Origin of the sequence: Aurantimonas sp. C2-5-R2 (assembly GCF_036549495.1) — a bacterium.
Classification (GTDB): Bacteria; Pseudomonadota; Alphaproteobacteria; order Rhizobiales; family Rhizobiaceae; genus Aurantimonas; species Aurantimonas coralicida_A.
In genome coordinates this window covers 1-56,677 of sequence record NZ_JAZHLJ010000004.1, presented here as the reverse complement: position 1 = coordinate 56,677, position 56,677 = coordinate 1, and the positions used below count along the sequence as shown (strand labels likewise).

The following is a 56,677-nucleotide window of genomic DNA, read 5'->3' as shown; positions in this document are numbered from 1 at the left end:
CGTAGCAAATCAGCGGCAGGAACGAAGGAGCGCCATCGAGCGCCACCTTGGCGCGCGCGGCTCCGGCGGAGAACCCCCCCGGCATCTCGGCCAGCTGCGACAGGCCGAAGCCTTCCAGAAATTCCTGGAACGGGAGATATTCTCCGAAGGGGACGAGATGGGTCTTGTCGCGTGCCGCGACGATCTCGCCCTCGTCGTCGATGACATAGACCGAATTGTAGACCCGCGAGGTCGCAATGTCCGGGCCTTCGATGCGGGCCGCGCCGGCAATCAGCGTTTCGTTCGGTTGCAGCGTGTCGGCGATGCGGGCGATCGCATCGGGCCGCTCGGTCAAGAGAAAGGGAAACGAGGATTCCGGCCAGATGACGAGGGTCTTCGGCGGCGGCAGTGCCGCGCCGGTCGCGGGCGCCTTGGTATCGGACGATAGCGCGATGGTCGCGCCGGGGACCGTGGAGGGCTCCGCCCGCGCCTCGGTCAAGCGGATATGCCGATCGAAGATCGACTCGGCCTGGGTCGCTTCCCATTTCAGCGATTGTTCGATGTTCGGCTGAACCACCCGCAGCCGCACGTTCTCGACGAATTCGGTCGGATTCACCTGCATTCGCCAGAAGCCGAACCCCAGGTGGAAGATAAGGAGCGCGGAGGCGACCACCAGCACGGGACCGCGCCCGCGGCGGTCGATGAGAACGGCTGGGCTGGAAAACACGATGACGGCAAGCAGCGTCAGGCCGTGGACCCCGACCAGGCTCGACGTCTGCATCAGCAGCGGCACCGGTGCGGCCATCACGCCGATCTCGTTCCAGGGAAAGCCGGTGAAGAGAATGGCGCGCAGGTACTCAAACAGCGCGAAAGCGCCCGCCAACGCGAAAATGCGCAGGGCGCTGTCGCCCCAGACAAGCCGGGCGAGCACGGCCGCCAGACCATAATAGATCGCCAGGATGGCGGGCAGCCCCAGAACCGCGAGCGGGATGAAAGCGGCGAAGGCCGCCGCATCGACCAGCATGGCCGCCCCCAGCCACCACAAGCCGGCGACGAAGTATCCGAAGCCGAACAGCCATCCGGTGACAAAGGCCGGCGCCATGCGGCGGATCAGCGAGCGGCCAGGATCGACGACGACACCGTCGAGCAGCCAGACGAGCAATGGAAAGCCGACAAAGCCGACCGCAGGAAAATTGTACGGCGGCAGCGCGAATGTACACAGGGCACCGGCGGCGATGGTCAGGACGACGCGGCGCCAGCCCTCCAGCAGCAAGACCCAACCGGCCAGCCGATCCAGGAGGCCCCCCTCGCGCTGGCGTCCGTCACGTCGAGAGATGACGCTCACATTGTCCCCCAAATGCTGTCGACGAATCCTGATCGTTCCCGCCCCGAATGGACCGCTAGCGAAACGTCACCGTCGCGCCGATTTCCGTCCGGCAGACGACGAAACCATGTCCTCCTCAAGGCGCATCAGCCAGCCCTTCGACGATGCGACGGCGCTTTTCCCCCTGCTGGAAGCGGACGATCCGCACCCGACGCACGCGCCGCGGGTCGGCGTCGAGGACCTGGAATTCAAAGCCCGGGACCGCCTGGACGACTTCGCCCCTGGCCGGAATTCGCCCGAGTTCGGAGAACAGCAGACCGCCGATCGTGTCGGCTTCGTCCTCGTATTCGCTGATGTCGAAATCCTCGCCGACCAGCTTCTTGACCTCGTCGAGATCGGCCTTGGCGTCGGCATAATAGATGCCGTCGCCGCTCTCGGTGATCATCGCGGGTTCGTCGTCATGCTCGTCCTCGATATTGCCGACGACCATCTCGATGATGTCCTCCAGCGAGACCAGCCCGTCGGTGCCGCCATATTCGTCGATGACCAGCGCCATCTGCGTGCGCATCGCCTGCATCCGCGCCATCAGGTCCGAGGCGAGCATGGAGGGCGGAACGAACAGCACCGTGCGGATGATGCCGAGATCGGCGACGCGCCGGGCCAGGTTGATCTGCCGAAGATCGAGCCCCGACCGGGGTTTCTTGGCCGGCTGGCTATCGCCGCCGTTGGATTTGGCAGGACGGGCAACCCGCGTGATGTGGCCGACGACATCGCGGATGTGGATCATCCCGCGCGGATCGTCGAGGCTCTCGCCATAGACCGGCATGCGCGAGTGGCCGCTCGCCTCGAACTGCTTCATCAATTCGCCGAGCGTGGTCGTGATCTCGACCGCCTGGATGTCGGCCCGCGGAACCATGACGTCTTCGACCCGGACCTCCCGCAACCGCAGTATGTTGTTCAGCATGGCGCGTTCTTCGGGGGAGAAGGCCCCTTCGCCGTGCCCCGGCTCGAGCAGCGCCTGGGTCAGATCCTCGCGCATCAGATTGGGCATGCGCGGTCGCAGCCGGTGGACAAGACCGCCGATAAATCCCCGCTCTTTTCTGGGTTTTCCGCCGCGCCGACTTCGGTCGTCGCCAGCGCCTCGCTCGCCGCCATCCTCGGCGGCGTCTACCGCGTCGTGGTCGTTCGGACCCGTCGCGTGCGTCTGAATGTTCATCGTCTCACTCATCGTTCAGTCGGCCATCATAACCGGCTTTGGGGGATTTTCGAGGCATTCGCGATAGGGGTCCGCAATACCGAGGTCGGCGAGGATCGCGATCTCCAGCGTCTCCATGGCCTCGGCCTCCGCTTCGTCGATGTGATCGAAGCCCATGAGGTGCAGAAAGCCATGCACCAGAAGGTGGCGGAAATGGTCGGCGAGGCGCTTGCCTTCGGCGCGGGCCTCTCGCTGCACGGTCTGAAAGGCCAGCAGGAGATCGCCGCACAGCGGCCCCGGACGATCGCCGGGCGCAAGATTGGCCATCGGAAACGACAGGATGTTGGTCGGGCGATCCTTGCCGCGCCATTCGGCATTGGCGGCGCGCACGGTCTCGTCGTCGGCCAGCGTCACGGCGATCTCGCTTTGCAGATCCTCCGGCAGGCCAATCCGCCCGGCCGTCGCGGCGAAAACGCCATGCGCCATCGCCGAGACATCGCCGAGCCCCGCCGCTTCCCACTCCGTCGCCTCGATCGAAAGGGCGACCGTCAGCCCTTCATACGGAACGTATCCTGATTTTCCCGATCGCACTATCTGTCCAGCGGGCTAGCCGACGCACGATGGCGCACCGCATCCTCCTCGTAAGCCTCGACAATTGCCTGAACCAGCGGATGGCGCACCACGTCCTTCGCTTCAAAGCGAACCGTGACCGCGCTCGGCACCTTTTCCAGAATGCGGAGCGCCTCGATCAGGCCGGATTTCTGGCCAGGCGGCAAATCCACCTGGGAGGGGTCGCCCGTCACCACCATGCGGGCATTCTCGCCCAGACGAGTCAGGAACATCTTCATCTGCATCGTGGTGGTGTTCTGCGCCTCGTCGAGAATCACCGCGGCATGGGACAGCGTGCGGCCGCGCATGAAGGCGAGCGGGGCGATCTCGATCGCGCCCGCCGCCAGAGCGCGTTCCACCTTCTCGGCCGGAATCATGTCGTAAAGCGCATCGTAAAGCGGACGCAGATACGGATCGACCTTCTCCTTCATGTCGCCCGGCAGGAAGCCGAGCCGCTCACCGGCCTCGACCGCCGGCCGCGACAGGATGATCCGCTCGACCTGGCCGCGCTCCAGCAGCATCGCCGCATGAGCAACCGCGAGATAGGTCTTGCCGGTGCCGGCCGGGCCCACCCCGAAGACGAGCTCCGACCGCTCCAGAGCCCGCATATAGGCGTCCTGGGTCGGCGTCCTGGCGTGGATCGTGCGGCGGCGCGTTGAAATCTGCGCGAGCGACATGCGCCCCTTCTTTTCAAGCGTCGGCAAATAGAGCTGGTCGTCCTGGGCGATCGCCATGCGAATGGCGCCCTCGACGTCGTTCTTGCCGATCTCGTGGCCGCCCTGAAGACGCTCATAGAGATAGTCCAGCGAGCGACGGGCCTGCTCGCTGGCGACCTGATCGCCGCGAATCTCGATCTTGTTGCCACGGGCCCGCGCATCGATGCCAAGCTTTTGCTCGATCAGGGCCAGATTCTCGTCGAACTGGCCGAACAGCGAACTTGCCAATCGGTTGTCCTCGTAGGTCAACACGATATGCGCCATATCCGATGCGCCGGAGGCGGGCGCGGTTCCGCGTTCGGCCCTCACGCGACCTTCCTCGCATCGCCGGCCCGGACCGCCCCGGAGCCCTCGGCAAGCAGGGAATTCGGCAGCGTTGCTGCAATGCGCACCGTCACCAGATCGCCGACCTCGCCGACATCGGCGGCGGCGACCACCGGCTGCAGGAAGGGCGAGCGCCCGACCCGCTGATGAGCATAGCGGCCTGGCTTTTCGACCAGGATCTCGACGTCGCGGCCGACGAGGCTTTCGGCGAAGGCCATCTGCTGCTCGCGCAACAGCGCCTGCAACCGCTGCAGCCGCTCCGATTTCACCGCCTCATCGACGTGGTCGTCCATGTCGGCGCCCGGCGTGCCGGGACGCGGGGAATATTTGAACGAGAAGGCCGAGGCGTAGCCGACAGTTTCGACGAGGCGCATCGTCGCCTCGAAATCCGCGTCGCTCTCGCCGGGAAAACCGACGATGAAGTCGCCGGACAGGGCGATGTCCGGCCGGGCGGCACGAATCCGGTCGAGCAGCGTCAGGTAGTCCGCGGCCGTATGGCGGCGATTCATCGCCTTCAGGATGCGGTCCGAGCCGGACTGAACCGGCAAATGCAGATAGGGCATCAGCGTCGGCAAATCGCGATGGGCGGCGATGAGATCGTCGTCCATGTCGCGCGGATGCGACGTCGTGTAGCGAAGCCGCCCGAGCCCGGGAATCTCGGCGAGCGCGCGCAACAGGCCGCCAAGAGCAATCGGCCGGCCGGCGGTATCCTTGCCGGACCAGGCGTTGACGTTCTGGCCGAGCAGCGTCACCTCGCGCACACCGGCATCGGCCAGCCGACGCGCCTCGTCCATGATCTGGCCGAACGAGCGGGACACCTCGGCGCCGCGCGTATAGGGCACAACGCAGAAGGTGCAGAACTTGTCGCAGCCTTCCTGCACGGTCAAAAAGGCCGTCACCCCGCGGGCACGGATTTGCGGCGCCTCGGCGCGCGGCAGATGTGCGAATTTGTCCTCGACGGCGTAATCGGTGTCCACGACCTTGTCGCCCTTCGCCACGCGGGCGAGCGCCTCGGGCAGACGGTGATAGGTCTGCGGGCCGATGACCAGGTCGACGACCGGCGCCCGGTCGATGATCTCGCGGCCCTCGGCCTGGGCCACACAGCCGGTGACGCCGACGCGCAGTTCCTCGCCCCGCAAAGCCTTGTCCGCCTTCAAGAGACGAATGCGACCGAGTTCGGAATAAATCTTCTCCGCCGCCTTTTCGCGGATGTGGCAGGTGTTCAGGAGTACGAGATCGGCGTCCTCCATCGTCTCCGTCTGCCGATAGCCGTCCTTCGCCAGCGCGTCGCCCATGCGCTGGGAGTCGTAGACGTTCATCTGACAGCCATAGGTCTTGATGAAGACTTTGCGGGATTTGTCCCCGGCCGTCGCCGGCTCGCGTGCTTCGATCGTTTCAGTCATGCGCCCTTCTGGTCGGACCGAGCCTGCCAGCTTGGCGCCGACAGGGATGAATTAGACCCATATATCGACAGCATCATGACGCGGCGCAAGCGCCCGATCATTTTCGCGTAGCACGGAGGGGTCTTTTGCCTCCGTTCTGTGACCGCGAAGGCTCGCAGCGTGCATGTTTCGGACGCTGGCCTCGGCCGTGCGCGCCACCAATTTGCGATCGGACGATTCGCCGAAGGGGATCGGCGTGCCGAACGAGACCTCGACCCGGATCGCGCCCTCCTTGAGAAAGGTCAGAAGGTGCGGACCCAGCGCGACGGCGCCCGGCCAGGCGGCTAACGGCCGAAAATAGCGGCCGAGCGGCACGCCATTGGCGTGGGTATAGGCGATCGCCACCGGCTGCACGGTGACCGCATGGGCCTTGTAGGAGCGAAGTGCCGACTGGGCGGCGCCGAACAGCGCCGTCTTGAACGGCAGCACCGCGTTGCCATCCGAGGTCGTGCCCTCGGCGAACAAGACCATGACATCGCCGGCCGTCAGCCGCTCGGCGATGGCGTCGGCCTGGACCCCGGTGCGCCGGCGTGCCTCCCGCTCCACGAAGATGGTGCGCTGGAGCCGGGCGAGCAAGCCGAAGGCCGGCCAGTCCCGCACTTCCGCCTTGGCGATAAACGACAGCGGCGTGATCTTGCCGAGCACCATGATGTCGGCCCAGGACTGGTGATTGGCGACAAGCAGCAGCGGATGGGTCTGGCTCGGCTGCCCGACGATCCTGACCTCGATGCCGGCGACAGTGCAGGCGATGCGGTGCCAGGCCACGGGCAGTCGACGTGCCAAGCTCCAGCCGCGCGCAATCGCCAGGCTCTGGAGCGGCCATAACACGAGAGTGAGCGCGGTGAGGATCGCGGCCACGAAGCCGACGCGCAGCCATCCGATCATCGCTCACTCCCCGGTGGCGCGGTCATCATCCTGTACGCCATGGCGCCGCCGTCGCTATCTCAGTGTCCGCTTGAGCATCAACGCGCTGGTCGTGCGGCCGTCCGGCTGGCGGTAATAGGCCGGCCGGCGGCCAACCTCCTGGAAGCGCAACCGACGGTAGAGCTTCAATGCCGGAGCGTTCTCCTCGTCGACCTCGAGGAACAGCGACGCCGCGCCCTCTGCATAAAGCTGCTGTAGCAACTGGTCCATCAGGAGACGGCCGACGCCGTGGTTGCGCGCGCGCTTGGCGACGGCGATCGTCAGGATCTCCGCCTCACCGTCGATGTTGCGGGCGAGCACGAAGCCCAGCGGCTGCTCCGACGGATGGCCGACATGTCGCGCGACGATGCCGATACCGCCCTTCTGGCTGAGGAGAGAGGCGAGTTCATCGCCGGACCAGGGATGATCGAAGGCTTCGCTGTGGAGATCGGCCGCCGCGTCGATATCGGAATCCTCCAGCGGCGCCGCGGCGATCTCCTGACCGCTCAGCCAACTGTCCAGAAACGAGACCGTCCAGGTCCAGGGCAAAAACCAGTACATCGGCCTGTTTTCCTCTCTGCCCGCTCATTCCGCTGTGTCAGCGGCGCTATCGGCCGGATAAGGGCCGACCGCAAGCTTCACTCGACACAGAGTATCACAGCAAGAGTTGAGGAGTGCTTTCGCTTCCAAAGGCGACACCCGCCGTCGCGGAAGCGGGTTTGGCGTCGGCGCCCCGCAGATAGAGCGGACGCGGCGGCTCGCCTGACTCGCGCCCTGCCGCAAGCCGTGCCAGCACGGCAATATCGACGCGTGCCTCATCCGTCAGGACTACGTTGGCTCGCGGCTGAAGAACCGCCGCGGCGATCGCCGCGCCGGTTCCGACAAGTCCGATCGTCTGGTCTTGCGAAAGACCGGCGACGAAGGCCTGGAGCGCCTGCGGCGGCAAGGCCCGCGGAGCTTCGATCTGCATCCCGTCGGCGCTAAAGAGCGCCGCATAAACCTCGCCGCGCTTGGCGTCGAGGACGCACAGGATCGGCTTGCCGCCACCAACATGGGGCGCCGCAAGCGCTTCCAGTGTCGTCACGCCGATAGCTGGAACGCCGAGCGCCAGCGCGAGACCACGCGCCGCCGACACGCCGACCCTCAGCCCGGTGAACGAGCCGGGTCCGACCGTGACCGCGATCCTGGCAATGTCCGCATAGCTAGCCGAGGCGCTTTCCAGAACCGCGTCGACGACCCCCATCAGTCGTTCCGCGTGTCCCTTGCCGATCTCCGGTTCGGCACACCCGACGATTGCGCCGGAGCGAAGATCGAGGAGCCCCGCCGAACAGCGCTCGAACGCGGTGTCGATGGCCAACAGCAGAGAGGTCATCTGCGCGGGCGGGCGCTTTCGGCGCTGGAAAAGCGCCGGCGAAGCGGACGCGACTGTCGATCTTGCGGCATCAGGCGGCCTCGACCGCCTCCACCGCTTCGACCTCAGGCACGAAATGACGCAACAGGTTCTGGATACCGTGCTTCAGCGTCGCCGTCGAGGACGGGCAACCGGCGCAGGCGCCGCGCATGTTGAGATACACCGTGCCGTCGCGATAGCCGCGGAAAGTGATGTCGCCGCCGTCCTGGGCCACCGCCGGGCGAACGCGGGTTTCCAACAGTTCCTTGATGGTCGCGACGGTGCTCGAATCGCTTTCCTCGAAGAACTCTTCCCCGTCCGGCATCGCTTCGCCGGCGGCCATGTCCGCCATGACCGGCTCGTTCGACATGAAGTGCTCCATCAGCCCGGCGAGAATCGCCGGCTTCAGGTGCTGCCAGTCCGGCCCGTCCTTGGTGACGGTGACGAAGTCATAGCCGAAGAAGACGCTGGTCACACCGGGGATCTGCATCAATCGCGTCGCCAGCGGCGAACGCTCGGCATCTTCGTTCGAGCGGAATTCGATGGTGCCGTTCTCGACGACGACGCGGCCCGGCAGGAACTTCAGCGTCGCGGGATTCGGTGTCACTTCGGTCTGGATGAACATGTCACGCCCCTTTCGCGGCATCGACGCCGCGGCAATCTTTGGAATTGTTCTAAACTTACAGCAGCGCTGCGCTCGCTGCAACAAGACGTAAACTGAAGATAAGGTGCCAAATCGCTCCTCAACAGAGGCTGGCGATATCCTCATCGGTCAAAGTCGCCGGCACGATCGTCACCGGGATCGGGAACGCCGCGCCCTTGCCCGACACCGAAGAAACCAGCGGCCCCGGCCCCTCGGAGGCCTCGCCGGCCGCCAGGACGAGAATCGCGATCTCGCGATCGGCCTCGATCAACGCGTGGATCTCGTCGATCATCGTGCCTTCCCGCACCACGGCCTCAGGCTCGATCCCGACCTTTTCGCGCAGTTCGTCGGCGACCTTGGCAAGCCGCGTCTCGGCCTCCTCGATCGCCTCGGCACGCATGATCTTCTCGACGCCGAGCCAATGCTGGAAGTCTCCCGGCTCGATCACGTAGAGCAGCACCGCGCCGCCGCCGCTCGCCTTGGCGCGATACGCGGCATACGCCGCCGCGCGCCCGCATTCGGGGGTTTCGTCGATGATGGCGAGGAACTTGCGTTTGCCGCCGGCGTCCCGACCGATGCGTCTTGATACCATGGCGGCAAGATGGCAGCGCCGGGGCCGCACGGCAAGATGGTGGTGGTGGCCGGCGCGTTCACTCCCGACGAACGGAAAATGACAACCGGCCTGCGCCGACGAACTAGCGGATCAATCGCGCAGAAAGCCGACGATGTCCTTGACGTCCTTCATCGTCGCGTCCGCGATGGCGCCGGCGCGCTCGCCGCCATCCTTCAAGACCGCGTCGATATGCGACGGATCGGCGAGATAGCGGCGCATTTCACCGCTGATCGGCGCGAGGATGTCGACGGCCAACTCCGCCAGGGCCGGCTTGAACTCGGAAAACTGCCGGCCGCCATATTCGGCCAGCACATCGCCCTTCGACCGCTCGGCGAGCGCGGCGAAGATGCCGACCAGATTGTCGGCCTCGGGCCGCTCCTTCAGGCCGTCCACCTCGGAGGGAAGCGCGTCGGGATCGGTCTTGGCCTTGCGGATCTTCTTGGCGATGGCGTCGGCATCGTCGGTCAGATTGATCCGCGACAAATCCGACGGGTCCGACTTCGACATCTTCTTGGCCCCATCCTTGAGGCTCATGATCCGGGTCGCCGACCCTTCGATCAGCGGCTCGGTGATCGGGAAATAGCCCGCGGTGCTTTCCTCGCCTCCGGTGATCGGCACCGCGAGCCCAGTCGCTTCGATGCGCTCGGCAAAGTCGAAATTGAACTTCGCGGCGATGTCGCGGGTGAGCTCCAGATGCTGCTTCTGGTCGTCGCCGACCGGGACATGGGTCGCGCGGTACAGCAGGATGTCGGCGGCCATCAGGCTGGGATAGGCCAGCAGGCCGAGCGAGGCGTTCTCGCGGTCCTTGCCGGCCTTTTCCTTGAACTGGGTCATCCGGTTCATCCAGCCGACGCGGGCGACGCAGTTGAAGATCCAGGCGAGCTCCGCGTGGCCGGAGACCCGGCTCTGGTTGAAGACGATGTGCTTGTTCGGGTCGATGCCGGCCGCCAGGAAGGCCGCGGTGATCGAACGGATCTGTCCCGGTAAATCGTCCTGGACGAGCTGCGCGGTGATCGCGTGCAGGTCGACGACGCAATAGAGGCAGTCGTGGCTCTCCTGCAGGGCGACAAACTTTTTGATCGCACCGAGATAGTTGCCGAGATGCAGATTGCCGGTCGGCTGCACGCCGGAGAAGACGCGTGGGGTGATGTCGCTCATGGTCGGCGGCTCCAAAGGATCGCGGCGGTGTGGAAAATCGCGGGCGTTATGGCGGAGAGATCGGCCGCGATCAAGCGTGGGCCGGTTCGGGCAACGCCGTCGGCGCCGCTCAGATTTGCGGCTTCTTTCGCTTCAGCACAGCCAGAAACAGCTTGCGATCCGCCGCGCCGGTCGCCAACGCCAGCGCGAAATAGATCGCCATGGCCGAGGACACAAGGATCAGAATCGCGAGGGCCTGCGTGGTGACGGGCGATTCTGGCCGCAGCCAGTCGCCGAGTTCGACCATCTCCAGGACCAGGACAGCGCCCATCAACAGCGATGACAGAACCACCAGAGCCGAGCGCTTCACCAGTTCGCGGTCGATCTCCCATAGGCCCTTTCGATACAGCCCGGCGAAAAGCAGACCGGCATTCAGCCAGCCGGCGATGGTGGTGGCCAGAGCAATGCCGCGTTCCGCGATCAGCCAGAACAGGATGAGCGACAGGACGATGTTGGCGCCGGCCGAGATCAGCGTCGCGATCATCGGCGTCCGCGTGTCCTCGCGGGCGAAATAGCCGGGCGTGAATACCTTCGCCATGACGAAGGCCGGCAGGCCGAGGGCATAAAGCCCGAGAACCGCCGCCACGGCGGGGGTCGCGGCCGCGTCGAAGGCGCCGCGCTCGTAGAGGACGCGGATGATCGGCTCGGGGATGATGAACAGTGCGACGGCAGCCGGCAGCGTCAGGAACAGCGCGAATTCCAGGCTGCGGTTCTGGGTATGCTGGGCTTCCCGCAGCCGGCCGGCCTTGAGCGCCCGCGCCAGCTCCGGCAGGAGCACGACGCCGATCGCGATACCGACCATGCCGAGCGGCAATTGATAGGGCCGGTCGGCGTATTGCAGGGTTGAGACAGCGCCTGGCTTGAAGGAGGCGATCGCTTGGCCGACGAACAGATTGATCTGGGTGATGCCGCCGATCAGCGCGGCCGGACCGGCCAGAACCAGAAGCCGCTTCAGCCGCTTGGTCCAACGCGGCCACCGCAGCGCGACGCTGAAGCCGGCCATGCGCATGGCGACGACCACCATGGCGAGCTGCGCGAAACCGGCGATCAGGACACCCCAGCTCATCAAAAAGCCGATCGTCGCCTTGTCGGCGCCGTCCCAGAGCGCAAAGCCAAGGACGCCGATCAGGATGAAGTTCAACAGCGTCGGCGCCACCGCCGCGGCAAAGAAGCGGCGAAAGGCGTTGAGGATGCCGGACACCATCGCCATCAGCGACATGCAGGCGAGATAGGGAAACATGATGCGCGAGAAGGTCACGGTGATGTCGTAGCGCGCGGCACAGGAGATCACGTTGCCGCCGGCCGCCGGGTCGTCGATGCAGACCGCGAGACCCGGCGCGATGATCGTCTTGACCAGGAACGGCATGAAGATCATCGCCAGCACGGTCACAGCCACGAGGATCGTGAACAGCGTCGAGAACACTTCGTTGGCGAAGCCCCGGGCACCCTCCTCGCCTTCCTCCTCCAAAGACCGCGCGAACAGCGGAATGAAGGCGGCGTTGAAGGCGCCCTCGGCGAACAGCCGGCGAAACAGGTTCGGAAAGCGGAAGGCGAGGTTGAACGCATCCGCCACCGGGCCGACGCCGAGGGCGGAGGCCATCATCATCTCGCGGCCAAAGCCGAAAATGCGGGAGACGAGCGTCGCCCCGCCGACCGTTGCAAACTTGGAAAGCAGGCTCATCGATGGGGTATGCCGAAAGCGCGAGGGGATGACATGACGACGGACGAGGACACTTCGCCCTCGGAGCTTTCCAGAACGCGCGTCAGGCGCGCCTCGATGCGCTCGATCCGCGTCTCACTGGTGATCTTGGTGCCGATCAGATCGGTGACGTAGAAGACGTCGACGACCTTTTCGCCATAGGTCGAGATATGGGCCGAGCGAATGTCCAGATTGAGGTCGGAAATCGCGCCGGTGACATCCGACAGAAGGCCCGGGCGGTCCAACCCCTCGACCTCGATGACGCTGAACTGGTTCGACAAATCGTTGTCGACGCTGACCCGCGGCTTGACCGGAAACAGCGTCGTCTTGCGCAAGGGCTTGCGCTGCGCGATGAGGTTCGCCGGCATCTCGCTCCCCTGCAACAGCTTGGCGATGTTGTCGCAGATTCGCTGGGCGCGGCGGATCTCGTCATCGTCGGACACAAATTCGCGGTTGAGCACCATGACGTCCAGCGCGCGACCGTCGGACATGGTGAAGATCTGCGCGTCGGCGATGTTGGCCCCGGCCCCGGCACAGGCGCCCGCCAGCAGCGACAACAGCCGCGGATGATCCGGCGCCAGCACCATGATCTCGGTCACCTCGTGGAACTTGTCGGTCCGTACGCTGGTGGCAAGCGGCTGGTCGGCCTTGGCGGTTCGAATGAACTCGGCGTGGCGGACCTGATCCTCGAGCGGGGCGGTGAGGAAATAATTGGGATAGTGCAGATCGAGATAGACCTGTCGCTCGAGGGCGGGCCAGGCCGCCAGCCGCTCGGCCAGAATCGCGCGCGCGAGAGCGATCCGCTCGCCCCGCGACGACTGGGTGAAGCCGCCGGTCAGCGTCGGTTCGGTCTCCATGTAGAGCGTCCGCAAGAGCTGGCCCTTCCAGCCGTTCCAGACGCCGGGTCCGACAGCGCGGATGTCGCAGACCGTCAGCACCGTCAGCAGCTTCAACCGGTCGAGCGTGCGCACCCGTTCGGCGAAATCGAGGATCGTCTTGCGGTCGTTGAGATCGCGCTGCTGCGCCGTCATCGACATCACCAGATGGTCCTCTATCAGCCAGGCGACGAGATCCGTCTCGCGCTCGTCGAGGCCGAGGCGCGGGCATAATTGGCGGGCGATCCTGGCGCCGGCGACCGAGTGATCTTCCGGCCGGCCCTTGGCGACGTCGTGCAGAAGCAACGCCACGTAGAGCGCCGTGCGGTCCTTCGGCGTGCGCATGAACCCCGTGGACATCGGCACTTCGTCGGCGAGCTCCCCGCGCTCCATCCGCGACAGTGTGGCGATCGAGCGCAGCAGATGTTCGTCCACCGTGTAGTGGTGGTACATATTGAACTGCATCATCGCGACGATCTTGCCAAAATCCGGAATGAATCGTCCGAGCACGCCGGCCTCGTTCATCCGGCGCAGATGCAGTTCCGGGTCGACCGGGTCGGTAAGAACGTCGAGGAACAGGCTGTTGGCATCCCGATCCTCCCTCAGATCGGCGTTGACGAGCCGGATCGACCGGCGGATCAGCTTCAGCGCGTCCGGATGATACTCCAGCTCATGCAGCGCGGCGAGCCGGAAGATCCGGATCAGGTTCACCGGGTCGTCGCGGAAGACGTTCGGCCCGGTGACGTTGATGCGGTTGTTGTCGATATGAAAGGCGAGCGTGCCGGGGATTTTCCTGGCCCTATTGCGCAAGCTGCGCACGAAGCCTCGCAGGCCCGGGGCGGTCTTGGCGTGCTGCTCTTCCAGCGCCGCGCAGAAGATGCGCGTCAGATCGCCGACGTCCTTGGCGATCAGGAAGTAGTGCTTCATGAAGCGCTCGACATCCTTCAACCCCGGATGGGAGTTGTAGCCGAGACGCGCGGCAATCTCCGGCTGCAGGTCGAAGGAGAGCCGTTCTTCCGCCTTGCCGGCGACGAAATGCATGTGGCAGCGCACCGCCCAGAGGAAATCCTCGGCCTTATGGAACAGCCGTCCCTCCCGCCGCGAGAACACCCCGGCCTCGACGAGCGCTTCGGTGGAGTTCACCCGGTAGTGATATTTGGCGATCCAGAACAGAGTGTTGAGATCGCGCAGGCCGCCCTTGCCTTCCTTGACGTTCGGCTCGACCAGATAGCGGGTGTTGCCGGTCTTGGCGTGACGGACGGAGCGCTCACCGAGCTTGGCGGCGATGAACTCCTCGCTGGTCCCCTCGACGATTTCGGCCTCGAAGCGCTGGCCGAGTTCGATCAGCAATTCCTCGGCGCCGGCGATCAGCCAGCGTTCCAGGATCGAGGTCCGGATGGTGAAGTCGGAGCGGGCCAGCCGGATGCATTCATCGACCGTGCGGGTGGCGTGCCCGACCTTGAAGCCGAGATCCCACAGCAGATAGAGCAGATATTCGGCCACCTGCTCGCCGAGCGCGGTCTGCTTGTAGGGCAGGAGAAACAACAGATCGACGTCGGATCCGGGCGCGAGCGTGCCGCGGCCGTAACCGCCGACCGCCAAGATCGCCATACGCTCGCCGGAGGACAGATTCGCCGAGGGAAAGACGTAGCGCAGAGCGAAATCGTGGATTTCCCGGATCACCGCGTCCTGCAACGAGGCGAGCCGCTGGGCGCACAAGAGGCCGCCGCCATCTTCGAACAGCATCTCCTCGATCATCGTCCGACCGTGGCGGATGGTATCCTTGAGCAGCGCCAGAACTTCGGCCCGCGCCGCCGTCGAAGCGCCGCCGGAAGAGTCCTTTTCGGCGATCGACGCGAGCCCCGATCGCAGCATCTCGACGTCGAGGATGCCGTCGAGTTGGACCTGTTCGCCGGTCTCGACGAACGGCAGGAGGCTCGGCTGGGCGGGGCTGGCCTCGAGCATGGTCATATGCGGTCCTGCTGCTTGTTCGCTTCGCGGCGAAGGCTATAACCCATTCGCAGACCCCTTGCGAGAAAACTCACCATGGCTTCCGCGCCACCAAGGCATCGCTCCTGAACGAAAAAAGGGCCACCCGCGGAAGCGGATGACCCTTGGCCCGGACGCTGCACGCGGGTGCAGCAATCGCATTTTCCGGATTAGCGGCGAACCTGTCGGCGCTCGAACTCGTCCGCCTGACGAAGCTCGAAGTCCGAACCTGGAACGATGACCGAACGCGCGTCCACGGACGGCGCGGAACGCTCGGATACGTAGCCGAAGGCGCGCGCGTTGCCAGACGCCGACGGCGCGAGGGAGACGGAGCCGTCGACGACGGACTGGCGCTGCGCTTCCTGCTGCTGCTGGATGTAGAAGTCGGAGCCCGGCACGAGCGACTGGGCCGCGGCAGGCAGAACACCGGCAAGAGCGGCAACAGCGACGGAAATAGCGAGGATGTTCTTCATATCATAATTCCATTTATTTCGTTTTGGGGCGAGGTGGCCCGGTTGCATTGGATTGCTTGGGCCGCCGTCGCCGGTGAACACCAGCTAATGATGATCTATCGGGATGAAATACATATCTGTTGAACAGTCCGTCCGAAATTACCGTGTCAAAACGAAGTGATCGCTCCGTGAGACGTGGATTTGTGGACAATCGACATAATCCATTGCGGGGTGCAGTTTGGAATTTCTTCTCGGGGCCGCGATCGATGGCCCCGGCGGCGCCCACCCGGCCATAAAAAAAGGGCCGCCCGTCAGGACGACCCTTTCTCACATGCGCGCGTGGCCGTTTTGGGCTACGCAGCGATTCCCGGTTACTTCACGGCGTCGGTCGAAGCCTCGTCCTGCAGCACATCCTCGGTCGTGGTCACCTTGGCCTCGGCTTCCGACGTGCTCATCGTCGCGCCCGAACCCGGGACGAGGAGCGTGCCGTCGGCAGCCGTCTCCCCGGTGGTCTCGGCTTTCGTACCGGCTGCAACCGCGTCGCGCTCAGTAGCTTCGTTCAGCTGGATCTGAGCCTCGCTGCCCGGGACCAGTGTCTCGGTGGTCGCGTCCGCTTCGGCCGCACCGGTCGCCGCACCGGGGTTGTCAGCAACCGCATCGCGAGTCGCCGCCTCGTTCTCCTCGATGATGGTCTCCGACCCCGGAATTTTCGGCGCGGCGTCCTGAGCGTATGCAGAAACGGTCAAGATTGAGGCGCCGATGATAGCAGCGGAAAAAATAGATGCATTCTTCATAGTGTAAAACCTTTCATACTTGCGGCGACAGAATGCTTAGGTCTCTGCTACCGCCCGTTTAGAGATCGTTAATCTCGTCCATTGCCAAACGGTCGCCCGCCTTCCCGGTTCCGTAGTTTTTAGCCGGCTATAAATTCAACAAAATGTGATGCGAACTACTTGCCCGGTCGTTGCGCCGAGGGAACAGCGCGGATCGCATTCTGGCGGATGCGCACCGTCACCCGTCAGACGGGATCGGGCTGGCGCGTGTCAGCGTGAAGGGCGAGCGAGCGCGCTCAACCGGTAAAGCGCTTCGAGCGCATCGCGCGGCGACAGGCTGTCGGGATCAAGCGCAGCGAGCGCATCGCGAAGCGCGTGGTCTGGCTCAGGCTCGTGAGGATGGGTTTCGGCGCGCCGTGCGACCGCCGAGAATAGCGGCAGGTCGTCGACGAAGGCGGTCCGCTTCTCGCCCTGCTCGCCGCGTTCGAGTTCGGCCAGCACCTGCCGGGCGCGTTCGACCGCCTTGGGCGGAAGCCCAGCCAGCTTGGCGACCTGAATTCCATAGGACCGGTCGGCGACACCGGCCGTGACCTCATGCAGGAAGATCACCTCGCCCTCCCACTCCTTCACCCGCATGGTCGCGTTGCGCATGCGGGAAAGCCGCGCGGCCAGCGCGGTCATCTCGTGGAAATGGGTTGCGAAGAGTGCCCGGCAGCGATTGACCTCATGCAGGTGCTCGACCGCGGCAAAGGCGATCGACAACCCATCATAGGTCGCCGTGCCCCGGCCGATCTCGTCGAGGATGACCAGCGCCCGCTCGCCCGCCTGATTGAGGATCGCGGCGGTTTCGACCATCTCAACCATGAAGGTCGAGCGGCCCTCGGCGAGGTCATCCGAAGCGCCGACCCGGCTGAACAGGCGATCGACGACCCCCACATGCGCCCGCGCCGCCGGCACGTAGGAACCCATCTGTGCCAGAACAGCGATCAGGGCGTTCTGGCGCAGAAAGGTGGATTTGCCGCCCATGTTCGGGCCGGTGAGCAGCCAAATCGATCCTGCCCCCTCCTGCCCGGCCCCAGGTGGCGACAGGTCGCAGTCGTTGGAAACGAACGGCTCGCCCGACCCCGCCTTCAGCGCTGCTTCGACCACCGGGTGGCGGCCGTCCTCCACGATGAAAGCAAGGCTGTCGTCGACAAGCGGCGGCGTCCACTCCTCGGCGACGGCGAGTTCGGCCAGGGCGGTGGACACATCGAGCACCGCCAGCGCCTCGGCGCCACGCTGCAGCGCCTCCGCCGCCCCGCCGACGGCGGCGACCAGGCGCTCGAAGGCCTCGAACTCGATCTTGAGCGCTTCGGCCGCGGCGCCGGCGATCCTCGTTTCCAACTCGCCGAGTTCGGTGGTGGTGAACCGCATCGCCGACGCCATGGTCTGGCGATGGATGAAGCGCGTTTCGCCGTCCTCGCCGGCCAGCGCCTTGGCCTGCGCCTCGCCGACCTCGACGAAATAGCCGAGCACGTTGTTGTGCTTGATGCGCAGATTCCGCGCCCCGGTCTCGGCGGCGTAGCGGCCCTGCAACTCGGCGATCACACGCCGGGAATTCTCGCGTAGCGTCCGCGCCTCGTCCAGCGCCGGTATCGCGCCGTCGCGGACGAAGCCGCCGTCGCGCTTGAGGAGCGGCATCGCCTCGGCGAGCGTATCCGACAGCGCCTCATGCAAGGATTGCGGCAACGCGGCGAGCGCCGTGACCGCATGGCGCAGTTCGTCTGGCAGCTCGACATCGGCGGCAGCGGCGATGGCGAAGCTCGCCTCCAGGCCGTCGCGGATCGCCGCGAGGTCGCGCGGACCGCCACGGCCGAGCGACAACCGCGACAGCGCCCGCTCGGTGTCCGGCAGGCCGGTGAGCGCCGCGCGCAAGCGCTGGCGGTTCGGCATATCCTCGACGAAAGTGCCGACCGACGCCTGCCGAGCCCGGATCGCCGCCGGGTCGGTCAGCGGGGCGGCGAGCCGACCGGCTAAAAGCCGGGCGCCCGCACCGGTCACGGTCCGGTCGATGGTCGACAGCAGGCTGCCCTGCCGCTTGCCCGACATTGTCCGGGTCAATTCCAGCGAGGCGCGGGTCGCCGGATCGATCTGCATGAGCGAGCCGGCGACCACCCGCTCGGGCCGCTGCAGGGCGGGGCGCGCCGCCATCTGGGTCTTGCCGAGATAGGCGATCAGCGCGGCCGCGGCGGCGAGTTCGACCCGCGAGAAACCACCGAAACCGGACAGCGTCGCCACACCGTAGAAGCGGCAGACCCGCTCCTCGGCGGTCGCGCCGTCGAACAGCGCCTGCGGCTCGGGCCGCGCGGCACGGCCATACCGGCGCAACAGTGGCTGTAGCGTCTCGTCATGGAAGACCGGCTCGGCGACGACGATTTCGCTCGGCTCGATCGCGGCGATGTCGGTAGCCAAGCGCCCGATGTCGGTTTCCGCGAGGCGGAAGGTGCCGGTCGACAGATCCGTCCAGGCCAGGGCGAAGGCCGCATTTGGGCCGGAGCCTCCCAATCGCGCCAGCGCCATCAGATAATTCGGACGCCCTGGCTCGAGCAGCGCCTCCTCGGTGATCGTCCCCGGCGTCACCAGGCGAACCACGTCGCGCTTCACCACCGATTTGGCGCCACGCTTGCGCGCTTCGGCAGGGTCCTCGATCTGCTCGCAGACCGCGACCCGATGGCCGAAGGCGATCAGCTTCTGCAGATAGTCGTCGGCCGAGACCACCGGCACGCCGGCCATCGGGATGTCCTCGCCGAGATGCCTGCCCCGCTTCGTCAAGGCGATGCCAAGCGTTCGCGACGCCTCGGCCGCATCATCGAAGAACAGCTCGTAGAAATCGCCCATGCGATAGAACAGCAGGCAGTCCGGATTGGCCGCCTTGATCTCGATATATTGCGCCATCATCGGCGTCGGGGCGGCGTCCTTGTCGGCCGTCATTGCGCGGATCGGTCTCTTTCGTTCAAACTGGGGCCGCCCGGTCGTGCGGAACGCCGACGAACGCGGCCAACCATACAAGCTCCCCTCCGCTTAGCTGCGTGGCTATCGCGATGGAAGGGGAGATGAAGACAATTGCAGGGGGAAGCATGGATCAGCGCACGACAGGTCACCGCAAGCCGTCCGTCTCCGACGCCGAGGCACTGGATTTTCATTCCTCCGGGCGGCCGGGCAAGCTGGAGATCAACGCGACCAAACCGATGGCGACCCAGCGCGACCTGTCGCTCGCCTATTCGCCCGGCGTCGCCGTGCCGGTGCGCGCCATCGCGGAAGACCCGGACAAGGCGTTCGACTACACCGCGCGCGGCAACATGGTGGCCGTCATCTCCAACGGCACGGCGATTCTCGGCCTCGGCAATCTCGGCGCGCTGGCCTCCAAGCCGGTGATGGAGGGCAAGGCCGTGCTGTTCAAGCGCTTCGCCGACGTCGATTCCATCGACCTGGAGATCGACACCGAGAATGTCGACGAATTCGTCAATTGCGTGCGCCTGCTCGGCCCGTCCTTCGGCGGCATCAATCTGGAGGACATCAAGGCGCCCGACTGCTTCATCATCGAGGAGCGGCTGCGCGCGGCGATGGACATTCCGGTGTTCCACGACGACCAGCACGGCACGGCGATCATCGCCATCGCGGGGCTGATCAACGCACTCCATCTTACCGGCCGCGATCTCGCCTCGACCAAACTGGTCGTCAACGGCGCCGGCGCCGCCTCGATCGCCTGTATCGACCTCATGAAGGCGATGGGCTTTTCGCCGGAGAACGTCATCGTCTGCGATACCAAGGGGGTCATCTATCGCGGGCGCGAGGCCGGCATGAACCAATGGAAGTCCGCCCACGCCGTCGACACCGACCGGCGGACCCTGGCTGACGCCATGGACGGCGCCGATGTCGTTTTCGGTCTGTCGGCCAAGGGCGCGTTCACCCCCGACATGATCGCTTCGATGGCGAAGAATCCGATCATCTTCGCGATGGCCAACCCCGATCCGGAGATCACGCCGGAGGAAGTGGCGGACATCCGCACCGACGCGATCATGGCGACCGGGCGTTCGGACTATCCCAACCAGGTCAACAACGTCCTCGGCTTTCCCTATATCTTCCGCGGCGCGCTGGACGTGCGCGCGACGACAATCAACGAGGCGATGAAGGTCGCCGCCGCCGAAGCGCTTGCCGCTCTCGCCCGCGAGGACGTGCCCGACGACGTGGTCGCGGCCTATCGTGGCCAGCGCCCGCAATTCGGCCCGGACTACATCATCCCGGTCCCGTTCGATCCCCGCCTGATCTCGGCGATCCCGCGGGCGGTGGCCAAGGCGGCGATGGACACCGGCGTCGCGCGCCGCGCGATCACCGATTTCGACGCCTATGACAGAGAGCTGCGCTCGCGGCGCGACCCGATCGCCTCGACGCTGCAGCGCATCTTCGACGGCGTGCGGCGCGATCCCAAGCGCGTGGTCTTCGCCGAGGGTGAGGAGCCGCAGGTGATGCGGGCGGCCGTCGCCTATGTGAACCAGAATCTGGGCACCGCCATTCTGCTCGGGCGCGATGCGGAGATGCGCGAGACCGCGCGCGAGGCCGGCATCGATCTCGACCGTCCCGGCCTCGAGCTGGTCAATGCGCGGCTTTCCAACCGGGTCGACGACTATACCCAGCTGCTCTACTCCCGCCTCCAGCGAAAGGGCTACCTTCACCGCGACTGCGTCCGGATGATGCGCAACGACCGCAATCTCTTCGCCAGCGCCATGGTCGCCATGGGCGACGCCGACGCCATGGTGTCGGGCGTTACACGCAACTACCAGACGGTTCTGCAGGACGTCGGCCGGGTGCTCGACGTCAAGCCGGGCCACACGATGATCGGCGTCTCGGTCGTGCTGTGTCGGGGCCGGACAGTTCTGGTCGCCGACACCGCGGTGCATGACATGCCGAACGCGCAGGAACTCGCCGACATCGCGATCGAGGCGGCGGCGATGGCCCGCAAGCTCGGCTACGAGCCCCGCGTCGCCATGCTGGCCTACTCGACCTTCGGCAACCCGCCGGGGGAGCGGGCGCAGAAGGTGCAGGAGGCGGTCCGCATCCTCGATGGGCTGAACGTCGATTTCGAGTATGACGGCGAAATGAACGCCGACGTGGCGCTCAACGCCGAGATCATGGAGCAGTACCCGTTCTGCCGGCTTTCAGGCCCTGCCAACGTCCTGGTGATGCCGGCCTTTCATTCCGCCTCGATCGCCACCAAGATGCTGCAGGAACTGGGCGGCTCGACCGTCGTCGGGCCGCTGCTGGTCGGGCTGGAAAAGCCGGTGCAGATCGTCGCGCTGGGAGCCAAGGATTCCGAGCTCGTCAACATGGCGGCCATTGCCGCCTATGAGGCCATCGATTAACGCGCGAACAGATGTAATGGCGATCGCGACATTGCCGTCGCGACCGCGAGGAACCATGTCAGGTTCGTCAGCTTCCGTTCATCGGTGCTGTGCCAATATCGACAAGCTGCCGCCTTCGCTCGAGGCGGACGATCGCCCGAGAAAGTTCCCCATGCTGAGAACCGCCCTTATCCTCGCCCTGTCGACACTCGCGCTGACCAGTCTGGCGGCCGGTCAAGGCGGCGACGAGAATGTCATCGTCCTGCAATACGCCGCTGAACATCCGAGCGACAACGCACGATTGCCGACGGCGCCGCAACTCGGCGATTCCGTGCCGGATACGATTGCGCTGCAACAGGTCGACGGCAATTCCACGCTCGCCTATTTCTACTACAATGGCGAACCGGTGCTGGTCGATTTGAAGACCCGCAGCATCGTGCGGATCGGCCAGTAGATTAGGCCACGCGCGCCCTTCAGGCGGCGAAGCGGCTGGCGTCAGCGCCGTAGTGACCAATATAGCGCGGGTTGATGTTGGCCCGTGGCAGCACGACGAGAACGTCGGTCGTGCCGAACTGATGGTCGACGACCGCGCCTTCGCCGATATAGCCGCCCAGCCGCAAATAACCCTTGAGCAGCGGCGGCAGCGCCGCGAGCGCCCTGCGCGCATCGACCGCGTCAGCGGAGTCGGGGGGGAAAACTCCGACCTTGGCATGGGCACGCACCCGCCATTCCGCCGGCGCTGGCGCGTTCTGTCTCAAAAAGGCGAGCGGCACGGCCAGCGCCTCGGGATCGGTGCCCGCCAGCGAGGCGCAGCCGAACAACACGTCAACGTCGTGGCCGAGCACGTAGCTCCAGATCCCCTGCCAGAGCAGTTCGACAGTGCGCTTGCCGCGATATTCCTTGAGCACACAGGAACGCCCGAGTTCGAGGAACCGGGTGCCTTCATGCCTGGCAAGCATCGGCGCGATGTCGAATTCCTGGGCGGTGTAGAAGCCGCCGGCCAGAATGGCCATCTCGCCGCGCAACAGCCGGTAGGTGCCGACGATGCGGTTCGGGATCGCGCCGCCGCGGCTGTGATCGAGAACCAGAAGGTGGTCGCAATAGCGGTCGTAGCCGTCCCGGTCCCGGCGGGTCATTTTCTGCAACTTTGACGGCTGGGCGCTCATTTCCTCGTAGAAGACGTGATAGCGCAGCTTCTGCGACGCCCTGACCTCGGCCGGCCGGCGCGCCAGGCGGACCTCGAGCTGCCCGATCCGCCCGAGAACGGGCGACATCGGATCGAACCGCCGGGTCAGGTGGCGCAACCTCGCGGGAACCGTAGCCAGACCGGCGGCGCCAGGATCCGGTGCCGTCAATCCCGCGCCGATCAGTGGCGCCTGCCTCGTGCCCTGTCCGATCATCGCATCCTCCGTCCGGCCAACTCCGCGCTGCAGTGCCATAGCGATCGACAGCGAAGAATTTGTGACCGTACCGCCGCCACTATCACTCAAGTGGCCGCGACGAACAACGTCCCGGACGCGGGTCGGTTCACGTCATGTCGACGACGACGCGGCCGCGGATCTTGCCCTCGACGATGTCCTTGGCGGCATCGAGAATGCCGTCGAAGGTGATTTCCGTCGCGATCGACCGCAGCTTTTCCGGTTCGAGATCAGTCGACAGCCGGCGCCACGCCTCCAGCCGCCGCGGTTTCGGCGCCATCACCGAATCGATGCCGAGCAGCGAGACGCCGCGCAGAATGAACGGGGCGACCGAGGCCGGAAGGTCCATGCCTTGCGCAAGCCCGCAACATGCGACGGCGCCGCCATAGGAAGTCGCCGCCAGGACGTTCGCCAGGGTGTGACTGCCGACGGCGTCGACGCCTGCGGCCCAGCGCTCCTTGGCCATCGGTTTGCCCGGCTCGGAGAGTTCGGCGCGATCGATGATTTCGGCAGCGCCGAGATCGGTCAGCCAGCCGGCTTCGTCCGGCCGGCCAGTGGACGCGATGACATGCCAGCCGAGCTTCGACAGGATCGCCGTCGCGACCGAGCCGACCCCGCCGGAAGCGCCGGTGACGACCACCGGCCCACGATCCGGCCCCATTCCGGCCTTCTCCAGCGCCAGCACGCACAGCATCGCCGTGTAACCGGCGGTGCCGATCGCCATCGCATCCTTCGGCGAAAAGCGCTCGGGCAGCGGCACCAGCCAGTCGCCGTTCAGTCGGGCGCGGCCGGCATAGGCGCCGTAATGGGTCTCGCCGACGCCCCAGCCGTTGAGCACGACCTTGTCGCCCTCCTTCCAGTCGGCGTGGGTAGAGCGGATCACGATTCCGGCCAGATCGATGCCGGGGATCAGCGGCCAACGGCGCACGACCGGCGCCTTTCCGGTGATGGCGAGGCCGTCCTTGTAATTGACCGTCGTCGCCTCGACGGCGACGTCGACGTCGCCTTCCATCAGATCGTCCGGCGCCATCTCCACGACATTCACCGACTGCTTCTTCTGCTCGTCCCGCGATACCAGGATCGCCCGAAACGTCTCGCTCATTGCATCACTCCCGTTCTGATATTCGACTGAGGGCGGGGACCGGCGATGTCAATCGCGGGGTTCACCGACCTTGGCGACCGTCCCGCGCCGCGGCGCCAGAATGAACTCCTCGACGAGGATCACGACCGCGCCCACGGTGATGAAGGCGTCGGCCAGGTTGAAAACGGCGAAATCCCAGACCGGCGTATGGAAATAAATGTAATCGACGACATAGCCGAGCCGGACCCGATCGATGAGGTTGCCGATCGCGCCACCGACGATGATCGCCAGACCGAGATGGAGGAGACGTCGCTCGGGTGGCGTCTTCACCCAGAGATAAAGGACCACCGCCAGAACGAGCCCGGACAGAAGCGACAGCCCGACATCGCCGAACCCCGCGAACATCGAAAAGGCGATGCCGGTGTTGCGGGCGTGATAAAGCGCGAGGAAGGGCAAGACCTCGATCGCTTCGCCCAGATCCATCGTGGCGACGACGAGCGCCTTGATCGCCTGGTCGGCAATGACCGCGACTGCGACGAGAATGACGTTGAAACCGATGAACGCGCGCATCACAGGCTGAGCGCTCCCCGGCGCACTTCGAACAGCATCACGCCGGTGGCGACCGCGAGATTCAAACTGTCGGCGCGCCCCGCCTGCGGAATCCGCACCAGGACGTCGCAAGCCTCCGTGAGCCGGTCGGTCAGGCCGGCCTGCTCGTTGCCCATCAACAGCACCGTCGCCCCGGCGCCGTAATCGGGTTTGCGGTAGTCGATCGCTCCCGCCATGTGGGCGCCCGCGACCAGGCCCTTGAAGCGCTTGCGCCATTCCAGGAATTCCGCCTCGCCCGCCCGCGCCAGCGGAACCGAGAAGATCGAGCCCATCGTCGCGCGGACGGTTTCCAGCGAGAACGGGTCGACGGTCTCGCCGATCAACACGACGCCGGAGGCGCCGGCCGCGTCCGCGGTGCGCAGCACGGTGCCGAGATTGCCCGGATCGCGGACCCGGTCCAGCGCCACCACGACGTTGTTACCGGTCACATCGAGCTTGGCGAGCGGCGTCAGCCGGCGGCGGAAGACGCCGACGGTGTTCTGGGGATTGTCGCGGCGGGTGATGGCTTCCAGCACCTTGGCGCTCGCCTCGACGAGGTCGGCGCCGAGCGACACGGTCCGCGCCGCCGTTTTCGCCAGCAGTTCCTGGCCGATCTCGGCCTTGGCGACGATCAGGGTCTGGATTTCCCAGCCCGCGTCGAGCGCGTCGATCACCAGCTTCAGGCCTTCGGCGAGGAACAAACCGGTCTCGTCGCGATGCCGCTTCTGCGCCAGCGCGCGAATATCCTTGATGATCGGATTGGAGATGCTCGACACCTCCTTGACCCGGCCGGGGGCGCGCGTCGGCGCGAAGTGGGGCCGGGGTTCGGCGCCCGAGGCCGGTGGTGGACGATCAGACATGGTCGGCGCTCCAGCGCGAGAAGAGGGACGTCGACAGGAGGCGCGGTTCGTCGCCGGCCTCGCGGATAACGAGTTCGCCCGATTGCAGGTTGCCGCCGAGCCCGCGAAAGCTCTCGCCCATGAGCGCCGACAGGGCGTAAAACGACGCGCGGATCGAATAGGCGGTGAGGATCACGAACAGCGGACGATCCGACAGAAGTTCACGGACGAGACCCAGAAGATAGGGCAGATCGTCGAAGAGCTGCCAGACTTCGCCTTTCGGGCCCCGGCCGAATTTCGGCGGGTCGAGCAGGATCGCGTCATAGCGGCTGCCGCGTTTGACCTCGCGCTCCACATAGCGGATCGCGTCCTCGCAGATCCAGCGGATCGGACGCGCGCCGAGCCCGGCCATCTCCTGGTTCTCCCGCGCCCAGCCAACCGCCTTCTTGGAGGCGTCGACATGAGTGACCTCGGCCCCGGCGCGGGCGGCGATGAGCGAGGCGATGCCGGTGTAGCCGAAGAGATTGAGCACGCGCACCGGGTTGTTTCCCCGTTGGCTGGCGGCGCGGATCGCGGCCTCGGCATAGGCCCAGTGCGCCGCCTGCTCGGGAAACACGCCGACATGACGGAAGGAGGTGAACCGGCCCTGATAGGACAACCCGTCATGAACGAGCGGCCAGGTCTCGCCGAGCGGCGCATGGGGAAAGCGCCAGCGGCCGGTGCCCTCCTCGTCGGTGTCGCCGGTAAAGACAGAGTCGGCCCTCTGCCACTCATCCGGCTTCAGCCGCGGCCGCCAGATCGCTTGGTTTTCCGGCCGACGAACCAGCAGCGGGCCATAGCGCTCCAGCTTCTCGCCGCCGCCCGAATCGATCAGCGCGTAATCTTCCGTCGGCTCCACGGTGAGGATCAGCGGCCCCTCTTCGCTCGGACGCGCGCCCACTCGCTCGGATAGCGTCAGCCGCGTCGATGGCTCCACCGGTCGGCCGGGTCGGCCGCCCCCGCGCTGTTCGTCGCCGCCCGGGCGCGCGCGCTCCGGCCGGTCCGCCTCATGCTTGCGGGACACCGTCCGAGCCGGTTTCGTGGCCGTCTTGTGGTTCGGCCGCCGCGTTCGCGCCAAGGCGAAACTCCCTGCTACTGTGGTTCAGAGCGCTCCTTAGCGGTTCCTTGGCGGCTTGGCAAAGCGACCAAAAACGTGCAGCAAGTCGCGAGCAACATATTGCGGGCGCCAGAACTCGCGCCCGCCAAACAGGGAGGATCAACATGGATCTGAAGGGCGAATATCGACTGTCGGCGCCACGTGAAAAGGTCTGGGCCGCGCTCAACGACCCGGACGTTCTTCGCGCCTGCATCCCCGGCTGCCAGAGCCTGGAAATGACGGGCGAGAACGAGATGGCCGCGACGGTCGTCACCAAGGTCGGCCCGGTCAAGGCAAAATTCTCGGGCGAGGTCCGTCTGGAGAATATCAACGCGCCGGAGAGCTATTCCATCGTCGGCGAGGGCAAGGGCGGTATCGCCGGCTTCGCCAAAGGTGGCGCCGACGTACACTTGGCCGAGGACGGCGCGGACACCATCCTCACTTACGACGTCAAGGCCCAGGTCGGCGGCAAGATTGCCCAGCTGGGCGGACGGCTCATCGATTCGACCGCCAAGAAGCTCGCAGGACAGTTCTTCGATTGTTTTGCAGAGACGGTCTCAGGCGGCACGGCCGCGGCCGAAGGCACGACCGAATCCGTCTGAGGCGCGGCCAGCGCCTCGGCGAGGGATCGCGGACTATCTGGAACGCAAAGGCCCGCTGCATGGCGGGCCTTTTGACGAGAGTGCGACGTAGGGCCGGCTCGGTCACCCATACCCGCAGGTTTGGTATGACGCCGCTCCTATTACGCCGCCCGTGAGGTCGCCAGTGCCGTCGAATTGGAGGCGGCCTGCCCGTAGGAGGCGCGGTCACGTTCTTCCTGGAGCTGGCGAAGTTTCGCCTTGTTCTCCTCGGTTTCACGCCGCAGCTTTTCCACCTCGTATTTGCGCTTCCAGGACTTGCGCCGGTAATGCGCCTGAGTCAGCCAGGTGCCGATCCCGCCCAGCACGACGCCGATGATCACCGACCCCATCAAAAGAATGAACAGCGGCGCCTCGAAGGCGAGCTGCGGCATCGAGCCGATCGGATCGAGCGAAACCGGGATCGCCTCGCGGTTGGCCACGCTGAAGACGACCAGCACGATGGCCAGGGGAACCAGAATGAGCAATGAAAGTATTTTCGAAATCATGCGCCTACGCCTCGGACCTCTGTCGGCTGCGGCGCCCCTGCACCGGCATCCGCGGGCTTTGTCATCGTTTGAAAATGGGCGCCAAACCGGATGCGTCAATCATTCTGACGGGTATCGCGGTCGACGCCTGCCTCACTCCTCGTTCAGGCGCTCGCGCAATTCCTTGCCGGCTTTGAAGAACGGGACCCATTTCTCCTCGACCTCGACCGCTTCGCCGGTGCGCGGATTGCGGCCCGATCGGGGCGGGCGATTCTTCACCGAGAACGCTCCGAAACCGCGCAGTTCGACCCGGTTCGACTCGCACAGCGCCTCGGTGATCTCGTCGAAGATCGCCTTAACGATCGTCTCGACGTCGCGCTGGTAGAGATGCGGGTTGCGGCTGGCGATCGCCTGCACGAGTTCCGACTTAATCAAGCGATTTTCCCCTCTTGGTGTCCGGCCCGGTCGCTTCCGACCGCCGAACTCTCAGCGCGTCCCGTTTTGCAATGAGAAACGTCAAATATTTCCACGACTTCACCGCAGTGGCGCGCGCCCATCCAAAGGCTGCCAGAGCGACACCATGCCGTCAAGGTGGCCGACCTTGCGCAAAAGGGCGGTTTCGAGCGAGGCGACGCGAGGATCTAGGCCGAAGGCGCCGAAGAGAATCGCCCTGGCGGCGGTAAAAAGCGACGCATAGCCTTCGGTCTCGGGTTCCCGCTCGACAATTTTGAGCCCCTTCGTCACACCGCGATCATCCTCCAGCCAGCGCCGCACCTCGGCTTCGCCGCCCAGCGCATCGACCAGCTTGCGCTCGAGCCCCTGGCTGCCGGTGAAGATCGAGCCGTCGGCGAGCGCGCGCGCCTCGGACAGACTCATGTCGCGCCGTTCGGCGACCAGCGCGACGAACCATTCGTAGGTGTCCATGATCAGGCGGCGGATCATCGCCTTGGCCTCCTCCGGCGCGGGCGCGAAGGGCGAGGGCTCGGCCTTCATCGGGGAGGATTTGATCGCGTTGACCTCGACGCCGATGGTGTCGAGCAGCTTGGACGCATCGACATATTGGAAGATCACCCCGATGGAGCCGACCATGGAGGTTCGCCGGGCGACGATGTGATCGGCGCCGGAAGCGATCATGTAGCCGGCCGAGGCGGCGAGCGTTCCGACCTCGGCGGCCACCGGCTTGACGGCGGCGATGGCGCGCACCGCTTCGTAGAGCGCCTCGCCGCCCACGGTCGTTCCACCCGGCGAATCGATCCGCAGTACCACGGCCTTGACCGCGTCGTCGTCCTTGACCTTTTCGAGAAGGTCGAGAAGGTCAAGGTCTTCGGTAATCAGGCCCTCGATCGCCACTCTGGCGATCTGATCGCGCGACGAAAACGTGGCGGCGCCGTCAAAACCGGAGAAAACGGCGGCGGCGAGGGCGGCGAGCGCCACGACGACCACCGCCGCCACGCGCCAGAAGCTCAGCTTGCGGCGCAGCCGACGGCGATCGATCAGGTCCTCGGCGGTTGCGGACATGGACGGCTCCATAGGATTGCGCGTTGCGGCGAGGGTTAGCCGGAACCGCGCGTCCTGTGAAGCCACACGAAACGTTCATTCCCTCAGGTTAAGAATTTACGGCAAGTTTTTGGCTTCGACGCAAAAAGCCCGTATTGCTGTCGGATCGCCGTAAGTCTGGACAAGGCGCATCGCGGGCGTCGATGGACCGAGCCAGGACGGAGAGGACCCGATTGACGGTGGACACGAACCCAACCGGAAGGCGCGCAGCCAGGCTGACGGCCTCGCCGGCGACGCCGGCCGGGCACGGAGCGAGCATGCGGACCGCGCGGGAATTCGCGCGGGCACGACGGCACTCGCGCCTCGTTCGGGTGTTGAAGATCGGCCTGCCGGTGGCCGCGGCGCTGATCGTCGCCTTCGGGGTCGCGGTGACCTGGCTGGCCCGCAGCCTGCCGGACAACGTTTCCGTCGCCGACACCTCGATCTCTGACGGCCGGGTGGTGATGCAGGCGCCACGCATGTCGGGGCTCGACAGCAGCAATCGGCCCTACGATCTGGTCGCCGAGCGCGCCATCCAGTCACTGAACGGCGGCGGTGTCGATCTGGAAAAGGTGAAGGCCACAGTCTCCGTCGATGACGATACCACCGCCGACATCACGGCGGAATCCGGCAATTACGATCAAACCAACCAGAGATTGCAGCTCCGCGACGGGATCACCGTCGAGACGACGAGCGGCATCTCGATCAATCTGGCGGCGGCCGACATCGATCTTGGCGAAGGGACCCTCGAGGGCGAGGGACCCGTCGCGATCGATACGCCGGCCCAGACCATTCGCTCGGACACACTCACCGTATCGGAGGGAGGCAAGGTCCTTTCCTTTGGCGGGCGCGTTAAAATGGTTCTCAACCCGGGCCAATCCTCCGGTAGTCAAGAACAAGCCTCGAGAAACGAGTAAGATATGCGATCGTTAAAATTCGGCCGCGCGGTGCCCCTGTATGCCGCCCTTTTCGCTGGCCTGATCGTCGCCGCATCCGCGTCGGCGCAGCAAGGGCTCGGCGAGAGCTTCACCGGCCTCCAGATCAATGGCGACCAACCGATCTCGATCGAGTCGAACCAGCTCGACGTCGATGACAACAAGGCGGTCGCCACCTTCACCGGCAATGTCCAGGTCTCGCAGGGCGAGACGGAACTGAGGACCGGCAAGCTTGTGGTTTCCTATACCAAGGCGCAGGAGGGAGCGTCCGGCGGAAAAACGGGCACCAGCGCGCTTCCGGGCGGTTCCAGCCAGATCGAGCGCCTGGAGGCGAGCGAGAAGGTCTATGTGAAATCCGCCGATCAGGTCGCGACCGCCGAAAAGGCGACCTTCGATATGAAAAGCGAAGTGGTTGTGATGACCGGAAACGTCGTCCTGTCGCAGGGCCAGAACGTCGCCGAGGGCTGTCGGCTGACAATCCAGATGCAGACGGGTCTCGCCCGCCTCGAAAGCACGAATTGCGGTGATGGCGACAGTGGCGGCAGTGGCGGCCGGGTACGAATGATGCTGACACCGGACCAGTAGAGCAGCGATTGGTAGAGCCATTGAGGTCGAACGCGTGAAGTTTCAAACGACCGCCGAATCCGGGACGTCGGCACAGATTCGGCGCCGCTCGCCCGCCGAGGGCGACGCCGTTTCCGGTCCAGAAGGGGTGGGTCAGGATCGTCCCGACGACGCCGTCGGGACGCTCTATGCCACGGGGCTGACCAAGACCTACCGCGGCAGGCGCGTCGTCGACGACGTGCGGCTCGGCGTGCGCCGCGGCGAAGCCGTTGGCCTGCTCGGCCCGAACGGCGCCGGCAAGACGACCTGCTTCTACATGATCACCGGGCTCGTTCCCGTCGACGCCGGCCGCATCGTCCTCGACGGCCACGACATCACCAGCGTCCCGATGTATCGGCGCTCACGGCTGGGGATCGGCTATCTTCCCCAAGAGGCCTCGATCTTCCGCGGCCTGTCGGTAGAGGACAATATTCGCGCCGTTCTGGAGGTGGTCGAGCCCGATCGCGCAGTCCGCGAGCGCGAGCTCACTGCGCTGCTCGAGGAATTCAACATCAGTCATTTGCGCAAGCAGGCCTCGACCTCGCTCTCCGGCGGCGAGCGCCGACGCTGCGAGATCGCGCGCGCGCTTGCCTCCAAGCCGACCTTCATGCTGCTCGACGAACCCTTCGCCGGTGTCGACCCCATCGCCGTCTCGGACATTCAGGGGCTGGTCCGGCACCTGACCAAGCGCGGTATCGGCGTGCTGATCACCGATCACAACGTCCGCGAGACGCTGGGGCTGATCGACCGCGCCTATATCATGCACGCCGGCGCCGTCCTGACGCACGGTCGGCCTCAGGAGATCGTCGACAACGCCGATGTGCGCCGCTTCTATCTCGGCAACGAATTCAGCTTCTGAGCCGCGACAGCGCCGCCACGCGGCGATTGACAAAGAACGCGACGACCCGCTTTGATGAGGCGGCAAGGGTTGCCGCCCGTCCAGCTTTCGCGGGCAAGTGCCGGGCGGCGCGTGCGCGGTGCTGGGACATCGCGCCATGGCAGCAGCCCATACCTAGGTGAGTATATCGGCGTCTCATGGCTCTTTCCGCCAAACTGCACTTGCGGCAGACGCAATCGCTGGTGATGACGCCCCAGCTGCTGCAATCGATTCGCCTGCTCCAATACAGCCATCTCGAACTGAAAGCCTTCGTCGAGACCGAGATGGAGCGCAATCCGTTGATCGCGGAAGCCGATACGGCCGCGTCGGACGAGCCCGCGCCCGAGAGCCCGGACGGCCATCCGGCCGATACGGACAAGGCCGCCGGCGAGGATCCGGAGCATGGCGGCTTGACCGGCGCCGCGAGCGATGGCGCGGCCTTCGAGAGCGGCTTTTCAGGACGCGATGACGCCGGCGACGACAGGCCAGCGCAATCCGGCCCGAGCCTGCGCGGCGAGACGCGCCTGATCGGGACCGGTTCCGATTTCGGCATCGACGACCTGGCGGACAACCGCCCGTCCCTTCACGCCCACGCGCGCGGTGAAGTCGCCGACGCGCTGGCGCCCGGCCTGGAGCGCAAGATCGGCGAGGCGATGATCGAGCTTCTCGACGAGTGCGGCTATTTGCGGATCACCCCGGAGAGTTTCGCCGCCGATCTCGGCGTTGCGGTGACCGACGTCGAAGCGGCGCTCGTGATCCTTCAGCGCGAAGCGACGCCGCCCGGGCTGTTCGCACGCGATCTTGCCGAATGCCTGATGCTCCAGCTGCAACGCCAGGGCCGGTTCGACCCGGTCATGCGGACCGTTCTCGCCCATCTCGATCTGCTTGCCCGGCGCGACTTCGCCGCGCTTAGGCGCCTCACCGGCGAGGACGATGCCGGTCTGATGGATATCTTCGCCGAGATCCGCGGCCTCGATCCCAAGCCCGGACACGCCTTCGATCATGAGGGTTTCGAGACCCTCATTCCCGACGTCATCGTCACCGAAGCGCCGGATGGCGGCTGGCGGGTCGAACTCAACCCGGACGCGTTGCCGCGTGTGCTCGTCGACAACGCCTATCTGCGCACCGTGCGCGGCGGCTGCCTCTCGGACGACGATCGCGCCTTCATCGGCGAATGCCAGCAATCGGCCAACTGGCTGGTGCGCTCGCTCGACCAGCGGGCCAAGACGATCGTCAAGGTCGCGAGCGAGATCGTGCGCCGCCAGGACGGGTTTTTGACCCATGGAATTAAGGGGCTGAAGCCGATGACGCTGATGGCGGTCGCCGAAGCGATTGGAATGCATGAATCGACCGTCAGTCGGGTCACCGCGTCAAAATTCATCGCGACGCCACGCGGCACGTTCGAGATGCGCTTCTTCTTCACCGTGGCAATCGCCTCGGCGCATGGTGGCGATGCCCATTCGGCCGAGACGGTCAAACATCGAATCAGGGCGCTGGTCGACGCCGAAAGTCCCGGCAAGGTCATGTCCGACGACGACATTGCCGCCATCCTTCACAAGGAAGGCGTCGATCTGGCGCGGCGAACCGTCGCGAAATACCGCGAGGCGCTCGGCATTCCGTCGTCGATCCAGCGTCGGCGCGAGATGAACGCGCGGCGGCTGGCCTCTTGACGAGGGACCACGGGGTAGCGCAGACCAGAGAGATGCTCGGGCTTTTGCGGAAAGGGGGATGGGCCATGATCCCCGCGTTGACAGTCTTGGCGTTCATCCCTAGAAGGCGCCACTTCGTGAATTCGGTCGGATCCGCGCGATCCGGCACCGTCGCCGCGTGAAAATTGCGGACCAAACGGCATCCAACGCCCGCCCGGCGCGTTTCACTTGACCGGCACCAGAGGCCGAAACGGTCATCTCACAGGAGCTTTCAAGCATGAGCCTTCGTGTATCGGGAAAGCACATGGACGTCGGCGAGGCGTTCCGGACGCGGATCGAGGAACGGCTGAGCGAAGCCGTCGACAAATATTTTGACGGCAATTTCTCCGGCACCGTCGTGATCTCGAAAAACGCCGCCCGCTACTCGTCCGATTGCACCTTGCACCTCGACACCGGCGTGGTTTTCCAGGCCGCCGGTGAGGCGCACGATCCAGAGTCCAGCTTTGCCGACGCCGCCGAGCGCATCGAGAAGCGTCTCAGGCGCTACAAGCGTCGGCTCAAGGATCACCGCCCACACGTCAACGGCCGCGACATGGCCTACTCCGTCATGGCGGCGATCCCGGATGAAGAGGAAGAAATTCCCGAGGACTTCTCGCCGGCGATCATCGCCGAAACCACGCTGAAGGTCGGAACTCACTCGGTCGCCGGCGCGGTGATGGAACTCGACCGGCAGGACGGTCCGGTCGTTGTCTTCCGCAATGCCAAATCCGGGGATCTCAACATCGTCTTCCGGCGGCCCGACGGCAATTACGGCTGGGTGGATCCATCGACCTACGCTGGCGACGCTTGAGCGCCGCGCAAGGTTCAAGGCCCAGGTTGACGCGCTCCGCAGCAAGAGGCACCTCAGCGATGGATTTCGAGACGCTCATCGAACCCGCGGCGATTCTGCCCGCCTTGCGGGCCACATCGAAGAAACAGGTACTTCAGGAACTCGCCGAGAAAGCAGCGTCGCTGACGGGGCTGCCCGAGCGCGAGGTGTTCGAGACCATCCTGCAGCGCGAAAAGCTCGGCTCGACTGGCGTCGGCAACGGCATCGCCATCCCGCATGGCAAGCTTCAGGCGCTCGATCACATCGTCGGTGTTTTCGCGCGGTTGACGCGTCCGGTGGATTTCGACGCGCTCGACGACCAGCCGGTCGACCTCGTCTTCCTGCTGCTCGCGCCGGAGGGGTCGGGTGCCGACCATCTCAAGGCGCTGTCCAAGGTCGCGCGGCTATTGCGCAACCGGGATACCGTCGCCAATATCCGCGACGCTCGCGATGCCGGTTCGCTCTACGCGCTGATGACCAGCGCCTCGGCACAGAACGCCGCCTGATTTTCTCCATCTCCCACGAAAAAGGCGACCACGCCGGTCCGGCATGGTCGCCTTGGTCTGTCGTCGTGGTCGGTCGCCGTCAGTGGAGGCTGACCGTCTCCAACTCGTTTTCGTTGGCGCTCGCCAGGATGCTGCCGCGGTCGTCGGACACCGCCAGCGGCGTGCCGTCGGCCGAGAACAAGGCCCAGAGATTGAGACCGGGGCGGATCGATTGCGCGGCGGGGAATCTCGCCCGCATCTCGTCCGACGTCATCTGGCGCAGATACGCGACATGGCCCTCGCCGATGGCGGCAAGATCGGTCTCGCTGACAGTCGAAATCTGGTGTTCGGTCATGGCACCGTCTCCTTTAAAGGCTACGCGATACTCGGTCAGTCGGCGACCGCGATCTCGATCTTCTTAACGATTCGCTCAGGCTCCGGCTTTGCCAGATCGATGAACAAAAGCCCGTTCTTCAACCGCGCTCCGATGATCCGCATACCGTCCGCGAGCAGGAAGCACTTCTGGAACTGCCGCGCGGCGATGCCGCGATGCAGATATTCGCGCTCGGTCTCGTCGCTCTGGCGACCGCGGATCAAAAGCTGGTTCTCTTCGGTCGTGACCTCCAACTCCTCCGGCCTGAAACCGGCGACCGCAAGGGTAATGCGGATCAGGTCGTCGCATATCTTACCGTCCTTGCCAGGCCGGATACGTTCGATATTATAGGGCGGGTAGCCGTCGCCAGCCTTAACAATCCGCTCAAGGGTCTTTTCGACACTGTCGAAGCCAAGCAGAAGCGGGCTGGAAAACGGCGTCATACGGCTCATCGGTCTGCCAAGTCCTTCAAGAAGCGACTTTCTGGGAGATGGCCCTTTAGCGGCACCTTCTCCGGCTTTCACTTCTCCATATGGCGTCGCCTGTCCGGCCATTCAATCCATCGCGCTGGTGCCGTGGATGTCACGATACTGGCACCGTTTCCTTGCCAAACGGAAAACGGCGACCCGAGCCGGGCCGCCGTTGGCTTGTCCAGTCGAACCTGCCCGTCGGGTCAGGAGGCGGTGGTCGCGCCCGGCTTGAAGGCTAGCGCCACGCCGTTCAGGCAATGCCGCTTGCCAGTCGGCGCCGGACCATCGTCGAAGATATGGCCGAAATGCCCGCCGCAGGTGGCGCAGTGGACTTCGGTTCGCGGATAGATCAGCGCGTAGTCCGTCCTGGTGCCGATCGCCGACGCCGACAGCGGCGCCCAAAAGCTCGGCCAACCGGTCTTGGAATCATACTTGTTCGCCGAGGAATATGCCGGCGTATCGCATCCGGCGCAGGCATAGACGCCCGCCTGCTTGTTGTCGTTGAGCGGGCTGGTGAAGGGGCGCTCGGTCGATTCCTCACGTAGAACGGCAAACTGTTCCGGCGTCAGCTTGGCGCGCCACTCGTCCGGGGTCAGCGACACCGGAAACGCCGCTTCGCGGCTTTTCGCGCGCGAGCCGAAAAACAGACCGCCGCCGATGGCCGTCGCGGCCATCGCCGCCGTGCTCAGCAGAAAATTGCGTCTCATCATGATGGTCTCCCTGGTTCGACGAGGCGGCATTCGCCGTCACCTCCCCGGCCGCACGGGTAGTTGCCACGTCGCGACGCGGCAGCTGATCGTCGCGACAATAGGGGCACTGAGGCCCCCGCGCCATTCACGAAGGGCGCCGGGGCGATCACATCGGCAGGAGCGACATCAGCCCGCCGTGATCGGGACCGAGCCTTATTTCGGCATCAGCACGCTATCGATCACATGCACGACGCCGTTTGCCTGCATGACGTCGGCCTGGGTGACCGTCGCGGCATTGCCGGATTCGTCGATGACGACCAGCTTGTCGCCGTCCATCTGCAGCGTCAGCGTGCCGCCCGAAACGGTGGTGACGTTATGCTTGCCGCCATCGTCCTTGATCATCTGCATGGCCGCCTGGGACGTCGCCGCCGCCGGGACCACATGATAGGTCAGGATCTTGGTGAGCTGATCCTTGTTTTCCGGCTTCAGCAGCGTCTCGACCGTGCCGTCGGGAAGCTTCTCGAAGGCTTCGTTGGTCGGCGCGAAGACCGTGAATGGTCCCTCGCCGGCGAGCGTCTCGACGAGACCGGCGGCCTTTACCGCCGCGACCAGCGTCGTGAGATTGTCGGCGGCCGAGGCATTTTCCGGGATGGTATTGGCCGGGTCCATCGGCGCGCCGCCGACCATCGGCATGTCCTGGGCGAAGCTGGCCGAGGTGACGCCCACGGTGCCGACGGCGATGAGCGAGGCGATGGCGGTGGTGCGGATCAGAGTCTTGATCATGTTGGAAGTCTCCCTGTTTCGTTGGTGAAACGTTCCGTCCCGACTTGGGAGGATGCGGGAGATACGAAGCCGGCCGCAACCGGCTTCACTTTTCGCGATCACGTAATCGTCAGGAGGGAAGGAGGCTGAGCATCCGACACGGGCCCGCGCTTGGTGAAGCTCGCCGCACACGCCCGCGCGCCCCGGCGGACATATCAGCCGGTATCCTATCGGGCTTTTTCTGGCCCAATCCTATTCGGGGACAGCCACGCCCGTGCCACCCAGTTCGGCTGGGAAGTCCTTCAACTTGGGCAAGCCGTCCTTCATTGGCAGGACCGTCTCGGAATAGTTCACGTGGACGCCGGGGACAAAAGCGACGCTCGGGATCGTCGCGGCATAGACATCGGTCAAGCCAAAGGTCGGATGGTCGGTCATGATATGGCCGCCGCATTTCGTGCAGAATTGACGGTCGCTTTTCTCCGTCTTCTGAAACCGGCCGATAAACTCTGCCCCCTTCGTGACGCTCACATTTTCCGGCTTCCACAAGGTGAATGCGTTAACCGGTCCAGCAGACCATGACCGGCAGGACCCGCAATGGCAGTAACCCATGGCCTCCGGCTCGCCTTTCACTTCTATTTCCACGGCGCCACAGAAACATATCCCTTTGTGTCGTTCGGGCATATCGATCCCCTTTGTGGTATGGACGCCGCGCTCGTTCTAGAAGGTCGCCAGCTTACTCCTTTCCCGCAACTTGAAAAGGCGGCGGACGTTTGCGCGCCGTACCATTCAACCGGATGACCGGCACCCGACCTCAATCATCCACGCTCCCGCGCATCCGCTTGGTCTGGGAACGGCCCTTCTTGGCTTTCAGCCGGCGCTCGATCGAGCCTTTGGTCGGCCTGGTCTTGCGGCGCGGCGGCGGCGGCGGCTTCAGCGCCTCACGGACGAGCTCGGCCAGCCGCTCCCTGGCGTCCTCGCGGTTGCGCTCCTGACTGCGAAAGCGCGAGGCCTCGATGAGGACATTCCCATCCTTGGTCGCCCGCTGACCGGCCAGCCGCAGCAGCCGGCGATGCGCATCGGGATGCAGCGCAGTGGACTGACTCCCGAGGAACCGGAGCTGCACCGCCGTCGAGACCTTGTTGACGTTCTGGCCGCCCGGGCCGCCGGCGCGGATGAATTGCTCCTCGAGATCGGCGTCGGGAATCGTCACCCGATCGTTGATCTTGAGATCGTTCTCCCCCGCCATTTGCCTCGCCCTTCGCTTGCCGCCCGGCTTCCCTTGCGATCCCGGTTCGGCCTGATCGCACTATAGAGGGTCTTCGGTGATCGCAACGCGCCCGCCTCACGCCGCGCCTATCGGCAAACGAAAAGGCCCGCAGCCGGGGCCGCGAGCCTTTGCTCGAACGAACGGTCTTTGCGTGGCGGGGCTATTCGGCCGCCATCGCCTGGGCCGGCGCGGCCTCGAGCACGTCGGCATCGACGTGGCTCTCGAATTTCGCGAAGTTGTTGCGGAACATTTCGACCAGCTTTCTCGCCTGGGCGTCGTAGGCCGCCGTATCGGCCCAGGTCGAGCGCGGGTCCAGGATGGCGCTGTCGACGCCCTCCACCGCGACCGGCACCTGGAAGCCGAAATTCGGATCGGTGCGGAACTCGGCGTCCTTCAGCGAGCCGTCGAGCGCGGCGGCGAGAAGCTTGCGAGTCGCCTTGATCGGCATGCGATGGCCGGTGCCGTAGGCGCCGCCGGTCCAGCCGGTGTTGACCAGCCAGCAATCGACGTCGTGGCGACCGATCAGATCGCGCAGGAGATTGCCGTATTCCGAGGGGTGACGCGGCATGAACGGTGCGCCGAAGCAGGTCGAGAAGGTCGCCTCGGGCTCGGTCACGCCCTTTTCCGTTCCGGCGACCTTCGCGGTGTAGCCGGACAGGAAGTGGTACATGGCCTCGGCCGGGGTCAGCCGGGCGATCGGCGGCATCACGCCGAACGCGTCGGCGGTCAGCATGATGATGTTCTTCGGATGGCCGTCGCGGCCGGTCTCGCTCGCATTGGGAATGAAGTGCAGCGGATAGGCGGCGCGGGCGTTCTCGGTGAGCGAACCGTCGTCGAAGTCGGGCACCCGGTCGGCATCGAGCACGACGTTCTCCAGCACCGTGCCGAAGCGGCGGGTGGTCGCGAAGATTTCGGGTTCGGCCTCGGCCGACAGGCGGATCGTCTTGGCGTAGCAGCCACCCTCGAAATTGAAGATGCCATCCTCGCCCCACCCGTGCTCGTCGTCGCCGAGCAGGGTGCGGTGCGGGTCGGCCGACAGGGTCGTCTTGCCGGTGCCGGACAGGCCGAAGAAGACCGCCGCGTCGCCGTCCGGACCGACATTGGCCGAACAATGCATCGGCATGACGCCGCGCTCCGGCAGGAGGAAATTGAGTGCCGAGAACACCGACTTCTTCATCTCGCCGGCATAGGAACTGCCGCCGACCAGGACGATCTTGCGCGTCATGTCGACGGCGATCACCGTCTCGGAGCGGCAGCCGTGACGCTCCGGATCGGCCTTGAACGACGGCAGGTCGATGATCGTCATCTCCGGCACGAAGTCCTTCAGTTGATCCTCGGTCGGGCGGATCAAAAGCGTGCGGATGAACAAGGAGTGCCAGGCGTATTCGGTGACGACGCGCACGCGGATCGCATTGGCCGGATCGGCGCCGCCGATCAGATCCTGCACGAACAGATCACGGCCTTTCGCGGCGGCCTTGAAATCGTCGTAGAGCCGCTCGAAAACCTCGGGCTCCATCGCCGCGTTGTTGTCCCACCAGACCACGGGATCGGTGGTGTCGTCGCGGACGAGGAATTTATCCTTCGGCGATCGACCCGTGTGCTTGCCGGTGACGGCGGCAAAAGCACCGTGCGCCGTCAACTGTCCCTCGCCCCGCCTGACGGCGGTCTCCACCAGTTCCGCTTCCTTGAGGTTCCACCGTACCGAGGACAGATCCGACAATCCCGTCGTCTCGATCCCGCTATTGGCGTTGCGCGTGCCGATCTCGTCCACCCGTCATCTCCCATGCCGTGCGGCCGCTCCTCAGCAAGCGGTCTCGCAATAGACCTGCTTGATACTGCCCGAGGGCCTGCCGATCAACCCGATTCATCCGGGAATGCTTAATCGAAACAGGATGTTAATCGATTTAGACTGGCGATGGATCATTCTAATCGGTTCGATCCGCTCTACAAATCGTTTGATATGTCGGCGATTTTTTTCGCACGATGCTCCGCAACGCGGGCGCGGCCTTTCGACTTTAGCGCCCGCGGCTTTGTAATTTTGTCATTCCGCCACATTTACCGCAGATGGGCGATACTATCGCGCCAACAGCGGGGAGGTCCGGATCGACCGGCCTTCTCCCAGAAGGGACAGGCCTGCCGCCGGACAAAAGACCGTCGGCAACCGGCGAGACAGCTGGGCGCTTCAAACGACAGCGATGTCGCGTGGAGGGTGGAAAATGGAGAGTACCGCAATGCCTACGATCGCCCTGGTCGACGACGACAGGAATATTCTCGCGTCGGTTTCCATCGCCCTTGAGAATGAGGGCTACCGGGTCGAGACCTACACCGACGGGGCGTCCGCCCTCGAAGGTCTGCAGTCGCGCCCACCCAATCTTGCGATCTTCGATATCAAGATGCCGCGCATGGACGGCATGGAACTGCTCAGGCGCCTGCGGCAGAAGTCCGATCTGCCAGTGATCTTCCTGACGTCGAAGGACGAGGAGATCGATGAGCTCTTCGGCTTGAAAATGGGCGCCGACGACTACATCCGCAAACCGTTTTCGCAGCGGCTTCTGGTCGAGCGGGTGCGGGCGCTGCTGCGGCGTGGGGCGGCGCGTGAGGGCGTCGCCAAGACCGGCGTGCCGACGCCTGAATCCTCGCTCGAGCGCGGCCAGCTGGTCATGGACCAGGAACGGCACACCTGCACCTGGATGGGCCAGCCGGTCACCCTGACGGTGACCGAGTTCCTGATCCTCCACTCGCTCGCCCAGCGGCCGGGCGTGGTGAAGAGCCGCGATGCCCTGATGGACGCGGCCTATGACGAGCAGGTCTATGTGGACGATCGCACGATCGACAGTCACATCAAGCGGCTTCGCAAGAAGTTCAAGGTGATCGACGACGATTTCGACATGATCGAGACCCTCTACGGCGTCGGCTATCGTTTCCGCGAAGCTTGAGGCGCGCATGGTCTCGATAGCCGAGCCCAACGAGGACGACGGCGGCGGTGTCGGGCCGAAGGGGCAGCGCCGCGAGGCGATCCTGCGCAAACGGCTGCGGCGGCTGCCGCTGATCCGACGCGTCCTCTATCAGGCGCGGCGACTGCTCGGCCATACGATCTTTTCCTCGCTGACGCGGCGCATCGTCTTCCTCAACCTCGTGGCGCTGATCGTCCTCGTCTCGGGCATCCTCTATCTCAACCAGTTCCGGGCCGGGCTCATCGACGCGCGCGTCGAAAGCCTTCTGACCCAAGGCGAAATCATCGCCAGCGCCATCGCGTCATCGGCGACGGTCGAGACCAACTCGATCACCCTCGATCCGGAGCGCCTCCTGGAACTGCAGGCCGGCGACACGCTGGCCCCAAGCGCCGACATCACCGACAGCCTGGAGTTTCCGATCAATCCGGAGCGCGTCGCGCCATTGCTGCGCCGGCTGATCTCGCCGACCCGCACGCGGGCGCGGCTCTATGACCGCGACGCCAATCTGATCCTCGATTCGCGGCATCTTTATTCGCGCGGCCAGATCCTGCGCTACAATCTGCCGCCCGTGGCCGAGGAGGAGCCGGCCTTCGTCGACGCGGCGGTCAACTGGTTCCGTCATCTGTTCCAGCGCAGCGACCTGCCGATCTATCGCGAGACGCCGGGCGGATCGGGCGCCGCCTATCCGGAGGTGATGAACGCGCTGACCGGCGGCCCGGCCACGGTCGTACGGGCCACCGAGAGCGCCGAACTCATCGTCTCGGTGGCGGTGCCGATCCAGCGCTTCCGTGCCGTGCTCGGGGTGCTGCTCCTGTCGACCCAGGGCGGCGACATCGACAAGATCGTCCAGGCGGAGCGCATGGCGATCGTCCGGGTTTTCGCCGTCGCCGCGATCGTGACCATCGTCCTGTCGATCCTGCTCGCCTCGACTATCGCGACGCCGCTGCGGCGCCTCTCGGCGGCGGCGATCCGGGTTCGGCGCGGCGTCGACGAGCGGGCGGCGATCCCCGATTTCGGCGATCGCGCCGACGAGGTCGGCAATCTCGCGACCGCTCTTCGCGACATGACCAATGCGCTCTATGCGCGTATGGACGCGATCGAATCCTTCGCCGCCGACGTGTCCCACGAACTGAAAAATCCGCTGACCTCGCTGCGCAGCGCGGTGGAGACGCTGCCGCTGGCCCGCACCGAAACCTCCAAGAAGCGCCTGCTCGAGATCATCCAGCACGACGTCCGGCGGCTCGACCGGCTGATCACCGACATCGCCGACGCCTCGCGCCTTGACGCCGAACTTGCCCGACAGATCGCCCAGAAGGTCGATCTGGCCGCGCTTTTACGCTCTGTAGTCGATGGCGCCCGCGGCAATTCGCGGGCGCGCCGTGATGTGAAGATCACCTTCGAGAAGCAACGATTGCCCGCTTCGATGAAGCGTGGCTATGTCGTTACCGGGCATGATCTGCGGCTCGGCCAAGTGTTCACCAACCTGATCGAGAACGCCCGATCCTTCGTCCCGGAGACCAACGGCCGGATCGATGTCCTCTTGCGTAGGCGCGGCCAGCGCGTCGTCGTCACGATCGAGGACAACGGACCGGGCATCCAGGCCGAGATCATCGACCGCATTTTCGAGCGCTTCTACACCGACCGTCCGGCCGAGGAAGATTTCGGACAGAACTCCGGCCTCGGCCTGTCGATCAGCCGGCAGATCGTCGAGGCCCATGGCGGCACGCTGCGGGCGGAAAACATCGAGGACGGGGACGCGCCGAATGGTGTCGCCGGCGCCCGCTTCACCGTCTCGTTGCCGGCCGAATGAGCCAGTCCGCCAATCTGCACGGCTGCGCGATCGCGATCGGCGGTCTGGGTGTCCTGGTTCGCGGCCCGGCGCGCAGCGGCAAGTCGGCGCTCTGCCTGTCCGCCTTGCGGCGCGGCGCTTCGCTCGGCCTTCCCGCCCGCCTCGTGGCCGATGACCGGGTCGTCGTAACGCGAAGCGACGCCGGCATTGTCCTGAGCGCTCCGGCCAATCTGCGCGGGCTGATCGAGGTTTCGGGAATCGGCATCCTGCGCGAGGAAACTGTGGCTTCCGCCGACCTCGGCCTCGTCGTCGATTTGTGCGATCCGACGGCGATCGAGCGCCTGCCGGAGAACGGCACGATCACGATTCTCGATGTCAGCGTGCGCCATGCCCGCCTGCCCGCGCGCGCTGCTGCCTTCGGCGCCGACATCCTCGTCTCCCTTGTCATGTCGCCCTTGGTCGACGGTCGATGACGTTCATCGATCGATTCCTGCGGGTATGCGCTATCATTTGACTTGCGCATCGACGGCAGGATGACAAGATGCGCCCGCTACTGACCGGAGGCTGATGCGCCTGCCGTCGCCAGGCCATGGCGACCGGTGAGACCGGTCGCCGATTTTAGGGAGTTCATCAAATGTCGGGCCAGGCAATCCAAGCGTTGCGCGCATGATCGGGTTGGTACTCGTGACTCACGGCCGGCTCGCCGACGAATTTCGGCACGCGGTGGAACATGTGGTCGGTCCGCAGGACGCCTTCGAGACGATCTCGATCGGCCCCGAGGACGACATGGAGCAGCGCCGCGTCGACATCGTCGAGGCCGTCGCCCGCGCCGAACGGGGTGACGGGGTGATCATCCTCACCGACATGTTCGGCGGAACGCCTTCTAATCTCGCCATTTCGGTGATGGATGGCACCCATGTCGACGTGCTCGCGGGGGTGAACCTGCCGATGCTGATCAAACTGGCGAGCGTGCGGGAGGAAAAGCCGCTTGCCGAGGCGCTCGTCGCCGCACAGGAAGCCGGCCGCAAATACATCAATGTCGCCAGCCGCGTCCTCAGCGGAAAATGATGACGCGACGCCTCGACAATTCTGACCCTCATGAAAAACCAAAGACGGTGACCGGGGCGGAAGTCCCGTCTGTCGCGGTCGCGCCGCCCCGCGGCAAGGGCGCCGACGGGCCGCCGCCGCCGCGCAGCCTGACAATCGTCAACCGGCGTGGTCTGCACGCCCGCGCCTCCGCCCGCTTCGTCCAGACCGCCGAGGCCTTCGACGCCGAATTGACGATCTCGCGCGATGGCCTGACCGTGGGCGGTCAGTCGATCATGGGCCTGATGATGCTGGCGGCCAGCCAGGGAACGGTCATCGAGGTAGCGGCGCGGGGAGCGGACGCCGAAGCCGCGCTCGATGCGATCGAAGCGCTTGTCGCTGATCGCTTCGGCGAGTCCGCCTGAACGGCGGACCGCATCGCTTAATCAGCCGAGCCGGGACGGTCGGCTGCATTGCCGTCGTCCGCGTCGGGCGCTCCTTCAGCCGTCCCGTCCGGAGAAACGGAAGGCGATCCCGGCGACGCGGAATCCGACGCCTTCACATCGGGCTGCTCCGCGTCGGCATCGGGGGCACCATCAGCGGACGAATCGGAGATGATCAACCCCCACAGATCGTCGGTCGCCTTGCGCGCCCGCTCCATCGGCAACACGATCCGGCCCTCGCTCACCGCCGCCGTCAAATTGTCGCGCAGGCCGGCGGCGATCCGGTCGCCCCCGGCGGCGGCGATCGACGCCCAGCCATAGGCACGCATCAGGTTACGCGGCATCGTCGCGCCTTCGTAATAAGCAAACGCCAGGCGACGGATCGTCGACCAATCATGCGCCTCGAACGCGCCGACCTCGATCTGGCGCTGCGATTCGCCGATCTTGGTCCGCCGCCAGCGCTGCAAGGCCTCGTCCTCGGCTACGGCCAGCTCGTCCGGGCTCAGCCGGCGGCGGAGCGCGTCGAGACTGGCGTTTTGGACGGACAGCCGGTCCGCCTTGGCCAGGAGCATCGCGACATAAGCGCCGCGCAATTGCTCCTGGGCGATCGCGACGCCGGGATCGAGCGCCAGTGCACGGGCAAGAAGGCCGATCGCGGCCCGGTTGTCCGAACCGGCCGCGGGCAGAAGGAGCGTCACGCCACGCGCGATATCCTGCGGAACGCCCCGGCCTTCGATCAACGCCTCGGCCGCCGGCAGGACCGCTTCGATCGGTCCGTCGGGGGCGAGCGTGATCGTCGTCGGATCGACGAGCGCGATGAGCTGCGACGTTCCTGCCACAACCGTCGGGTTGAGAGCCAGAATATCCTCAGCGCCCATTGCCCCTTGCGTCAGGCGGGCGAGGTCGAGGGGCGATGCCGGATCAAGCGACACCTCGAGCCGATCCGGCTGGGTCAAAAACGACTGGATCGTCGCCGACCAGCTGCGGGCCATCTCCTGAAGGCGCGGGCTCTGCCCCCCGGGCAGGTCGGAAAATAGCGCCGTCACACCAATTCCGGCCATCATCGAGGCCGTGCCGCGGGCCTGCTCGGCGGTCATGCCCTGCTGCCCGCCGAAGACCTCGTACAGCACCGAAGCGAGACCTGCATCGGCGAAGGCGATCCGGGCCGATCGCAGCTGGCCCGCGAGTTTCGGGCTTCCGCCCGCCTCGGCGTCGTCGAAACCCTCGAGCGGTGCGAGAATATGGAAGCCTTCGAGGTCGGCGGTGATCTCCAACGTGCCGGCACCGTCGATCCGCAGCGACGCGCTCAGATCGTAATCCGCCGCCGCCGCGTCCACGCGGCCGGTCAACGCGACATCCCCCGTCACGATCTCCCGGTCCAGCTTGCGCAAGACGGCGCGTGTCGTGGGATCGAGCGGCAGGACCCGCGTGTCGACGGCAACGTTCTCATACACGGCCTCGTCGCCGGACACGCGGAGTTGGCCAATGCTCGCCTGGAACGCATCGCGGCGAATCTCAAGGTCGGTCACCACCAGCGACCGCGTCACCGGATCGTAGCGGCGCGTCCCATAGGTGATCTCGGCGACACTGCGGCCCGCATAGACGACGAGGTCGAACACATAGGGGGAATAGGGAAGCGCGAAGGCGATGAACCCGTCGGGCCATTTGGTGTCCGCCGTTGCCACCGGCCGCTGCGCCGGAACGATCTGGGCAGCGACGGTCTGGGCCGCGGCGGTCTGGACGCTCGTCACCCCCATAGCGGCCATGGCCGCAGCCAGCACCGCAATCTTCACGCCCATGCGGCCGTCCTCCCCGACGATATCCCAGCGGGCCAAGCTACCGCGAAACGCCGTGCCGTCAAAATGCCGCACCCCATCAAGACATAAGCAAATGTTTATATCCTCTTGCCGCGACGGTCTCCGCCTGCTATGGCGTCGCCGAGAACGCTGGAGCCAGGCTCCGGCACGATATTCTTTTCCAGCACGAATGGACGCCGCATGGCCAACGACTACGTCGTCAAGGATCTCTCGCTCGCGGACTGGGGCCGCAAGGAGATGGACATTGCCGAAACCGAAATGCCAGGCCTGATGGCCTGCCGCGAGGAATTCGGCGCCGACAAGCCGCTCAAGGGCGCGCGGATCACCGGGTCCCTGCACATGACGATCCAGACCGCGGTGCTCATCGAAACGCTTCAGGCGCTCGGAGCCGAGGTGCGCTGGGCGTCCTGCAACATCTTCTCCACCCAGGACCAGGCCGCGGCGGCGATCGCCGCCACCGGCACGCCGGTCTATGCGATCAAGGGCGAAAGCCTCACGGACTACTGGACCTATACCGACAAGATCTTCCAGTGGCCGGACGGCCAGCCCACCAACATGATCCTCGACGACGGCGGCGACGCCACGATGTACATCCTGACCGGCGCGCGCGCCGAGGCCGGCGAGGACGTCCTGTCCAATCCCGGCAACGAGGAAGAGGAGATCCTCTTCGCGCAGATCAAGAAGCGCATGGCCGAGACGCCGGGCTTCTTCGCCCGCCAGCGCGATGCCATCAAGGGCGTCACCGAGGAGACCACCACCGGCGTCAACCGGCTCTACCAGTTGCAGAAGAAGGGGCTGCTGCCGTTTCCGGCGATCAACGTCAACGACAGCGTCACCAAGTCGAAATTCGACAACAAATATGGCTGCAAGGAATCGCTGGTCGACGGCATCCGCCGCGCGACCGACGTGATGATGGCCGGCAAGGTCGCCCTGGTCTGCGGCTATGGCGATGTCGGCAAGGGCTCGGCCGCTTCGCTCCTCGGCGCCGGTGCCCGGGTCAAGGTGACCGAGGTCGATCCGATCTGCGCCCTGCAGGCGGCGATGGACGGCTTCGAGGTCGTGACGCTGCAAGACGCGGCGCCGACGGCCGACATCATCATCACCACGACCGGCAACAAGGATGTCGTGCGCATCGACGACATGCGCGCCATGAAGGACATGGCGATCGTCGGCAATATCGGCCATTTCGACAATGAGATTCAGATCGACGCGCTGCGCAATCTCAAATGGACGAACATCAAGCCACAGGTCGACATGATCACCTTCCCGGACGGCAAGCGGATCCTGCTTCTGTCCGAGGGCCGACTGCTCAATCTCGGCAATGCCACCGGCCATCCGAGCTTCGTCATGTCGGCGTCCTTCACCAACCAGACGCTGGCGCAGATCGAACTCTTCACCAAGAGCGAACAGTACAAGAACGAAGTCTATGTGCTGCCGAAGCATTTGGACGAGAAAGTTGCACGGCTGCATCTCGACAAGCTCGGCGCAAGGTTGAGCGTCCTCTCTGAGGAGCAGGCCGCCTACATCGGCGTGACGCCTCAGGGTCCCTACAAACCCGAGCATTACCGTTACTGACACCGTCGCGTCGTCAGCACATTCAGAAGAGCCGTCGGGATGCAAGCTATCCCGGCGGCTTTTTCTTTTTGGCGGACCCGCTTTCTTCTGGATTGCGTAAGATCTTACAGGAGTTACCATGACCGAATCGCGGCGGTCCGGGGGCGGCTGGCCGGCGTGATCGCGTTTCCTTGAGTCATGTCTCGAAAAAGCGGCGGCAACATACGGGGGCAGACAAGATGATCGAGGGTTTCGGATCCGGGCGCGCGGGCGCTTTCCGGACAAGGAGCGATTCCGATCCCATCGGGCTGGTAGCGAATGACAGAGGGCCGAGCGACGGGGCCATCGCCGCGGCGGCCAGCCTGGCTCTGGGGATCATCCTGACGCCGGTAGTCGCCCGCGCCCAACTGTACACGATCGCCGGCGGCGTCGACGCTATGCTGAGCCCGGTCGATGTGTTGTATCTCGCGCTTCTCGCCATGCTGCTGGGTGCCGCCATGCTGAGCGCGGTCTTCCTGATCCGCCAGCGCGCGGCGATCGCCGCCGAGAACGAAACCTTGCGCGCGAGCCTGGCCGAGAGCCGCGCCGAGGCCGACGCGCGAGCCGCGCTTCTGGCGGCAGGCGCGGAACGGCTCGTCGTCTACGCCGGAGCGGGCGAAGCGGAAGTCTTCGGCATCCTGCCCGGAACCTGCGGAGCGCCAGCGGAGGAAAAGCGCTTTCTCGCCTTCACCGACTGGATGCCGCGGCAGGACGCTGAGAGCCTCGCCGGAGCGATCGGCAGGCTGCGTAGCGACGCCGAAACTTTCCGGCTCGAGATCGACCTGCAGCGCGGCCGCATGATCGAGGCGACGGGCAGCACATTGGGGGGCCTCGCGGTGGTGCGGTTCGTCCTTCTGGAAGGCGTGCGCGAACGGCTTCATGAGCTCGATGTCGCCCACCGCCGCTCGCTCGCGACGATCGAGACGATGCAGAACCTCTTCGATGCCGCGCCGCTGCCGATCTGGCTGCGCGATCAGGACGCCCGTCTGACCTGGATCAACGAGGCCTATGCGCGTGCTGTCGATGCGAGGACGGTTGCCGACAGCCTCGACCGGCAGATCGAATTTCTCAGCGAGCAGGATCGCCGGACGATCGGCGCGCGCCTCAGTGAGGATCGGATCTTCTCCGGCAAGCTGTCGACGGTGGTCGAGGCCGACCGCCGGAACTTCGCCGTCGTCGAGGCGTCGGGTCCGCTCGGCTCGGCCGGAATCGCGATCGACGTGTCGGAAACCGAACAGGTTCGCATGGAGCTGCGCCAGACCATCGACAGCCAGTCCGAGACGCTGGATCAATTGACCACGGCGGTCGCGCGGTTCGACGAAAAAACCCGCCTGACCTACTACAACGCGGCGCTGCAACGGCTGTTCGACCTCACCAACGCCTATCTGGAGTCCGAGCCCGACCATCTTTCGCTGCTCGACAATCTCAGGACACGCGGCATTCTGCCGACGGAAAAGCTGTTCCGCAGCGAAATCCAGGACCAGGATCTCGCCGCCTATCGGGCGACCGAGCCGACGGAGACGCTGTGGCATCTGTCGGACGGGCGTACCCTCAGGGTCATCGCGACACCGCAGCCGCGCGGCGGCGCCACCTGGGTGTTCGAGGACATCACCGAAAAGCTGGAACTGGAAAGCCAGGTCAAGTCGACCGTCCAGCTGCAGCGCGAGACCATCGACTATCTGAGCGAGGCGGTCGCCGTGTTCGGCAGCGACGGACGGCTGCGGCTGTCGAATCCGGCCTTCGCCGAGATGTTCGGCTTCGATCCAGACTATCTCCTGTCGCGGCCCCGCATCCACACCCTGCCGGACCTTGCGACCGTGACGATCCCGGCGGACGGCGACAGCGCGCAAGGCGCGGGATGGCCCTTGTTCAGCCAGGCGGTCACCGCCCTCGACGAGGCCGGGCGCGATACGGAGACCGGCGAACTGACGCTCTCCTCGGGCCACACCATCGCCTATGGCATCGTGCCGCTGCCGAACGGCCAGACCATGCTGACCTTCTCCGACATTTCCGACGCCCGCGAGGCCGAGCGGATGCTGCGCGAAAAGAACGAGGCGCTGGAACAGGCGAACCAGATCAAGAACGATTTCGTCCAGCATGTGAACTACGAGCTGCGCTCGCCGCTGACCAACATCATCGGCTTCTCGGCGTTGCTGCGCTCGCGTGATACCGGTCCGCTCAACGAACGCCAGAACGAGTATCTTGGCTATATCTCGACCTCGACGTCGTCGCTCCTGACGATCGTCAACGACATTCTGGATCTGGCCACGGTCGACGCCGGCATCATGGAACTCGAATTGTCCGAGGTCGACATCGCCGCAACCGTCGAACATGCGGTCGACGGTGTACGCGAGCGCCTCGCGGATGCCGAGGTCACGCTCGATGTCGATCTCAGCCAGGCCGGCGGGACATTTTTCGCCGACGGCCATCGCCTGACCCAGATCCTGTTCAACCTTTTGTCCAACGCGGCGAATTTCGCGCCGTCGGGCTCCGCCGTCGCGCTGACGGCGCGGCGCGAGGCCGGCACGATCTCCTTCGGCGTGACCGACCACGGCCCCGGCATCGCCCCCGACCGCATCGACCGGATGTTCGAGCGCTTCGAGGCCAGCACGGCCGGGGCACGGCAATCGGGCGCCGGCCTCGGGCTGTCGATCGTCAAGAGCTTCGTCGAACTGCACCACGGCACGACGCACATCGATTCAGGCCCCGATCGCGGTACCACCGTCACCTGCACCTTCCCGCTCGATCCCACCTCGCCTGGTGAGATCGGTTCGGAGCAGGCGCGATTCGAGGACGCGGCCGAGTGACCGCCCTAAATGCCCCGCGGATGATCGACGACACGTTCCCCGAATCCCCGCCGCTCGCCGCGATTGCCTGCCTGACGCTGGCCGACGACGCGGCGACGCGGCGTCTCGGCACCGATCTGGCGCTGGCGCTCAGAGCCGGCGACGTCGTCGCTCTCGTCGGCGATCTGGGCGCCGGCAAATCCACCCTGGCGCGGGCGGCGATCCGCACGCTGGCCGACGATCCCGGCCTCGACGTGCCCTCGCCGACCTATACGCTGGTGCAGGCCTACGCGACGACGCCGCCGGTCGCCCATTTCGATCTCTATCGCCTCGCCGGCGACAATGAGCTCGACGAACTCGGCTTCGAGGACAGCGCCCGCGACGGCATCGCCCTCGTCGAATGGCCGCAGAACGCGCCGAGCGCCCTTGCCGCCGCCACGATCGTCGTCGAACTGGCCATGGCGCCGGGCGGCGGACGCATCGCCACGATCAGCGCGATCGAGACCGCCGGCACCCGCATCCGCCGCAGCCTCGCGATCCGCGAATTCCTCGCCGGAGCCGGCCTTGCCGAGGCGCCCCGCCGCCGCTTCACCGGCGATGCCTCGACGCGCCGCTACGAGACCGTCGAGGCCAATAGTGAAACGCTGGTCCTGATGGACGCGCAGCGCCAGCCGGACGGGCCGCCGGTCCAGAACGGCCTCTCCTACAGCCGCATCGCCCATCTCGCCGAAGACGTCCCCCCCTTCGTCGCGGTCGCGCAATGCCTGTCGGCTGCCGGTTTCGCCGCCCCGGCGATCCGCAAGGCCGATCTCGACAACGGCTTCTTGCTGATCGACCATCTGGGCTCGGACACGCTGCTCGACGATGCCGGCCGGCCGGTGCCCGAGCGCTACGAGGCGGCGATCGCCTGCCTCGCCGAGTTGCACGCCACGCCCTGGCCGCGCGAGATGCCGGTCGCGGATGGGTTCGTCCACCCCATGCCCGCCTATGATCGCGGCGCCCTCGAGATCGAGGTCGAGCTGATCGTCGACTGGTATCTGCCGCGCGCCAAGGGCCGCCCCGCCACGGACAACGAGCGGGCGTCCTTCGCCGATATCTGGAACGGCCTGTTCGACGCCCTCGCCACCGCCGAGACCAGCCTCACCTTGCGCGACTTCCACTCGCCCAACATCATCTGGCGCCCCGGCGAATCCGGCCGCCAGCGCATCGGGCTGATCGATTTCCAGGACGCCGTCATCGGCCCCTCCGCCTACGACGTCGCCTCGCTCAGCCAGGATGCGCGCGTCGATATCCCGGCGGAACTGGAAGCCCGGCTGGTCGCCCACTACGTCGCGCTGCGCCAGGCGGAGGGCGGCTTCGACGCGGACGGTTTTCAGCGCGCCTACGCCATCATGGCGGCGCAGCGGGCGTCGAAAATCCTCGGCATTTTCGTCCGCCTGCTGGAACGGGACGCCAAGCCGCAATATCTGCGTCACATACCGCGGATAAAGGCCTATCTTCGGCGCACGCTCGGCCATCCCGCTTTGGCCGCGCTCCGCGCCCTTTACCAGGACTGGGGCGTCCTCGACGACGACGCGCCCCAGCCCATCAGACCCTCGGATAATAGCCCATGATCGAAAAACCCGCCGCCGCCTTCAAGCCAACCACCGCGATGGTGCTTGCCGCCGGCCTCGGCAAACGGATGCGCCCGATCACCTCGACCATCCCGAAGCCGCTGGTGGAAATTCGTGGGAAGGCGCTGATCGATTACGGCCTCGACGCCCTGGCCCGCAACGGCGTCAAGAAGGTCGTCGTCAACGTCCATTACCTGCCGGACCTGATGCGCGCCCATTTGCGCAAGCGCAAGGACATGGAGATCGTCATCTCCGACGAGCGCGACGAACTGCTGGATTCGGGCGGCGGCCTGGTCAAGGCGTTGCCGGAGCTTGGCACCGAGCCGTTCTACGTGATCAATTCCGACACCTTCTGGATCGACGGCTACCGCGACAATCTCGACCTTCTGGCGAGCTTGTGGGACCCCGCCCGCATGGACGTGTCGCTGCTGATCGCCGACATGCGCCAGGCGACTGGCTATGACGGGCCCGGCGATTTCGTCATGGACGCCGAGGGGCGGCTCACCCGCGTCGAGGAGCGCGACATGTCGCCCTTCATCTATGCCGGCGCGGCGATCCTCAAGCCGGAGGTATTCGCCGGCATGAAGGAAGAGAAATTCTCGCTCAACCGCATTTTCGACAATGCCGTCGAAGCCGACCGCCTGTTCGGCGTCAGGCTCGGCGGCCTGTGGATCACCGTCGGCACCCCCGCCGCGATTCCACTCGCCGAAGCCGCGTTCGTCGCCAGCGCCGCCGCGTAGGGGGTGGGGAAGACGCCTTTGCGCCCATCATGGTCGTTGCGGACCTGGTTTCCTGATCCCGGAACCTGCCGTTCTTACGCGTCGGGGGCGACGATATCGGCTCCGTCAATCTCCTCCACGCCTGCGGGCAGAAGAAGCTGCTCCAGCCAGCCGATGGCATTGCCCCGCTCGGTGCAGTAAGCGAAGAACGCCCGCTGCTTGGCACGGGTAAAAGCGACGAAAAATGAATTGAGTTCTTCGCCGCGATTTGGCGACAGGCTCCACCATGTCTGGGCATCGAGCCCGAAAAAGATCATGGTGTGGAATTCAAGGCCCTTGCTCTTGTGGATCGTCATGAGCGGGACCTGATCCTTGCCTTCGAAGCGATCAAGAATGCCACTCCAATCTGCAGCGTTCTCGACACATTCTCGCAAAAGGACCTGGAAGCCGTTGCGCACGCGCTGAAAATCAGCGTCGCGCCGATATTCGGGGTAGGCCTGACGCAGACGCTCTACCCCGGTGAAATCCAGGGCCTGCGCGAACAATCGGTCGGCTACTGCCGGATCAGGCGGCTCGTCACGCATTGTCTGTCGAAGGTTCCTGGAGAACTCTCCGATCTCGCGCTGCAAACGCTCCTGGCCGGTCTCATCTTCTGGACTGGTGCCCGCCAAAGTTTGCAAGCGTTCCTGCGTAGCGTTCCAGGCGTCTGGGTCGCGCGCACTTGCGCCAAGCCGGAACAGAGGAAGAAGGACTTCCGTAAGAGGCTCGGCTAACAAGTCCTGGATGGCGATCTCGCCGACGTTCCTGGCAAGATTTCGCAGTGTCAGGCCGTTGTCGCGAAGAACGGGCGCAAGTTCGTCTTCAACGTTGTTCGCCCGCATGCGCACAAGGATGGCGACGTCGTGCGGGGCAATGCGGCCCTCATCGACTTCGCTTCTGATCCATCGCGCTATCTGAGCGGCTTCCTGCTCGCGGCTGTCGAACCGCCAGATGGCCGCCGTCTCGCCATCGACCGCCAACTCACCGCGTGCCTCGACTTCCTCAACGTCGGGATCGATCTGCCGTGCTATGACATGTTGGACGGCAACAAGAGCCTCGTGTGATCTCCAATTCCTGAGAAGCGCATGGCGAACGGCATTGAAGTCGGCGGTGAACTCGTCAAACGCGTCATCCATTGCGCCCGCCCAACCCATAATCTTCTGCTTGTCGTCTCCGACAGCCGTAAAGACAGAATTGCTATCTCTGAACGCGGCATTCACGAGACTGTATTGCGCATAGGTCGTGTCCTGGAACTCATCGAGAAAAACAAAGGGATAGGTTAGACGTAGAGCGCGCTTGATCCTTGGATTTGAGCGCAGCATGTACTCAACGAGGCGGTTAATCATCGCAAAGGAAACCAGCGCGCCGTCCGGCATGGCGTACTGGTCATCCCAGTAAGCCCGAAGCAGCTCTCGTGCGCGCGGATTCTCAACGGTTTCTTCAAGCGGCAGTGCCGTGCGGGCAGTCACCCTTTCAAAGCGGTCCGCGCCGACATCCGGGCGACCATGCCTGCGTAGGAATAAGTCTATGTCCTGTCTTGAGGGAAAGGCGATGCAGTAATCAGCTGGCGGTCGGTAGGCATCGGGGATCGCGAGGCGAAAATGATCCAGCATGTGCTTCGTGAACGCATCGAAAGTCATCGAGTGAAACCTGCGGGCCTGGTCCGCAGTGCAGCGTTGGCGAACCCGCGCTGCAAGGTTTCGTGCGGCATCGCGTTTAAAGCTGATCGCAAGGATGCGCTTTGGCTCCTGACAAAGACCGGTCTGCAGGAGGTAGGCGGCTTTCTGCGCCAGAAATTCTGTCTTGCCCGCTCCTGCGCCAGCGGTAACGCAAACGCTCTGTGCGGTCTCGCGAAGAGCATCCCAGGCTCGCGGCTCAAGGTCATCGACACCTTGCGGTCGCCAATCTTCCGGTGCGACTGGCATCAGTCTTCATCCGGCTCGGGAAACAGAATGTCTCTCACATGATCGATCAGGGCGCGCGGTTCCGGTGGTGCGCGGCGGGCGAGGTTTCGAGGAGTGATCCTGCTAAGAGTCCGTTTCGAAACTCACTGCGGCGGGTTCAAAGGCCCCTCGGATGGTCGCTCCGCAATGACATGATACCCGATTTCCGCGGGTTTGGGCGTCCCGGGTGAACCATGGAGGCTGGTCTTGGCAGGGTTTCGAAACGGCCTCTAAGAGTCCGTTTCGAAACTCACGGCGGCGGGTTCAAAGGCCCCTCGGATGGTCGCTCCGCAATGACATGATACCCGATTTCCGCGGGTTTGGGCGTCCCGGGTGAACCATGGAGGCTGGTCTTGGCAGGGTTTCGAAACGGCCTCTAAGTGCGGCGAGATGAGTTTCCGGCTTGCTACGGCTGAGGAAAAGATATGGATACCAGGCGAAGCTATCGTCCCATTTGTCACCGTCGTAGATATCGGGATTCCCATTGGTTTTGAGAACGACGTGCTTTTTCTCGACAATCGCCTCCGCGGTTGTCCTGGGACCTCGTCCGCCCGGATTTGGGTGCTGGTAGGCAGCAGGAAACGCCTCCAACATCGCGAAATCCAGGTCGATGGGGTCGGAAAAGAAGACGGCTTCATGCCTGAGGGCCTGAAGCCAGTCATTATCCTCCCAGTTGTCGAGAACATCCTCATCGGCCAGATCTTCGAGATCGTCGAGATTGATCGTGCCATCAACGACGTGGGGATTTGCGGTCAGGTCGCGGTCCACCTGTTCGAGAGCAGCGAACGCGGTTCGGATCATGTTGGCTCCGCCATGGGCGCGGCCAAGATCAAAATCCAGCAGCGTGGCGTGGGGAATGCCGAGATCGGTGAGCAGTCTCCAGAAGTGCGAGACATAGCGTCCGCCCAGGGGCACTACCGGCACAAATGACGGATCAAGCGGCACGCCTTTGGCTTCAGCAAGCCGGGGCACAACGATCCGCTCCGAGTCCCCCTCCGCCAGAATCACGAAGCGTGCAAAATAGAGCTCCGGGTAGGATCGGACTGCGAGGCGCACATAGGTGCTCGCTTCGGTATCGTCTCCAGGCAAAGTAAGCGGCCTGACGGAGGCGCGGCGTGTCTGCCGGTCAAGTCGGAAGTAGCGGACTTCGTCCGCCTCGATGCGGGAGAGGATGCTCGCGCTATGGCTTGAGATGAGTGCCTGCGCCGTGCCCATTTCGCCGATCTCTCGCGCCTGAGTCACGATCCGGGACAGGAAGAATGGGGAAAGGCTGTTTTCGGGCTCCTCAATCGCGAGAATTGTCAGATGTGTGCGCCGCAGCTTTCCCTGATCGAACGGGCTCTCCGCGGCAACGAGCGCAAGCGCAGCCTGTTCGGTCTCCAGTGTCGCCGCTGTCAGCGCGATATGGAAAAGCGAGCGCTGACCGTCGCTGAGATCGGCGAGGCTTCGGTTGCGACCGGCCTCGTCAGGATGGAATACGAATTCTGCGCGCCGCACAAGCTCTTCGATCCTGCTCTCGATCAGGTGAAGATTGGGGGTCGTATCCGTGTCGCCTTCGTAAACCTGCTGCCACCTGTGCGTCAGACGCTCAATGATGAAGTTTGCCGGGGCCTCCTCATCGAACTGATTCTGAATAAGCTCGGCCCCTCCCATCGCGCGAGCGCCAAGATCAACCGACCAGAGCGCCCGGAGCGTGTCAACGAATGTGAGACAGCCGGAGCGATAGATTAAGCTTGGAGTTGGAGCTTGTTGTTGGGCGGATTGATCCAGACGG

Annotated in this window: 52 protein-coding genes (1 of these 52 cut by a window edge); 18 read left to right on the top strand and 34 right to left on the bottom strand. The window is 65.1% G+C overall.

The window, feature by feature from the left end; translation table 11 throughout:
• From lnt to mutS, 16 genes are all read right to left on the bottom strand, one after another.
• Positions 1 to 1,276, bottom strand: the 5' portion of a protein-coding gene (gene lnt, locus VQ044_RS03100; protein WP_327645279.1) for an apolipoprotein N-acyltransferase. The gene continues 383 nt to the left of window position 1, outside the view; the window shows 1,276 of its 1,659 coding nt (coding positions 1–1,276); it begins with the start codon at positions 1,274 to 1,276; the stop codon falls past the left edge of the window.
• Positions 1,277 to 1,439: 163 nt separating this feature from the next.
• Positions 1,440 to 2,519, bottom strand: coding sequence for a hemolysin family protein (locus VQ044_RS03095; protein WP_442872851.1), 1,080 nt, complete (start codon positions 2,517 to 2,519; stop codon positions 1,440 to 1,442).
• A 15-nt stretch (positions 2,520 to 2,534) separates the two neighbouring features.
• Positions 2,535 to 3,089, bottom strand: a complete 555-nt coding sequence (gene ybeY, locus VQ044_RS03090; protein ID WP_327645181.1) for an rRNA maturation RNase YbeY — start codon at positions 3,087 to 3,089, stop codon at positions 2,535 to 2,537.
• On the bottom strand, positions 3,089 to 4,087 hold the full coding sequence (locus VQ044_RS03085) for a PhoH family protein (protein WP_327645278.1): 999 nt from the start codon (positions 4,085 to 4,087) through the stop codon (positions 3,089 to 3,091). Before VQ044_RS03085 ends, ybeY begins: the two co-directional genes overlap by 1 nt.
• A 41-nt stretch (positions 4,088 to 4,128) precedes the next feature.
• Positions 4,129 to 5,550 (bottom strand): tRNA (N6-isopentenyl adenosine(37)-C2)-methylthiotransferase MiaB, encoded by a 1,422-nt coding sequence (gene miaB / locus VQ044_RS03080; protein ID WP_327645179.1) that lies wholly within the window; start codon positions 5,548 to 5,550, stop codon positions 4,129 to 4,131.
• Between the two features lie 51 nt (positions 5,551 to 5,601).
• On the bottom strand, positions 5,602 to 6,474 hold the full coding sequence (locus VQ044_RS03075) for a lysophospholipid acyltransferase family protein (RefSeq protein ID WP_327645178.1): 873 nt from the start codon (positions 6,472 to 6,474) through the stop codon (positions 5,602 to 5,604).
• 54 nt (positions 6,475 to 6,528) lie between these two features.
• Complete coding sequence (locus VQ044_RS03070) at positions 6,529 to 7,053, bottom strand: GNAT family N-acetyltransferase (RefSeq protein ID WP_327623632.1); 525 nt, start codon at positions 7,051 to 7,053, stop codon at positions 6,529 to 6,531.
• 94 nt (positions 7,054 to 7,147) lie between these two features.
• Positions 7,148 to 7,864: a tRNA (adenosine(37)-N6)-threonylcarbamoyltransferase complex dimerization subunit type 1 TsaB gene (gene tsaB, locus VQ044_RS03065; RefSeq protein WP_327645176.1), complete on the bottom strand. Its 717-nt coding sequence runs from the start codon at positions 7,862 to 7,864 to the stop codon at positions 7,148 to 7,150.
• Between the two features lie 70 nt (positions 7,865 to 7,934).
• Positions 7,935 to 8,507, bottom strand: a complete 573-nt coding sequence (locus VQ044_RS03060) for a NifU family protein (protein ID WP_327623630.1) — start codon at positions 8,505 to 8,507, stop codon at positions 7,935 to 7,937.
• Positions 8,508 to 8,625: 118 nt separating this feature from the next.
• Positions 8,626 to 9,117 (bottom strand): universal stress protein, encoded by a 492-nt coding sequence (locus VQ044_RS03055; RefSeq protein ID WP_327623629.1) that lies wholly within the window; start codon positions 9,115 to 9,117, stop codon positions 8,626 to 8,628.
• 111 nt (positions 9,118 to 9,228) lie between these two features.
• On the bottom strand, positions 9,229 to 10,296 hold the full coding sequence (gene trpS, locus VQ044_RS03050) for a tryptophan--tRNA ligase (RefSeq protein WP_327645175.1): 1,068 nt from the start codon (positions 10,294 to 10,296) through the stop codon (positions 9,229 to 9,231).
• Positions 10,297 to 10,405: 109 nt separating this feature from the next.
• The gene (gene murJ / locus VQ044_RS03045) at positions 10,406 to 12,016 is read right to left on the bottom strand and encodes a murein biosynthesis integral membrane protein MurJ (protein ID WP_327645174.1); all 1,611 of its coding nucleotides are present in this window, start codon (positions 12,014 to 12,016) and stop codon (positions 10,406 to 10,408) included.
• Positions 12,013 to 14,874, bottom strand: a complete 2,862-nt coding sequence (locus tag VQ044_RS03040) for a [protein-PII] uridylyltransferase (RefSeq protein ID WP_327645276.1) — start codon at positions 14,872 to 14,874, stop codon at positions 12,013 to 12,015. Before VQ044_RS03040 ends, murJ begins: the two co-directional genes overlap by 4 nt.
• A gap of 194 nt (positions 14,875 to 15,068) precedes the next feature.
• Positions 15,069 to 15,371: a hypothetical protein gene (locus tag VQ044_RS03035; protein WP_327645173.1), complete on the bottom strand. Its 303-nt coding sequence runs from the start codon at positions 15,369 to 15,371 to the stop codon at positions 15,069 to 15,071.
• Between the two features lie 350 nt (positions 15,372 to 15,721).
• Positions 15,722 to 16,096 (bottom strand): hypothetical protein, encoded by a 375-nt coding sequence (locus VQ044_RS03030; RefSeq protein WP_327645172.1) that lies wholly within the window; start codon positions 16,094 to 16,096, stop codon positions 15,722 to 15,724.
• A gap of 297 nt (positions 16,097 to 16,393) precedes the next feature.
• Positions 16,394 to 19,093: a DNA mismatch repair protein MutS gene (gene mutS / locus VQ044_RS03025; RefSeq protein WP_327645171.1), complete on the bottom strand. Its 2,700-nt coding sequence runs from the start codon at positions 19,091 to 19,093 to the stop codon at positions 16,394 to 16,396.
• Between the two features lie 122 nt (positions 19,094 to 19,215).
• Between mutS and VQ044_RS03020 the strand changes: the two genes are divergently transcribed.
• Together VQ044_RS03020 and VQ044_RS03015 are read left to right on the top strand one after the other, a co-directional pair.
• On the top strand, positions 19,216 to 21,522 hold the full coding sequence (locus VQ044_RS03020; RefSeq protein WP_327623623.1) for an NADP-dependent malic enzyme: 2,307 nt from the start codon (positions 19,216 to 19,218) through the stop codon (positions 21,520 to 21,522).
• 151 nt (positions 21,523 to 21,673) lie between these two features.
• Positions 21,674 to 21,955 (top strand): hypothetical protein, encoded by a 282-nt coding sequence (locus VQ044_RS03015; RefSeq protein ID WP_327623622.1) that lies wholly within the window; start codon positions 21,674 to 21,676, stop codon positions 21,953 to 21,955.
• 19 nt (positions 21,956 to 21,974) lie between these two features.
• On the opposite strand, the gene VQ044_RS03010 is transcribed toward VQ044_RS03015, so the two are convergent.
• The 5 genes from VQ044_RS03010 to VQ044_RS02990 all read right to left on the bottom strand — a co-directional run bounded on the left by VQ044_RS03010 (position 21,975) and on the right by VQ044_RS02990 (position 26,544).
• A complete protein-coding gene (locus tag VQ044_RS03010; protein ID WP_442872850.1) occupies positions 21,975 to 22,901 on the bottom strand; it encodes a GNAT family N-acetyltransferase in 927 nt (308 codons plus the stop codon).
• Positions 22,902 to 23,028: 127 nt separating this feature from the next.
• The gene (acuI, locus tag VQ044_RS03005; protein WP_327645170.1) at positions 23,029 to 24,021 is read right to left on the bottom strand and encodes an acrylyl-CoA reductase (NADPH); all 993 of its coding nucleotides are present in this window, start codon (positions 24,019 to 24,021) and stop codon (positions 23,029 to 23,031) included.
• A 48-nt stretch (positions 24,022 to 24,069) separates the two neighbouring features.
• Positions 24,070 to 24,573: a signal peptidase II gene (gene lspA, locus VQ044_RS03000; RefSeq protein WP_442872849.1), complete on the bottom strand. Its 504-nt coding sequence runs from the start codon at positions 24,571 to 24,573 to the stop codon at positions 24,070 to 24,072.
• Positions 24,570 to 25,448 carry a TrmH family RNA methyltransferase gene (locus VQ044_RS02995; protein ID WP_327645168.1) on the bottom strand — a complete coding sequence of 293 codons (879 nt, stop codon included), beginning with the start codon at positions 25,446 to 25,448 and terminating at the stop codon, positions 24,570 to 24,572. The genes lspA and VQ044_RS02995 overlap by 4 nt, the downstream gene beginning before the upstream one ends.
• Positions 25,441 to 26,544 (bottom strand): class I SAM-dependent methyltransferase, encoded by a 1,104-nt coding sequence (locus tag VQ044_RS02990; protein WP_327645167.1) that lies wholly within the window; start codon positions 26,542 to 26,544, stop codon positions 25,441 to 25,443. The genes VQ044_RS02995 and VQ044_RS02990 overlap by 8 nt, the downstream gene beginning before the upstream one ends.
• A 143-nt stretch (positions 26,545 to 26,687) precedes the next feature.
• Between VQ044_RS02990 and VQ044_RS02985 the strand changes: the two genes are divergently transcribed.
• Entirely contained in the window at positions 26,688 to 27,164 is a 477-nt protein-coding gene (locus tag VQ044_RS02985) for an SRPBCC family protein (protein WP_327645166.1), read from the top strand.
• Between the two features lie 140 nt (positions 27,165 to 27,304).
• Here VQ044_RS02985 and VQ044_RS02980 read toward each other — a convergent pair whose 3' ends face one another.
• The 3 genes from VQ044_RS02980 to sppA form a co-directional block, all read right to left on the bottom strand.
• Positions 27,305 to 27,688: a LapA family protein gene (locus VQ044_RS02980; protein WP_327623616.1), complete on the bottom strand. Its 384-nt coding sequence runs from the start codon at positions 27,686 to 27,688 to the stop codon at positions 27,305 to 27,307.
• 132 nt (positions 27,689 to 27,820) lie between these two features.
• The gene (locus VQ044_RS02975) at positions 27,821 to 28,102 is read right to left on the bottom strand and encodes an integration host factor subunit beta (protein WP_327623615.1); all 282 of its coding nucleotides are present in this window, start codon (positions 28,100 to 28,102) and stop codon (positions 27,821 to 27,823) included.
• Between the two features lie 99 nt (positions 28,103 to 28,201).
• Entirely contained in the window at positions 28,202 to 29,185 is a 984-nt protein-coding gene (sppA, locus tag VQ044_RS02970) for a signal peptide peptidase SppA (RefSeq protein ID WP_327645165.1), read from the bottom strand.
• A 296-nt stretch (positions 29,186 to 29,481) separates the two neighbouring features.
• Here sppA and lptC point away from each other — a divergent pair, with 296 nt between their 5' ends.
• The 6 genes from lptC to ptsN all read left to right on the top strand — a co-directional run bounded on the left by lptC (position 29,482) and on the right by ptsN (position 34,641).
• Entirely contained in the window at positions 29,482 to 30,120 is a 639-nt protein-coding gene (lptC, locus tag VQ044_RS02965; RefSeq protein WP_327645164.1) for an LPS export ABC transporter periplasmic protein LptC, read from the top strand.
• A 3-nt stretch (positions 30,121 to 30,123) separates the two neighbouring features.
• Positions 30,124 to 30,723 carry a lipopolysaccharide transport periplasmic protein LptA gene (lptA, locus tag VQ044_RS02960; protein ID WP_327645163.1) on the top strand — a complete coding sequence of 200 codons (600 nt, stop codon included), beginning with the start codon at positions 30,124 to 30,126 and terminating at the stop codon, positions 30,721 to 30,723.
• A 127-nt stretch (positions 30,724 to 30,850) separates the two neighbouring features.
• On the top strand, positions 30,851 to 31,600 hold the full coding sequence (lptB, locus tag VQ044_RS02955) for an LPS export ABC transporter ATP-binding protein (RefSeq protein ID WP_327623651.1): 750 nt from the start codon (positions 30,851 to 30,853) through the stop codon (positions 31,598 to 31,600).
• A 176-nt stretch (positions 31,601 to 31,776) separates the two neighbouring features.
• The gene (gene rpoN / locus VQ044_RS02950; RefSeq protein ID WP_327645162.1) at positions 31,777 to 33,288 is read left to right on the top strand and encodes an RNA polymerase factor sigma-54; all 1,512 of its coding nucleotides are present in this window, start codon (positions 31,777 to 31,779) and stop codon (positions 33,286 to 33,288) included.
• A gap of 256 nt (positions 33,289 to 33,544) precedes the next feature.
• Positions 33,545 to 34,117, top strand: a complete 573-nt coding sequence (hpf, locus tag VQ044_RS02945) for a ribosome hibernation-promoting factor, HPF/YfiA family (RefSeq protein ID WP_327645160.1) — start codon at positions 33,545 to 33,547, stop codon at positions 34,115 to 34,117.
• 59 nt (positions 34,118 to 34,176) lie between these two features.
• Positions 34,177 to 34,641 carry a PTS IIA-like nitrogen regulatory protein PtsN gene (gene ptsN, locus VQ044_RS02940; protein ID WP_327623610.1) on the top strand — a complete coding sequence of 155 codons (465 nt, stop codon included), beginning with the start codon at positions 34,177 to 34,179 and terminating at the stop codon, positions 34,639 to 34,641.
• A 79-nt stretch (positions 34,642 to 34,720) separates the two neighbouring features.
• On the opposite strand, the gene VQ044_RS02935 is transcribed toward ptsN, so the two are convergent.
• From VQ044_RS02935 to VQ044_RS02905, 7 genes are all read right to left on the bottom strand, one after another.
• Positions 34,721 to 34,975 carry a DUF1150 domain-containing protein gene (locus VQ044_RS02935; RefSeq protein ID WP_327623609.1) on the bottom strand — a complete coding sequence of 85 codons (255 nt, stop codon included), beginning with the start codon at positions 34,973 to 34,975 and terminating at the stop codon, positions 34,721 to 34,723.
• 35 nt (positions 34,976 to 35,010) lie between these two features.
• On the bottom strand, positions 35,011 to 35,445 hold the full coding sequence (locus VQ044_RS02930) for an Hsp20 family protein (protein ID WP_327645159.1): 435 nt from the start codon (positions 35,443 to 35,445) through the stop codon (positions 35,011 to 35,013).
• Positions 35,446 to 35,666: 221 nt separating this feature from the next.
• A complete protein-coding gene (gene msrB, locus VQ044_RS02925) occupies positions 35,667 to 36,173 on the bottom strand; it encodes a peptide-methionine (R)-S-oxide reductase MsrB (protein ID WP_327623607.1) in 507 nt (168 codons plus the stop codon).
• 192 nt (positions 36,174 to 36,365) lie between these two features.
• Entirely contained in the window at positions 36,366 to 36,935 is a 570-nt protein-coding gene (locus VQ044_RS02920) for a fasciclin domain-containing protein (protein WP_327645158.1), read from the bottom strand.
• 231 nt (positions 36,936 to 37,166) lie between these two features.
• On the bottom strand, positions 37,167 to 37,595 hold the full coding sequence (locus VQ044_RS02915) for a GFA family protein (protein ID WP_327645157.1): 429 nt from the start codon (positions 37,593 to 37,595) through the stop codon (positions 37,167 to 37,169).
• 130 nt (positions 37,596 to 37,725) lie between these two features.
• Positions 37,726 to 38,160 (bottom strand): alternative ribosome rescue aminoacyl-tRNA hydrolase ArfB, encoded by a 435-nt coding sequence (gene arfB / locus VQ044_RS02910; protein ID WP_327645156.1) that lies wholly within the window; start codon positions 38,158 to 38,160, stop codon positions 37,726 to 37,728.
• Positions 38,161 to 38,341: 181 nt separating this feature from the next.
• Positions 38,342 to 39,952 carry a phosphoenolpyruvate carboxykinase gene (locus VQ044_RS02905; RefSeq protein WP_327623604.1) on the bottom strand — a complete coding sequence of 537 codons (1,611 nt, stop codon included), beginning with the start codon at positions 39,950 to 39,952 and terminating at the stop codon, positions 38,342 to 38,344.
• 460 nt (positions 39,953 to 40,412) lie between these two features.
• On the opposite strand from VQ044_RS02905, the gene VQ044_RS02900 reads away from it, so the two are divergent.
• From VQ044_RS02900 to VQ044_RS02880, 5 genes are all read left to right on the top strand, one after another.
• On the top strand, positions 40,413 to 41,117 hold the full coding sequence (locus VQ044_RS02900) for a response regulator transcription factor (RefSeq protein WP_327623603.1): 705 nt from the start codon (positions 40,413 to 40,415) through the stop codon (positions 41,115 to 41,117).
• Between the two features lie 7 nt (positions 41,118 to 41,124).
• A complete protein-coding gene (locus VQ044_RS02895) occupies positions 41,125 to 42,945 on the top strand; it encodes a sensor histidine kinase (RefSeq protein WP_327623602.1) in 1,821 nt (606 codons plus the stop codon).
• A complete protein-coding gene (locus VQ044_RS02890) occupies positions 42,942 to 43,397 on the top strand; it encodes an HPr kinase/phosphorylase (RefSeq protein ID WP_327623601.1) in 456 nt (151 codons plus the stop codon). The genes VQ044_RS02895 and VQ044_RS02890 overlap by 4 nt, the downstream gene beginning before the upstream one ends.
• Before the next feature lie 193 nt (positions 43,398 to 43,590).
• Positions 43,591 to 43,992 carry a PTS sugar transporter subunit IIA gene (locus tag VQ044_RS02885; protein ID WP_253962784.1) on the top strand — a complete coding sequence of 134 codons (402 nt, stop codon included), beginning with the start codon at positions 43,591 to 43,593 and terminating at the stop codon, positions 43,990 to 43,992.
• The gene (locus tag VQ044_RS02880; RefSeq protein ID WP_442872848.1) at positions 43,992 to 44,375 is read left to right on the top strand and encodes an HPr family phosphocarrier protein; all 384 of its coding nucleotides are present in this window, start codon (positions 43,992 to 43,994) and stop codon (positions 44,373 to 44,375) included. The genes VQ044_RS02885 and VQ044_RS02880 overlap by 1 nt, the downstream gene beginning before the upstream one ends.
• Before the next feature lie 17 nt (positions 44,376 to 44,392).
• On the opposite strand, the gene VQ044_RS02875 is transcribed toward VQ044_RS02880, so the two are convergent.
• Positions 44,393 to 46,192, bottom strand: a complete 1,800-nt coding sequence (locus tag VQ044_RS02875; protein WP_327645155.1) for a hypothetical protein — start codon at positions 46,190 to 46,192, stop codon at positions 44,393 to 44,395.
• A 198-nt stretch (positions 46,193 to 46,390) separates the two neighbouring features.
• On the opposite strand from VQ044_RS02875, the gene ahcY reads away from it, so the two are divergent.
• The 4 genes from ahcY to VQ044_RS02855 all read left to right on the top strand — a co-directional run bounded on the left by ahcY (position 46,391) and on the right by VQ044_RS02855 (position 52,942).
• Positions 46,391 to 47,785 carry an adenosylhomocysteinase gene (gene ahcY / locus VQ044_RS02870; protein WP_327623599.1) on the top strand — a complete coding sequence of 465 codons (1,395 nt, stop codon included), beginning with the start codon at positions 46,391 to 46,393 and terminating at the stop codon, positions 47,783 to 47,785.
• Positions 47,786 to 48,003: 218 nt separating this feature from the next.
• Complete coding sequence (locus VQ044_RS02865; RefSeq protein WP_327645154.1) at positions 48,004 to 50,610, top strand: PAS domain-containing sensor histidine kinase; 2,607 nt, start codon at positions 48,004 to 48,006, stop codon at positions 50,608 to 50,610.
• A 20-nt stretch (positions 50,611 to 50,630) separates the two neighbouring features.
• Positions 50,631 to 52,202, top strand: coding sequence for a tRNA (adenosine(37)-N6)-threonylcarbamoyltransferase complex ATPase subunit type 1 TsaE (gene tsaE / locus VQ044_RS02860; protein ID WP_327645273.1), 1,572 nt, complete (start codon positions 50,631 to 50,633; stop codon positions 52,200 to 52,202).
• Complete coding sequence (locus VQ044_RS02855; protein WP_327645153.1) at positions 52,199 to 52,942, top strand: nucleotidyltransferase family protein; 744 nt, start codon at positions 52,199 to 52,201, stop codon at positions 52,940 to 52,942. Before tsaE ends, VQ044_RS02855 begins: the two co-directional genes overlap by 4 nt.
• Positions 52,943 to 53,016: 74 nt before the next feature.
• On the opposite strand, the gene VQ044_RS02850 is transcribed toward VQ044_RS02855, so the two are convergent.
• Both VQ044_RS02850 and VQ044_RS02845 read right to left on the bottom strand, forming a co-directional pair.
• Positions 53,017 to 54,885 carry an ATP-dependent helicase gene (locus VQ044_RS02850; RefSeq protein WP_327645152.1) on the bottom strand — a complete coding sequence of 623 codons (1,869 nt, stop codon included), beginning with the start codon at positions 54,883 to 54,885 and terminating at the stop codon, positions 53,017 to 53,019.
• A gap of 282 nt (positions 54,886 to 55,167) precedes the next feature.
• A partial coding sequence (locus tag VQ044_RS02845; protein ID WP_331827607.1) for an ATP-dependent nuclease occupies positions 55,168 to 56,677 on the bottom strand: 1,510 nt, incomplete at its 5' end.

What these genes read in the sequence shown, in the direction of transcription:
- VQ044_RS03095 (WP_442872851.1), bottom strand. Translation starts at nt 2,519, where the DNA reads ATGAACATTCAGACGCACGCGACGGGTCCGAACGACCACGACGCGGTA.
- VQ044_RS03085 (WP_327645278.1), bottom strand. Translation starts at nt 4,087, where the DNA reads ATGGCGCATATCGTGTTGACCTACGAGGACAACCGATTGGCAAGTTCG.
- miaB (WP_327645179.1), bottom strand. Translation starts at nt 5,550, where the DNA reads ATGACTGAAACGATCGAAGCACGCGAGCCGGCGACGGCCGGGGACAAA.
- VQ044_RS03075 (WP_327645178.1), bottom strand. Translation starts at nt 6,474, where the DNA reads ATGATCGGATGGCTGCGCGTCGGCTTCGTGGCCGCGATCCTCACCGCG.
- VQ044_RS03070 (WP_327623632.1), bottom strand. Translation starts at nt 7,053, where the DNA reads ATGTACTGGTTTTTGCCCTGGACCTGGACGGTCTCGTTTCTGGACAGT.
- tsaB (WP_327645176.1), bottom strand. Translation starts at nt 7,864, where the DNA reads ATGACCTCTCTGCTGTTGGCCATCGACACCGCGTTCGAGCGCTGTTCG.
- VQ044_RS03060 (WP_327623630.1), bottom strand. Translation starts at nt 8,507, where the DNA reads ATGTTCATCCAGACCGAAGTGACACCGAATCCCGCGACGCTGAAGTTC.
- VQ044_RS03055 (WP_327623629.1), bottom strand. Translation starts at nt 9,117, where the DNA reads ATGGTATCAAGACGCATCGGTCGGGACGCCGGCGGCAAACGCAAGTTC.
- trpS (WP_327645175.1), bottom strand. Translation starts at nt 10,296, where the DNA reads ATGAGCGACATCACCCCACGCGTCTTCTCCGGCGTGCAGCCGACCGGC.
- murJ (WP_327645174.1), bottom strand. Translation starts at nt 12,016, where the DNA reads ATGAGCCTGCTTTCCAAGTTTGCAACGGTCGGCGGGGCGACGCTCGTC.
- VQ044_RS03040 (WP_327645276.1), bottom strand. Translation starts at nt 14,874, where the DNA reads ATGCTCGAGGCCAGCCCCGCCCAGCCGAGCCTCCTGCCGTTCGTCGAG.
- VQ044_RS03035 (WP_327645173.1), bottom strand. Translation starts at nt 15,371, where the DNA reads ATGAAGAACATCCTCGCTATTTCCGTCGCTGTTGCCGCTCTTGCCGGT.
- mutS (WP_327645171.1), bottom strand. Translation starts at nt 19,093, where the DNA reads ATGACGGCCGACAAGGACGCCGCCCCGACGCCGATGATGGCGCAATAT.
- VQ044_RS03020 (WP_327623623.1), top strand. Translation starts at nt 19,216, where the DNA reads ATGAAGACAATTGCAGGGGGAAGCATGGATCAGCGCACGACAGGTCAC.
- VQ044_RS03015 (WP_327623622.1), top strand. Translation starts at nt 21,674, where the DNA reads ATGCTGAGAACCGCCCTTATCCTCGCCCTGTCGACACTCGCGCTGACC.
- VQ044_RS03010 (WP_442872850.1), bottom strand. Translation starts at nt 22,901, where the DNA reads ATGATCGGACAGGGCACGAGGCAGGCGCCACTGATCGGCGCGGGATTG.
- acuI (WP_327645170.1), bottom strand. Translation starts at nt 24,021, where the DNA reads ATGAGCGAGACGTTTCGGGCGATCCTGGTATCGCGGGACGAGCAGAAG.
- VQ044_RS02995 (WP_327645168.1), bottom strand. Translation starts at nt 25,448, where the DNA reads ATGTCTGATCGTCCACCACCGGCCTCGGGCGCCGAACCCCGGCCCCAC.
- VQ044_RS02985 (WP_327645166.1), top strand. Translation starts at nt 26,688, where the DNA reads ATGGATCTGAAGGGCGAATATCGACTGTCGGCGCCACGTGAAAAGGTC.
- VQ044_RS02980 (WP_327623616.1), bottom strand. Translation starts at nt 27,688, where the DNA reads ATGATTTCGAAAATACTTTCATTGCTCATTCTGGTTCCCCTGGCCATC.
- sppA (WP_327645165.1), bottom strand. Translation starts at nt 29,185, where the DNA reads ATGTCCGCAACCGCCGAGGACCTGATCGATCGCCGTCGGCTGCGCCGC.
- lptC (WP_327645164.1), top strand. Translation starts at nt 29,482, where the DNA reads ATGCGGACCGCGCGGGAATTCGCGCGGGCACGACGGCACTCGCGCCTC.
- lptA (WP_327645163.1), top strand. Translation starts at nt 30,124, where the DNA reads ATGCGATCGTTAAAATTCGGCCGCGCGGTGCCCCTGTATGCCGCCCTT.
- rpoN (WP_327645162.1), top strand. Translation starts at nt 31,777, where the DNA reads ATGGCTCTTTCCGCCAAACTGCACTTGCGGCAGACGCAATCGCTGGTG.
- hpf (WP_327645160.1), top strand. Translation starts at nt 33,545, where the DNA reads ATGAGCCTTCGTGTATCGGGAAAGCACATGGACGTCGGCGAGGCGTTC.
- ptsN (WP_327623610.1), top strand. Translation starts at nt 34,177, where the DNA reads ATGGATTTCGAGACGCTCATCGAACCCGCGGCGATTCTGCCCGCCTTG.
- VQ044_RS02935 (WP_327623609.1), bottom strand. Translation starts at nt 34,975, where the DNA reads ATGACCGAACACCAGATTTCGACTGTCAGCGAGACCGATCTTGCCGCC.
- VQ044_RS02930 (WP_327645159.1), bottom strand. Translation starts at nt 35,445, where the DNA reads ATGAGCCGTATGACGCCGTTTTCCAGCCCGCTTCTGCTTGGCTTCGAC.
- msrB (WP_327623607.1), bottom strand. Translation starts at nt 36,173, where the DNA reads ATGATGAGACGCAATTTTCTGCTGAGCACGGCGGCGATGGCCGCGACG.
- VQ044_RS02920 (WP_327645158.1), bottom strand. Translation starts at nt 36,935, where the DNA reads ATGATCAAGACTCTGATCCGCACCACCGCCATCGCCTCGCTCATCGCC.
- VQ044_RS02915 (WP_327645157.1), bottom strand. Translation starts at nt 37,595, where the DNA reads ATGCCCGAACGACACAAAGGGATATGTTTCTGTGGCGCCGTGGAAATA.
- arfB (WP_327645156.1), bottom strand. Translation starts at nt 38,160, where the DNA reads ATGGCGGGGGAGAACGATCTCAAGATCAACGATCGGGTGACGATTCCC.
- VQ044_RS02900 (WP_327623603.1), top strand. Translation starts at nt 40,413, where the DNA reads ATGCCTACGATCGCCCTGGTCGACGACGACAGGAATATTCTCGCGTCG.
- VQ044_RS02895 (WP_327623602.1), top strand. Translation starts at nt 41,125, where the DNA reads ATGGTCTCGATAGCCGAGCCCAACGAGGACGACGGCGGCGGTGTCGGG.
- VQ044_RS02890 (WP_327623601.1), top strand. Translation starts at nt 42,942, where the DNA reads ATGAGCCAGTCCGCCAATCTGCACGGCTGCGCGATCGCGATCGGCGGT.
- VQ044_RS02885 (WP_253962784.1), top strand. Translation starts at nt 43,591, where the DNA reads ATGATCGGGTTGGTACTCGTGACTCACGGCCGGCTCGCCGACGAATTT.
- VQ044_RS02880 (WP_442872848.1), top strand. Translation starts at nt 43,992, where the DNA reads ATGACGCGACGCCTCGACAATTCTGACCCTCATGAAAAACCAAAGACG.
- VQ044_RS02875 (WP_327645155.1), bottom strand. Translation starts at nt 46,192, where the DNA reads ATGGGCGTGAAGATTGCGGTGCTGGCTGCGGCCATGGCCGCTATGGGG.
- ahcY (WP_327623599.1), top strand. Translation starts at nt 46,391, where the DNA reads ATGGCCAACGACTACGTCGTCAAGGATCTCTCGCTCGCGGACTGGGGC.
- VQ044_RS02865 (WP_327645154.1), top strand. Translation starts at nt 48,004, where the DNA reads ATGATCGAGGGTTTCGGATCCGGGCGCGCGGGCGCTTTCCGGACAAGG.
- tsaE (WP_327645273.1), top strand. Translation starts at nt 50,631, where the DNA reads ATGATCGACGACACGTTCCCCGAATCCCCGCCGCTCGCCGCGATTGCC.
- VQ044_RS02855 (WP_327645153.1), top strand. Translation starts at nt 52,199, where the DNA reads ATGATCGAAAAACCCGCCGCCGCCTTCAAGCCAACCACCGCGATGGTG.
- VQ044_RS02850 (WP_327645152.1), bottom strand. Translation starts at nt 54,885, where the DNA reads ATGCCAGTCGCACCGGAAGATTGGCGACCGCAAGGTGTCGATGACCTT.